The organism is Pseudomonas sp. R3-18-08, from assembly GCF_003852065.1.
Taxonomy (GTDB): Bacteria; Pseudomonadota; Gammaproteobacteria; order Pseudomonadales; family Pseudomonadaceae; genus Aquipseudomonas.
In genome coordinates, this window is sequence record NZ_CP027729.1 from 4055661 (window position 1) to 4112575 (window position 56915).

52 protein-coding genes and 1 riboswitch (2 of these 53 cut by a window edge) are annotated in these 56915 nt (G+C 61.3%); of the genes, 15 read left to right on the forward strand and 37 right to left on the reverse strand.

All coding sequences use genetic code 11. From position 1 onward, the window contains the following. The 13 genes from fliS to C4J92_RS18585 all read right to left on the reverse strand — a co-directional run. Position 1: a 1-nt sliver of a flagellar export chaperone FliS gene (fliS, locus tag C4J92_RS18520; protein ID WP_124367850.1), read on the reverse strand. 404 nt of this gene lie to the left of the window's left edge; a 1-nt sliver of its 405-nt coding sequence is all that appears in the window; only part of the start codon is in view: it crosses the left edge, with 1 base visible at position 1; its stop codon lies beyond the left edge, outside the window. A 140-nt stretch (positions 2-141) separates the two neighbouring features. Then, a complete protein-coding gene (gene fliD / locus C4J92_RS18525; RefSeq protein WP_124404861.1) occupies positions 142-1536 on the reverse strand; it encodes a flagellar filament capping protein FliD in 1395 nt (464 codons plus the stop codon). Positions 1537-1617: 81 nt separating this feature from the next. Then, positions 1618-1968 carry a flagellar protein FlaG gene (locus C4J92_RS18530; protein ID WP_124404862.1) on the reverse strand — a complete coding sequence of 117 codons (351 nt, stop codon included), beginning with the start codon at positions 1966-1968 and terminating at the stop codon, positions 1618-1620. 75 nt (positions 1969-2043) lie between these two features. Beyond that, the gene (locus C4J92_RS18535) at positions 2044-3465 is read right to left on the reverse strand and encodes a flagellin (RefSeq protein ID WP_124404863.1); all 1422 of its coding nucleotides are present in this window, start codon (positions 3463-3465) and stop codon (positions 2044-2046) included. Positions 3466-3728: 263 nt separating this feature from the next. Then, complete coding sequence (locus C4J92_RS18540; protein WP_124404864.1) at positions 3729-4658, reverse strand: ketoacyl-ACP synthase III; 930 nt, start codon at positions 4656-4658, stop codon at positions 3729-3731. A 280-nt stretch (positions 4659-4938) separates the two neighbouring features. After that, positions 4939-6543 carry a flagellar hook-associated protein 3 gene (locus C4J92_RS18545; RefSeq protein ID WP_124367855.1) on the reverse strand — a complete coding sequence of 535 codons (1605 nt, stop codon included), beginning with the start codon at positions 6541-6543 and terminating at the stop codon, positions 4939-4941. A gap of 14 nt (positions 6544-6557) precedes the next feature. Then, positions 6558-8603 (reverse strand): flagellar hook-associated protein FlgK, encoded by a 2046-nt coding sequence (gene flgK, locus C4J92_RS18550; RefSeq protein WP_124404865.1) that lies wholly within the window; start codon positions 8601-8603, stop codon positions 6558-6560. Positions 8604-8613: 10 nt separating this feature from the next. Continuing rightward, positions 8614-9879, reverse strand: coding sequence for a flagellar assembly peptidoglycan hydrolase FlgJ (gene flgJ / locus C4J92_RS18555; RefSeq protein WP_124404866.1), 1266 nt, complete (start codon positions 9877-9879; stop codon positions 8614-8616). A gap of 4 nt (positions 9880-9883) precedes the next feature. Then, positions 9884-10993, reverse strand: a complete 1110-nt coding sequence (locus tag C4J92_RS18560) for a flagellar basal body P-ring protein FlgI (RefSeq protein ID WP_372237507.1) — start codon at positions 10991-10993, stop codon at positions 9884-9886. 6 nt (positions 10994-10999) lie between these two features. Next, positions 11000-11695, reverse strand: coding sequence for a flagellar basal body L-ring protein FlgH (gene flgH / locus C4J92_RS18565; RefSeq protein ID WP_124363795.1), 696 nt, complete (start codon positions 11693-11695; stop codon positions 11000-11002). A gap of 52 nt (positions 11696-11747) precedes the next feature. Next, a complete protein-coding gene (flgG, locus tag C4J92_RS18570) occupies positions 11748-12533 on the reverse strand; it encodes a flagellar basal-body rod protein FlgG (RefSeq protein WP_057721328.1) in 786 nt (261 codons plus the stop codon). Between the two features lie 70 nt (positions 12534-12603). Then, on the reverse strand, positions 12604-13344 hold the full coding sequence (locus tag C4J92_RS18575) for a flagellar basal body rod protein FlgF (protein WP_124363796.1): 741 nt from the start codon (positions 13342-13344) through the stop codon (positions 12604-12606). Between the two features lie 867 nt (positions 13345-14211). After that, complete coding sequence (locus C4J92_RS18585; protein WP_124404867.1) at positions 14212-15774, reverse strand: sigma-54-dependent transcriptional regulator; 1563 nt, start codon at positions 15772-15774, stop codon at positions 14212-14214. A 257-nt stretch (positions 15775-16031) separates the two neighbouring features. Between C4J92_RS18585 and phhA the strand changes: the two genes are divergently transcribed. The 3 genes from phhA (at position 16032) to C4J92_RS18600 (ending at position 18470) form a co-directional block, all read left to right on the forward strand. Next, positions 16032-16823: a phenylalanine 4-monooxygenase gene (gene phhA, locus C4J92_RS18590; protein ID WP_124371427.1), complete on the forward strand. Its 792-nt coding sequence runs from the start codon at positions 16032-16034 to the stop codon at positions 16821-16823. A 97-nt stretch (positions 16824-16920) separates the two neighbouring features. Further along, complete coding sequence (locus tag C4J92_RS18595; RefSeq protein ID WP_124404868.1) at positions 16921-17277, forward strand: 4a-hydroxytetrahydrobiopterin dehydratase; 357 nt, start codon at positions 16921-16923, stop codon at positions 17275-17277. Then, positions 17277-18470, forward strand: a complete 1194-nt coding sequence (locus tag C4J92_RS18600) for an amino acid aminotransferase (RefSeq protein ID WP_124404869.1) — start codon at positions 17277-17279, stop codon at positions 18468-18470. Before C4J92_RS18595 ends, C4J92_RS18600 begins: the two co-directional genes overlap by 1 nt. Positions 18471-18692: 222 nt before the next feature. Here C4J92_RS18600 and C4J92_RS18605 read toward each other — a convergent pair whose 3' ends face one another. Then, positions 18693-19502 carry a UDP-2,3-diacylglucosamine diphosphatase gene (locus C4J92_RS18605; RefSeq protein WP_124404870.1) on the reverse strand — a complete coding sequence of 270 codons (810 nt, stop codon included), beginning with the start codon at positions 19500-19502 and terminating at the stop codon, positions 18693-18695. A 137-nt stretch (positions 19503-19639) separates the two neighbouring features. Between C4J92_RS18605 and C4J92_RS18610 the strand changes: the two genes are divergently transcribed. Both C4J92_RS18610 and C4J92_RS18615 read left to right on the forward strand, forming a co-directional pair. Further along, positions 19640-20389, forward strand: coding sequence for an AraC family transcriptional regulator (locus tag C4J92_RS18610; RefSeq protein ID WP_124363802.1), 750 nt, complete (start codon positions 19640-19642; stop codon positions 20387-20389). A gap of 94 nt (positions 20390-20483) precedes the next feature. After that, the gene (locus C4J92_RS18615; protein ID WP_124404871.1) at positions 20484-21365 is read left to right on the forward strand and encodes a DMT family transporter; all 882 of its coding nucleotides are present in this window, start codon (positions 20484-20486) and stop codon (positions 21363-21365) included. Positions 21366-21367: 2 nt separating this feature from the next. Here C4J92_RS18615 and C4J92_RS18620 read toward each other — a convergent pair whose 3' ends face one another. Then, positions 21368-21655, reverse strand: coding sequence for a SelT/SelW/SelH family protein (locus C4J92_RS18620; protein ID WP_124404872.1), 288 nt, complete (start codon positions 21653-21655; stop codon positions 21368-21370). A gap of 83 nt (positions 21656-21738) precedes the next feature. Between C4J92_RS18620 and C4J92_RS18625 the strand changes: the two genes are divergently transcribed. Beyond that, on the forward strand, positions 21739-23928 hold the full coding sequence (locus C4J92_RS18625; RefSeq protein WP_124404873.1) for a patatin-like phospholipase family protein: 2190 nt from the start codon (positions 21739-21741) through the stop codon (positions 23926-23928). 133 nt (positions 23929-24061) lie between these two features. On the opposite strand, the gene C4J92_RS18630 is transcribed toward C4J92_RS18625, so the two are convergent. Then, positions 24062-24496: a MarR family transcriptional regulator gene (locus C4J92_RS18630; RefSeq protein WP_065884521.1), complete on the reverse strand. Its 435-nt coding sequence runs from the start codon at positions 24494-24496 to the stop codon at positions 24062-24064. 121 nt (positions 24497-24617) lie between these two features. Then, on the reverse strand, positions 24618-26744 hold the full coding sequence (gene recQ / locus C4J92_RS18635; protein ID WP_124371433.1) for a DNA helicase RecQ: 2127 nt from the start codon (positions 26742-26744) through the stop codon (positions 24618-24620). A gap of 277 nt (positions 26745-27021) precedes the next feature. Here recQ and C4J92_RS18640 point away from each other — a divergent pair, with 277 nt between their 5' ends. From C4J92_RS18640 to C4J92_RS18650, 3 genes are all read left to right on the forward strand, one after another. After that, positions 27022-27609 (forward strand): YecA family protein, encoded by a 588-nt coding sequence (locus C4J92_RS18640; protein WP_124363806.1) that lies wholly within the window; start codon positions 27022-27024, stop codon positions 27607-27609. A gap of 20 nt (positions 27610-27629) precedes the next feature. Then, the gene (locus C4J92_RS18645) at positions 27630-28013 is read left to right on the forward strand and encodes a YbaN family protein (protein WP_124363807.1); all 384 of its coding nucleotides are present in this window, start codon (positions 27630-27632) and stop codon (positions 28011-28013) included. Positions 28014-28130: 117 nt separating this feature from the next. Further along, positions 28131-31601 (forward strand): PAS domain-containing hybrid sensor histidine kinase/response regulator, encoded by a 3471-nt coding sequence (locus C4J92_RS18650; protein ID WP_124404874.1) that lies wholly within the window; start codon positions 28131-28133, stop codon positions 31599-31601. 806 nt (positions 31602-32407) lie between these two features. On the opposite strand, the gene rmuC is transcribed toward C4J92_RS18650, so the two are convergent. Next, positions 32408-33772, reverse strand: a complete 1365-nt coding sequence (gene rmuC, locus C4J92_RS18655) for a DNA recombination protein RmuC (protein ID WP_164485291.1) — start codon at positions 33770-33772, stop codon at positions 32408-32410. Between the two features lie 175 nt (positions 33773-33947). Further along, entirely contained in the window at positions 33948-34271 is a 324-nt protein-coding gene (locus C4J92_RS18660; protein ID WP_124404875.1) for a sel1 repeat family protein, read from the reverse strand. An 846-nt stretch (positions 34272-35117) separates the two neighbouring features. Between C4J92_RS18660 and C4J92_RS18670 the strand changes: the two genes are divergently transcribed. The 3 genes from C4J92_RS18670 (at position 35118) to C4J92_RS18680 (ending at position 37524) form a co-directional block, all read left to right on the forward strand. After that, entirely contained in the window at positions 35118-35342 is a 225-nt protein-coding gene (locus C4J92_RS18670; RefSeq protein ID WP_010208698.1) for a hypothetical protein, read from the forward strand. A gap of 276 nt (positions 35343-35618) precedes the next feature. Further along, positions 35619-36101 (forward strand): hypothetical protein, encoded by a 483-nt coding sequence (locus C4J92_RS18675; RefSeq protein ID WP_124367866.1) that lies wholly within the window; start codon positions 35619-35621, stop codon positions 36099-36101. Between the two features lie 145 nt (positions 36102-36246). Next, complete coding sequence (locus C4J92_RS18680) at positions 36247-37524, forward strand: OmpP1/FadL family transporter (protein ID WP_124363811.1); 1278 nt, start codon at positions 36247-36249, stop codon at positions 37522-37524. A gap of 65 nt (positions 37525-37589) precedes the next feature. Here C4J92_RS18680 and C4J92_RS18685 read toward each other — a convergent pair whose 3' ends face one another. The 13 genes from C4J92_RS18685 to cobO form a co-directional block, all read right to left on the reverse strand. Continuing rightward, a complete protein-coding gene (locus C4J92_RS18685; protein WP_124404876.1) occupies positions 37590-38141 on the reverse strand; it encodes a glutathione peroxidase in 552 nt (183 codons plus the stop codon). A gap of 150 nt (positions 38142-38291) precedes the next feature. Continuing rightward, positions 38292-39500, reverse strand: coding sequence for an MFS transporter (locus tag C4J92_RS18690; RefSeq protein ID WP_124404877.1), 1209 nt, complete (start codon positions 39498-39500; stop codon positions 38292-38294). 54 nt (positions 39501-39554) lie between these two features. Then, positions 39555-39959: a MarR family winged helix-turn-helix transcriptional regulator gene (locus C4J92_RS18695; protein WP_124363814.1), complete on the reverse strand. Its 405-nt coding sequence runs from the start codon at positions 39957-39959 to the stop codon at positions 39555-39557. Between the two features lie 42 nt (positions 39960-40001). Continuing rightward, positions 40002-40730: an adenosylcobinamide-GDP ribazoletransferase gene (locus tag C4J92_RS18700; RefSeq protein WP_124404878.1), complete on the reverse strand. Its 729-nt coding sequence runs from the start codon at positions 40728-40730 to the stop codon at positions 40002-40004. Positions 40731-40732: 2 nt separating this feature from the next. Continuing rightward, complete coding sequence (gene cobC / locus C4J92_RS18705; RefSeq protein ID WP_124404879.1) at positions 40733-41308, reverse strand: alpha-ribazole phosphatase family protein; 576 nt, start codon at positions 41306-41308, stop codon at positions 40733-40735. Then, complete coding sequence (cobT, locus tag C4J92_RS18710; RefSeq protein WP_124404880.1) at positions 41305-42360, reverse strand: nicotinate-nucleotide--dimethylbenzimidazole phosphoribosyltransferase; 1056 nt, start codon at positions 42358-42360, stop codon at positions 41305-41307. The genes cobC and cobT overlap by 4 nt, the downstream gene beginning before the upstream one ends. Further along, positions 42357-42878, reverse strand: a complete 522-nt coding sequence (gene cobU, locus C4J92_RS18715) for a bifunctional adenosylcobinamide kinase/adenosylcobinamide-phosphate guanylyltransferase (RefSeq protein ID WP_124404881.1) — start codon at positions 42876-42878, stop codon at positions 42357-42359. Before cobU ends, cobT begins: the two co-directional genes overlap by 4 nt. Positions 42879-42906: 28 nt before the next feature. Next, entirely contained in the window at positions 42907-44358 is a 1452-nt protein-coding gene (locus C4J92_RS18720; RefSeq protein ID WP_124404882.1) for a cobyric acid synthase, read from the reverse strand. Continuing rightward, positions 44355-45344, reverse strand: coding sequence for a threonine-phosphate decarboxylase CobD (cobD, locus tag C4J92_RS18725; RefSeq protein ID WP_124404883.1), 990 nt, complete (start codon positions 45342-45344; stop codon positions 44355-44357). The genes C4J92_RS18720 and cobD overlap by 4 nt, the downstream gene beginning before the upstream one ends. Further along, a complete protein-coding gene (gene cbiB / locus C4J92_RS18730) occupies positions 45337-46245 on the reverse strand; it encodes an adenosylcobinamide-phosphate synthase CbiB (protein ID WP_124404884.1) in 909 nt (302 codons plus the stop codon). The genes cobD and cbiB overlap by 8 nt, the downstream gene beginning before the upstream one ends. Beyond that, positions 46242-46892, reverse strand: coding sequence for a 5,6-dimethylbenzimidazole synthase (gene bluB / locus C4J92_RS18735; RefSeq protein ID WP_124404885.1), 651 nt, complete (start codon positions 46890-46892; stop codon positions 46242-46244). The genes cbiB and bluB overlap by 4 nt, the downstream gene beginning before the upstream one ends. Beyond that, positions 46889-48271 carry a cobyrinate a,c-diamide synthase gene (locus tag C4J92_RS18740; RefSeq protein ID WP_124404886.1) on the reverse strand — a complete coding sequence of 461 codons (1383 nt, stop codon included), beginning with the start codon at positions 48269-48271 and terminating at the stop codon, positions 46889-46891. The genes bluB and C4J92_RS18740 overlap by 4 nt, the downstream gene beginning before the upstream one ends. After that, positions 48268-48879, reverse strand: a complete 612-nt coding sequence (cobO, locus tag C4J92_RS18745; protein WP_124363824.1) for a cob(I)yrinic acid a,c-diamide adenosyltransferase — start codon at positions 48877-48879, stop codon at positions 48268-48270. The genes C4J92_RS18740 and cobO overlap by 4 nt, the downstream gene beginning before the upstream one ends. Before the next feature lie 78 nt (positions 48880-48957). Next, positions 48958-49217: riboswitch (cobalamin riboswitch) on the reverse strand. A gap of 99 nt (positions 49218-49316) precedes the next feature. Between cobO and C4J92_RS18750 the strand changes: the two genes are divergently transcribed. Then, positions 49317-50630 (forward strand): sorbosone dehydrogenase family protein, encoded by a 1314-nt coding sequence (locus C4J92_RS18750; RefSeq protein WP_124404887.1) that lies wholly within the window; start codon positions 49317-49319, stop codon positions 50628-50630. A 133-nt stretch (positions 50631-50763) separates the two neighbouring features. Here the strand turns inward: C4J92_RS18750 and C4J92_RS18755 are convergent, their stop codons facing one another. From C4J92_RS18755 to C4J92_RS18775, 5 genes are all read right to left on the reverse strand, one after another. Then, on the reverse strand, positions 50764-51303 hold the full coding sequence (locus C4J92_RS18755) for a C40 family peptidase (RefSeq protein WP_124363826.1): 540 nt from the start codon (positions 51301-51303) through the stop codon (positions 50764-50766). 144 nt (positions 51304-51447) lie between these two features. Continuing rightward, complete coding sequence (locus C4J92_RS18760) at positions 51448-52077, reverse strand: C40 family peptidase (protein ID WP_124363827.1); 630 nt, start codon at positions 52075-52077, stop codon at positions 51448-51450. 213 nt (positions 52078-52290) lie between these two features. Further along, positions 52291-52995, reverse strand: a complete 705-nt coding sequence (gene hda / locus C4J92_RS18765; RefSeq protein ID WP_124363828.1) for a DnaA regulatory inactivator Hda — start codon at positions 52993-52995, stop codon at positions 52291-52293. A gap of 205 nt (positions 52996-53200) precedes the next feature. Then, positions 53201-54274 carry an AI-2E family transporter gene (locus tag C4J92_RS18770; protein WP_124404888.1) on the reverse strand — a complete coding sequence of 358 codons (1074 nt, stop codon included), beginning with the start codon at positions 54272-54274 and terminating at the stop codon, positions 53201-53203. 52 nt (positions 54275-54326) lie between these two features. After that, positions 54327-55367, reverse strand: a complete 1041-nt coding sequence (locus C4J92_RS18775) for a DUF2066 domain-containing protein (protein WP_124404889.1) — start codon at positions 55365-55367, stop codon at positions 54327-54329. Between the two features lie 341 nt (positions 55368-55708). Between C4J92_RS18775 and purM the strand changes: the two genes are divergently transcribed. Both purM and purN read left to right on the forward strand, forming a co-directional pair. Then, the gene (purM, locus tag C4J92_RS18780) at positions 55709-56767 is read left to right on the forward strand and encodes a phosphoribosylformylglycinamidine cyclo-ligase (RefSeq protein ID WP_124363831.1); all 1059 of its coding nucleotides are present in this window, start codon (positions 55709-55711) and stop codon (positions 56765-56767) included. Beyond that, on the forward strand, positions 56767-56915 hold the 5' portion of the coding sequence (purN, locus tag C4J92_RS18785) for a phosphoribosylglycinamide formyltransferase (RefSeq protein WP_124404890.1). 502 nt of this gene lie beyond the right edge of the window; 149 of the gene's 651 nt are visible here — the first part of the coding sequence; its start codon is at positions 56767-56769; its stop codon lies off the right edge, out of view. The genes purM and purN overlap by 1 nt, the downstream gene beginning before the upstream one ends.

Below are 56915 nucleotides of genomic sequence, written 5' to 3' on the forward strand. Positions count from 1 at the left end.
TGGTTCTACCTCGTGACAGGCGACAGCGAAAAGGATTTCAGTAACCATTATGTCGACTGGGCTGCTAGAAACTTTAACCCCGATGGTCCTGTAAAAAACAAAGCCCAGGTCAGATGACCCGGGCTTTTTTCATGCATTCAATCAATTGTTTTTCTGGTTGTTCAGCGCGTTGAGCGTGCCCATGATGTTGTTACTTTGCTGGCGTAACTGGGCGACCAGCGAATCCATCGCCGCGTATTTGCGTGTCAGGCTGGCTTGTAGATCCGCCACATGCACGTCCAGTTCCGCCTGGTCCTTGCTCAAGGTCTTGAGACTATCGGATAGAGCGGTCGTGCGCGTCGCGAAGATACCGGTGGTCGCTTTGGCATAACCTTCAGTGGCATTGGTCATGCGTGCCAGCAACCCGGTCTTGCCGCTGAACATACTGCTGATATCTGCCGAGTTGGTCAGCGCAATCTTGTCGAAGGTTTTGTCATCCATGGTCAACAGACCGGTACCGGAGTCGGTACTGATACCGAATTGTGCCAGGGACTTGATGGTGCCATTCCCGGACAAGGCGTTGAACTCGGCGCGCAAGGAGCTTTGCAGCGAGCGCATGTTGGCGTCACCGGTCAAGGTCGCCGATACCGAGTTACCCGCCGCGTCCTTGGTCACCTTGGTTTCGGCATTCATCGCCTTGAGCAAAGCGTTATAGCTGTCGACAAAGCCTTTGACCCCGGACTTGAGCGCCGCGGTGCTGGTACTCACGGAAATCGTCGTGGTTGCCTTCGGCCCGTCCGGGTCCTTCGTATCCACGGGCGGTGAAACCGACAGCAGCTTGATGCTGACCCCGCTCACCGCGTCCGTGATGTTGTTGGTCTTGGACGTATAGGGCACGTTATCGATGGTGTACTCGGCGTTCTGCGGCGTATCGATCACTTTGTAGCCGGTATCAATACCCGAGTTGCCCGACAACGTCAGGTCCGAGCCGACGCCACCCGTGGTGGAAGTCAACACCATGCGCGAGCCGGTGGAGTCGGTAACGATGTTGGCACTAAGCCCGACGGTGCCGAACTGGGTGTTGATCGAGTCACGCACCTGCTGCAGGGTTGCGCCCGGCGGCACGCTCAGATCAAACTTTTTACCCGACTGGGAGATGGTCAGGGTGGTTGCGGCACCGCCCTTGTTGACCACTGTCGAAGCGCCGCCAGCCAGGGTGACCGTGGACAGTTTGGAAGGCTGGGCGAGTTTATTGACCACCAGGTTGAAGCTGCCGTTGGCAGCGCCCTGGGCGGTGGTCATGGTCGCGACCTTTTCATTCGACGAAGTGCCGGTCAGGCCACTGAAGCTGTTGTCGTCGGTCATGCTCTTGATGGCGCCACGGAAAGCGTCCAGCGCCGACTGGATTTTGCCGATCGACGACAGCTGGGTAGTCGCTTTCTGTGACTGGGTATTGATCTGGGTCTGCTTCGGCGCCCGATCGGCGTCGACCAAAGCTTTTACGATGCCCTGGATGTCGATGCCAGAACCCACACCGTTTACCGTTGTACTCGCCATCGTCTTTCTCCTAATACGGCTGCTGGCGTTTTCTTGACGAACCGCACTTCAAGAAAACAGCGCAACAAGTTTCATGCCAGTTCAGACCTTTTCATCGAACAGCACATGACTGGCGGTGGCCAGATTTTGTGCCAGCTTCAAGGCCGTTTCCGACGGAATCTGGCGGATCACTTCACCACTTTCAGTGGCGATGACCTTGACCACGACCCGATGGGTGGAATCATCAATGGAAAAATCCAGTTTGCGCTGGGCCGCTTGTACGAATTCTCGAATATCGGTGACTGCTTTTTCCAGGTCAGCCCGTTTCGGCTCACCGGCGGCCGGCACGATCGCCTCGACCTTGGTTTTGTCTTTGTCCGCAACCACCGCGGTGGCCGGGCCTTGAGGGGCTACCGGTGGATAAGACGAGGCCAGCTTTACACTCATGTCCATGTCCAATCTCCTCTACAACCGAAAAGACGAAAGGGCACGTAAACGCGCCCTTCCGTCAGTTACCAAGCGCCGTTATTACTGAAGCAGCTTCAGTACAGCGGATGGCAGTTGGTTGGCCTGCGACAGGATCGCGGTAGCAGCCGACTGCAAGGTTTGTTGCTTGGTCAACTCAGCTGTTTCAGCAGCGAAGTCGGTGTCTTGAACGGTGGAGCGTGCAGCGGTGGAGTTTTTCTGAATGTTGGTCAGGTTGTCTACAGTAGTGGTCAGACGGTTCTGAACAGCACCCAGGCCCGAACGAGTGCTATCGATGCCGCCGATAGCCTTGTCCAGTACCGCGATAGCAGCCTGTGCGTTGAAAGCGCTGCTTACGTCGGTCTGTGCAACAGTGGTTTTGGCCGAAGCTGCGGCAGTACCTGCTGCGGCGAACAGACCGGTCACACCAGCACCGTTCAGCGCGTAGCCTTTGGACGAATCCAGGTTCACTGCACCGGTAGCGATCAGACCGTCGGCCAGAGCGACGCCAGCACCGAAGGCACCTTTACCGTCTTTGGTAGCAACAGTGATCGAACCGGCGTCAGTGGAGGCGCTGAAGTTCAGGTTCTCACCGGAGTCGGACTTGACCGACAAAGTGCCTTTGGATTCGTCATAGTTGACGCTGATACCCAGTTTTGCAGAGTTGGATTTCAGTTGGTCAGCCAGGCTGGCGGTATCGGTTACACCGGTGAAAGTGGTGGCTTGGCCGCCAACAGTCATGGTGAAGGTAGCAGGCGCGGTCTTGGCGGCAGCACCCACGCTGAATTGAGCTTCAGTGCTGGCGGAAGCGCTCAGGCCACCTACAGCGCCGTTCAGTTGGCTGGCGATGGTTTTCGCCGATGCGCCTGCTGCTACGGTAACAGTAGCGGTCTGGCCGTTACCGGTGATACCGATATCGCCACCGGCAACACCTGTGGTGCTAGGTGCAACGCCGACGCTCTTGATCTGCTGCGAGCCGATGTTGTTAGCAGCAACGTTGTCCAGGGACAGGTTGATGGTTTCGTTGGCATTGGCGCCAACCTGGATGGCTTTGGTGCCGTACGAACCGTCGAGCAGTTTCTGGCCACCGAAGGTAGTGGTTTGCGAGATACGGGTCAGTTCCGAAGTCAGCGCCTGGTATTCTTCCTGGTTGGAAGTACGGTCAGCGTCGCTCAGGGAGCCGGTAGCCGAGGACAGAGCCAGGGTACGCATCTTTTGCAGAATGTCGGTCGAAGCCTGCATTGCGCCTTCAGCGGTTTGCGCGATGGAGATACCATCGTTGGCGTTCTTTACAGCTTGGCCCAGGCCGTTGATTTGGCTGGTCAGACGGTTGGAGATCTGCAGGCCCGAGGCGTTGTCTTTAGCGCTGTTGATGCTCAGACCAGTGGACAGACGCTGCATGGAGGTTTGCAGCGAGTTGGCCGCTTTGCCAAGGCCGTTCTGGGTAGTGATGGAAGCAATGTTGGTGTTTACTGTTAAAGCCATGACGAAATCCTCGATGGATGGATACTGCGGCTTCCGGCCCTGGCAACCGCCGGGTGTGGCCTGAGAACCTACGTAATAGTTATCGTCGTGGTAGCCGGTTGCTTGAGGGTTTTTTTGATTTTTTTTACTAGCCCTGTGCCAGCCCTTGCATTTCAAGGGGTTAGCACTACCGAAAACCCAGGGTTTATTGGTTTTTCTGGCGCCAAATAAAAAACGCCGATGATCTTTCGATCATCGGCGTTTTGCTATGCGCTCTTAAAGGGTCAGGAGCGATACAGAATCGCCGAGCCCCAGGACAGGCCCACGCCAAACCCACTGATCGCCACGCGCTTCCAGGTGGCGTCCATCACGTGCTTTTCCAGCAGCAACGGAATGCTCGACGACACGGTATTGCCGGTCTCGACCATGTCCTTGATGAACTTGTCCACTGGCGCATCTTCAAAACGTCGCGCCACGGCGTCGACAATCGCCGCACTGCCTTGGTGAATGCAGAACGCATCGATGTCATCGGCCTTGAGGTCCGACTCATCCAGCAGTTCGTGCAGATGCGCCGGCACCTTGAGCAAGGCGAAGTTGAACACCTGGCGGCCGTTCATGAAGAACACGCCATCGCTTACCTTCAGGTGCGGCGCGCCGGAACCGTCGGTGCCGAACTTGGATTTGCCCAGCAACCACGGCGCGTCTTCGCCCATCCAGGTGGCGGTGGCGGCGTCGCCGAAGAGCATGGTGGTGTTGCGGTCTTCCGGGTCGACGATCTTCGAATACGGGTCGGCGGTAATCAGCAGGCCGTTTTTCAGGCCGGTGGCTTCCATGAAGCCCTTCATCGCGTAGATGCCGTACACGTAACCGGAACAGCCCAGGGAAATATCGAAGGCGGCCACGTGGGTTGGCAGGCCCAGTTTGTCCTGGACGATGGCTGCGGTGTGGGGCAGCCCTTCTTCATCGCCGTTCTGCGTGACCACAATTACGGCGTCGATGGACTCGCGCTTCAAGTCCGGGTTGTTGGCAAACAAAGCGTTGACCGCCTCGACACACAGATCGGAGGTTTCCTGCGTGGCTTCCTTGCGCGGCAGGAACGCCGAACCGATCTTGCCAATGATGAATTCTTCATCCTTGGCGAATTTGGCACCCTGGGCGTAGTTATCGATACCGTCCGCCGGCACGTAACTGGCGATGCTTTTTATGCCAATCATTGTGGCTTCCCAATACTAAATAGCTGGAGAACACCCCAGGGACTGCGCCCGAAGTGCTGACAATAAAGGGGATAACCCCATAAAAATTTCGCTGAAAGCCGCGCAATAACCACAGCAAGGCGACTTATCCTTTTCACACGATACAGTGAAGATGCGCTTTATGACTCGCAGGTCACTCAATTTTGTGTGGTTTATGCAAAACCTTCAAACAATTAAGCCTATGAACGACAACGGCCCAGCCTGTTTCCAGGCTGGGCCGTCGGGCTGCTCTGTTGCGCGCTTACATCTTGTTGAACAAGCTCAACTGAGAGACTTTCACGAAAGCCAACTGCGAAGCTTGCAGCATGGTCTGCTGCAACGTCAGGTTGATCGCCGCTTGTGCCGTGTCGATATTGCCAAGATCGCTCATGGTACTGGTGTTGGCCAGGCCGATGCTGGTGTTTTCGCTGGTCTGTATATCCAGCGCATTCTGCCGTGCACCAATAGAGCCTCGCACACCGTCGATCTGGGTGCGGGTGTTGGAAAAGTTACTGATGGATGCATCCAGCACGTCCCGAAGCTTGAGCATCGCCGCCGGGTTGCCGTCGGCCGGTTGCTCCAGGGCCTGGCGCAACTGGCTCAAGGTATCCAACGCGTTCTGGGTCTTCTGGGTGCTGGCCGAGACCGCGAATTGATCACCAGCCTGCGGCGTGCCGCTGACATCAAAGCTTACCCCGGCAGCGGTGACTGTCGTGCCGCCGCCCGTATCACCCGTGGCAATCGTCTTGCTGTCGGCGGTATAGGGCTGGGCATACACTTCATAAGCAGTGGCGCTGGTGAATTTGATCACCGCCCCATTGTTGGCCGGGAACGTGCTGACATAGGCCGCCTGGTTACTCACGGTGGCATTGGTCAATTGCGCGGCAGAGGCGTTGCTGGGCGTACGCGAGACACTGAAGCTGTCCGGCTTGGCCGCCAGACTGAACGAACGGTCCTTGACCAGCGCATCGGAATTCGGCCCGGTGGCGACATCCTTGAGGTTAAGGGTGATATCGAAATTCACTCCGCGCACGCTCACCGTGGCGCCCTCCTCCTTGCTGGCGTCGAAACTGCCATTGCCCGCAATTTCGGAGGTGATGTCATTGCCGTTTCGATCGGACACCTTGAACTGCGTGCTGCTGGTGAACGTCAGCTGGTAAGGCTGGCCGTCCGCGAATTTATTGGTGTAGTCGGTTTCCGACGTCACCAGGCCAGCCGATAGCGCCACTTTGTTGTCGTTCGGCACCGGCGCAGTCGCCGGCGGTACCACGGCAGGCGGAATCCACGTCGCCTGGGTGCGACCCGAGTTGATGGCGCCACCCATGATGCTCTTGCCGGTATCACCGGCGTTGACTTTGAGCGTGTCGGAAACCTGCAGGCTCAGAGGCGTTTCATCACCCTGGTAATTGTAAGTGCCATCGCTGTTGCGACTGTAGGGCGGGGTCGAAGTCCTTGAGCCGGAAAACAGATAATTACCCGACGAGTCCTTGCTGTTGAGCAAGCCCAATACCTGGTCCTCGATGGCACCGATCTCACCGGCAATCGACTTGCGATCCGCATCGCTGAGCGAGCCGCCGGCGCGCAGGGCGAGCTCGCTGGCCTTTTGCAGCGCATCATTGATGGAACCCAGCACGCTTTCTTCGTTGGTCAGGGAGTTTTTCAGGCTGGTGATGTTACCGTTGAACTGGCTGAGCATGTCTTTCTGTTGTTGCAGCATCAGCAAACGCGCCGCCGCGATCGGGTCATCGGAAGCGGTTTGCACACGCACACCCGTAGAGGCCTGCTCCTGCGCTTTCACCACGCTGGAGTAGTTATCCGAATACTTGGCGGAACTGGTTTCGAAATATTGAGCGGTAGAAATACGCATCGTCCCAGACTCCCTTAAAGACTATTGATCAGCGTGCTGAAGGTTTCTTGCGCAGCCTTGATGATCTGCGACGACGCGGTGTAGTACTGCTGGAACTTGATCATGTCGCCCGCCTCTTCATCCAGGTTGACCTGGGACACCGAGTTGCGCGCGTCCTGGTTGGCCTTGAGCAAGGCGCCGGTCGCGGTAGTGTCGGTATTGGCCGAAGCGGCCTTGGCGCCCACGGTCGAGACCAGGCGGCTGTTGGCCGCCACCAGGCTCAAGCCGCCGCCAGTGCCGTCGGACAGGCCGACTGTAGTTTTGGTCTGCAGGTCGAGCAAGGCCTGGGCGTTACGGTTATCCGACTTGCCCGAGGCGTTGAAGGAAAACGTAGTGCTGTCGCCATCGGCTGGCGAACCGGCGACTGTGGTGTCGAACTTGAAGCTCTTGGCCGGCACCAGCAGCGTGCCGTTGGCATCGCGCATCGGTACGTCGACGGTGATCTTGTTGCCCTGGCCCGGCACGATGGTGCCGGTGCCGATCGAGTTACCCTGGGCATCGTTGAGCGTGTAGCCCTGGGTGCCATCAGCCGCAGGCTTGCCGAACACCATCTTTACCGGCATCGAATGTTCAATGCCGGTACGCAATTGCGCGGTGTCGGCACCACCATGAATATCGATCGGCAGGGTCAGGGTCGGCGGGGTAAAGGTGCCGGTGCCCTGGTTGGTCTTGCTGCCCTCGCCCAGCAATGGCCCGGCGAACGCGATTTTATTGGCGTCGGTCAACGCGGTGCCGATGGTTGCCGCGCCCGTGGCCGTCGGGCTGACTTTGAAACTGTCGCCCGCCGCAATCGGCCCCTTGCCATCCAGGGCCAGCGTGAAGCCGTCGATCACCGGTGGCGGCGTGGTAGTGGTGTCGAACGCGCCCATGGCTTTGCCGTCGGAACGCACCACGGTGTAGTTGTTGCCGCTGGTAAAGGTGACTTTATAGTCGTAGGTCGACAGCTTGCTGGTGTCGCTGATGCTCACGTTCAAATTGCCGGAGCCAGTGCTGTTGCCCATCGAGCCCTGACTGCGCTGGGCAATCGCGGCCGCGCTGTTGATGTCCTTGAACAGCGACGCACCGAAATCACCGTTCAGGTCCAGGCCCTGACCCAGTTGGCTGTTAACGGTATCGGCAGTCGCCAGGGCGATTCGCCCCAGGTCATTGATGGCCGGCATCAGGGCATCGCTGCGGTACCGCAACAAACCGCCAATGCTGCCGCCACTGAGCACGTTGCCCAGGTCGATCGCCGTACCGCCGCCGGCATTGAGCCGGATGGTGTACTGGCTTGGATCACTGCTGCTCGAGACCGCCGAGATCGTGTTGGACTGATCGCCCAATACCAGGGATTGGCCGGTGCCGGTGCTGACGCTGAACACGCCGTTCTTTTCGCTGGTGGTCACGCCGACCAGTTCATTGAGCGAACGCACTGCCTCGTTACGCGCATCCAGCAGGTTGGCCGGGGCGCTGTTGCTGGAGCCTTGGGCCAGGGTGATCTGCTTGTTGAGGGAAGCAATCGAGGAGGTCAACTGGTTGACCTGATCGCTCATGGTCACCAACTGCCCGTTGATCGACTCTTTCTGCTCATTCAATTGGCTGGAGATCGAGTTGAAACGGTTGCTCAGGGTCTGGGCGCTGGTCAGCAGCACTTGCCGGGCAGACACATCGCTGGGGTTGGCCGCCGAAGTCTGCACAGCGGCGAAGAACGCGCTGAGTACCGAAGACATGCCGGTGGTCTTGTCCGACAGGGTTTTGTCGATGGCGCTGGCCTGGCTGGAATAGGCCTTGGCGTCGTTGTTGAGCGCCGTGCTGTTCTGGTAGGCCGCGTCGAGGAATTCGTTATACACCCGGCGCACATCGGCCAGGGTCGTGCCGCTGCCGATGTACACGCCGCCGTAAGGGTTGTTGGCATTGGCATTCTGCGTGGTCTGCTGACGCGAATAACCCGAGGTGTTGGCGTTGGCGATGTTATTACTCAAGACCGACAACGATCCTTGAGCGGCATTGAGCCCTGACATCCCGATACTGAGCAAACTCATGGTTCAGACCTTATAAATGTGTGGTTGCGCCAGCGGCAGCGTAGTTCTGGTAACTGTTCATGTTTTTGGCGATCTGCGAAATCTTGCTGGCATAGGCCGGATCAGTTGCATAACCGGCCTTTTGCAACTCGCGTACAAACTGTTCCGGGTTATCGGCTGATTTCACAACTTCTTTATAGCGATCATTGCTTTGCAGCAGGGTCACGAGATCATGGAAGCTGTCCTGATAGGAGCTGTAGGAGCGGAACTGCGCCGTCTCCTTGACCATCGCGCCATCGCGAAACTCGCTGGTGATCGCACGCGCCTGGCCACCCTGCCAGCTCTGGCCGGCCTTGATGCCGAACAGGTTGTGGCTGCTGCTGCCGTCTTCGGCGCGCATCACCGATTTACCCCAACCGGTTTCCAGGGCGGCCTGGGCCACCAGGTACTTCGGATCGATACCGATACGCGCGGCGGCGGCCTTGGCCATCGGCAGCATGGTGGCGACGAATTCATCCTGCGAGCTGAAGGCTTTTTTCGCCGGTGCCAGCGGTGGCTGGGCGATGGCGCGGCCGTAGACCTGCATCTTGCCGCTCGGCACGGCAACGCTGCGGGTGGTGCTGTTGACCACGTTGTCGTCGGCAGCACTGTTGCGCAGTGGCGCGCTGGTGGTTTGCGCAGCGACCGGCGTGCTCGGCACAATGCCCGCGAGCAGGCGGTCGGTCAGCTTGCTTGGCAAGGCGATACGCCGCTGGTTCATCAGCTCCATATCGTTGGCATGCGCACTGGCGCCTTCGGGCACCGCCACGCGGTAGGCCCACAACGGGCGTTGGCCGTTGGAGCGACCCAACGGGCCTTGCGCCTGGGTGCCGGCGGCGATTTCCGTCGGCACGTCGGCTTTTTTCGCCGGGGCATCGGCTGCCGGGCCCTGCAAGGTGGCCGCCTGGGCGTCCACCGGTTTGTTCTTCTGCATCTGGCGCATCAGCACGTCGGCCAGGCCGATACCACCGCCTTCGCGGGACATCGATACCGCCAGTTGCTGGTCGTACATTTCCTGGTACTGCTTGGCCGCCGGGGTGTTCATCGGGTTGTCCTTGCCCAGGGCCTCGGTGGCCGAGCGCATGGACTTGAGCATCTCGCTCAAGAACAACGACTCGAACTCCTGCGCGACTTTGCGCATGTTGCCTTCGCTGTTCTTGTCGGCACCGACCTTGAGCTGGTTAAGCCGGTTCAGGTCGGAGTAAGACCCCGAGTCCGCCGTGCTGCTGATCCCGCTCTTGCGCATATCCATGACCATGGCCTCAGATCACGATCAGGTCGGCTTGCAAAGCGCCGGCCTGTTTCAGGGCTTCGAGGATCGCCATCAAGTCGCCAGGGGCCGCGCCCACTTGGTTCACCGCGCGGACGATCTCGTCCAGGGTGGTACCGGGGCCGAACTTGAACATCGGCTTGGCTTCCTGCTGGGCATTGACCCGCGAACGCGGGACGACCGCCGTCTGGCCGTTGGACAGTGGCCCCGGCTGGCTGACAATCGGGTCTTCGGTAATGGTCACCGTCAGGCTGCCGTGGGTCACCGCCGCCGGCGAGACCTTGACGTTCTGGCCGATCACGATGGTGCCCGTGCGCGAGTTGATGATGACTTTGGCCACTGCCTGGCCGGGATCGACCTCCAGGTTTTCCAGGATCGACAGGTAGTCCACGCGCTGGCTGGGATCCAGGGGCGCGGTGACGCGCACCGAACCGCCATCGATGGCCTGGGCGACGCCTGGGCCGAGCATGTCGTTGATCTTGTCGACCACGCGCTTGGCGGTGGTGAAGTCGGACCGGTTGAGGTTCAGGGTCAGGCTGTTGCCCTGGTTGAAACCACTCGGCACGGTGCGTTCAACCGTAGCGCCACCGGGAATGCGCCCGGCCGACGGTACGTTGACAGTGATCTTCGAACCGTCACGGCCCTCGGCGTCGAACCCGCCCACCACCAGGTTGCCCTGAGCGATGGCGTAGACGTTGCCGTCGATACCTTTGAGCGGTGTCATCAGCAACGTACCGCCACGCAGGCTCTTGGAGTTGCCCATGGACGACACGGTGATGTCCACCACCTGCCCCGGCTTGGCGAACGCCGGCAAGTCGGCACTGATCGACACCGCCGCGACGTTCTTCAACTGCACGTTGCCCGAGCCTGGCGGTACCTTGATGCCGAACTGCGACAGCATGTTGTTGAAGGTTTGCAGGGTGAACGGGGTCTGGGTGGTCTGGTCACCCGTGCCATTGAGCCCCACCACCAGGCCATAACCGATCAACTGGTTACTGCGCACGCCGGAAATGCTGGCGATGTCTTTCAGGCGTTCGGCCTGGGCGACGGCGCTCAGGCACAGCAACACGACCGCCGCCATCAACTGCTTGAAGTTCAAAATGGCCACCTAGAAAGGGAACAGCGGGCTAAGGAAGAAACGGTCGAACCAGCCCGGCTGGCTTGCATCAGCAAACGAACCTGTACCCGAGTAGGTAATCCGTGCATCGGCAATCCGCGTCGACGGCACGGTGTTGTCGGTGGAAATATCATCGGCACGCACCATGCCGGCAATGCGCACCAACTCGTCGCCGGTATTGAGGGTCATCCACTTTTCACCGCGTACGGCGATGATGCCGTTGGGCAACACATCGGCCACGGTCACGGTGATCGAGCCGGTCAGGCTGTTGCCCTGCCCCGCCGCGCTCTTGCCGTTGGTGGCGCGATCGCCGCTGTAGCCGGCACTGAGGCTCAGGTCACCGTCACCCAACGGGTTATTGGTGGTCAGGCCGCCGCCGAACAGCGACGTCAGGCCGATACCGGTCTTGCTGGTTTTGCCGATCTGCGAGTTGGCGTTCTTGCTCGCCTGGGTCTTCTCGTTCAGGGTGATGGTGATGATGTCACCGACCCGGAACGCCTTGCGGTCGCTGTACAGGTTCTGCTCGAAACCGGCCTGATAGATCGAGCCATTGTTGGCCGCCGCCGGCAACGGCGTGCGCGGCAACACCGGCGCGTAGTACGGGTCATTGGGTTTCGGCGACGGGGCGACACAGCCCGCAAGCACGGCGATCCCACTCAATGCCAGAACAGAAACAATGCGATTCATGACCCTAACCTCACGGTGTTGCAGGCGCTTTCAAGGGCGCCCCATAGACTGATTACAGATTCTGCGTTACGAACGAAAGCATCTGGTCGGCGGTGGAAATCACCTTGGAGTTCATCTCGTAGGCGCGCTGGGTGGTGATCATGTTGACCATCTCCTCAACCGTGCTGACGTTGGAGGTTTCCAGGGTACTTTGCAGCGTGGTGCCGAAACCGTTCAGGCCAGGGGTGCCGATTTGCGGCGCGCCGCTGGAAGCGGTTTCGAGGAACAGGTTGTTGCCCATGGCCTGCAGGCCGGCCGGGTTGATGAAGTCGGCGGTTTGCAGGTTGCCGATCACTTGCGACGCAGGGTTGCCGGCCACGGTGATTGACACGGTGCCGTCGTTGCCGACGGTGAAGGTCTTGGCGTCTGCCGGCACCACCACGGCTGGCTCCAGGGCAAAACCATTGGCGGTCACGATCTGGCCGTTGGAGTCCAGGTGGAAGGTACCGTCACGGGTGTAGGACGTAGTGCCATCCGGTTGCAGGATCTGGAAGAAGCCACGGCCGTTGATCGCCATGTCCAATGGCTGGCCGGTCTGTTGCAGGTTACCGGCGCTGAAGTTTTTCTGGGTGCCGACGATCTGCACACCGGTACCCAATTGCAGGCCCGACGGCAGTTCGCTGTCCTGGGTCGACTGGGCGCCTGGCTGGCGCTTGATCTGATAGAGCAGATCCTGGAACTCGGCGCGATCACGTTTGAAACCCGTGGTCGACACGTTCGCCAGGTTGTTGGAAATGGTAGTCAGGTTAGTGTCCTGGGCGGACAGGCCTGTCTTGGCAACCCATAGAGCCGGAAGCATGCTGTTCTCCTTCGTGCGCCTGTTTGTTGGCGCCGTGCTGCGCTGTTTATTTAAAAGCCAATTAAGGCTGTTAGCTCATCTGCAAGACGCGGGTCATGGCCTGGTCATCTTCTTTGGCGGTGTTCATCATCTTGATGTGCAGCTCGAACTGCTTGGAGAGCGCCAGTACCGCGGTCATTTCCTCAACCGCATTGACGTTGCTTGCCTGCAGGAAGCCCGAGGTCAGCTTGACGTTCGCGTCGGCCTGGGCCGGCTGGCCATCCTTGGTGTGGATGGTGCCGTCCAAACCTTTGTTCATGTTCTTGAGGTCGGGCTGGACCAGCTTGATACGGTCCACTTCGGCCATCACCCGTGGGCCTTCGCCCATGGCGCGGATGCTGATGGTGCCGTCGGCACCCACTTCGATTTTCTGCTGGGGCGGCACCGCGATCGGGCCGCCGTTGCCCATGATCGGCATACCGTTGCCGGCCCGCAGCACACCGAGCGCATCCACGTTCATGCTGGCGCTGCGCACGTAGGCTTCGCTGCCATCCGGGGTTTGCACGGCCATCCAGCCGTCGCCGCTGACGGCCACGTCCAGGTCACGTCCGGTTTCGATCATCGCCCCGGGAGTGAAGTCGGTGGCCGGCCGTTCGGTCAGGGCGAAAGCCCGCGCCGGAAAGCTGTCACCGAACACCGGCATCGACCGCGCCTGCTCCAGGTCGCGCTGGAAACCGTTGGTGGAAATGTTCGCCAGATTGTTGGCATGGGCCTTCTGCGCCAGAGCATTCTGGCTGGCGCCGGTCATTGCCACGTAAAGGTACTTGTCCACGCTCTATCCTCTTTCTGACGGACGCTTGCCGTCCACCGCTGTACTGATGAGGCTTAAGCAATTTGCGAACCAACTTTTCAAAAGTGGCTAAAGCGCAGGCGGGACGGGGGTTTGCGGGCATGCGGCAAGATTTAGAGCGTGGATGAGAGTCGAAAAAACGGCGGACTACTGCCGCTCACGGCAAGCCTCGGCCTTGTAGACGACACAAATCCAATGTGGGAGGGGGCTTGCTCCCGATGGCGGTGGGTCAGTTCATCATTCTGTGGCTGACACACCGCTATCGGGGCATAGATATCTATACAACTTTGGCGTAGCCCTGAACCTGTGGCGAGGGAGCTTGCTCCCGTGGCGACCTGGCGGCCTATAGCTATCTGACTGATGCCGCGCGATCCAAATGTGGGAGGGGCGGTGCGACGATTCGACTTGCTCCCGATGGCGGCCTGACAGCCGACCAGGATGCTGGATCAGGGCGAGTACATATCCGTTGCTGCGGTAACGGCTGCTATGGGTTCCGCCCTTACGGCGTCTCACTTTTGAAAGCGCAAAAGTAAGCAAAACGCTCTTGCCCCACCACTCGGCACCTCGCTTAGGCTCGGTGTGCCCGTAATCCGACAGCGATTTGGGGGGCCGCCGCCACGCGCCATCCATGGCGCGGGGCGGCTAAACCGGCATCCCTGCCGGTTTACCCCCCAAATCACTGTCGAATTCCGGCCAGCGTGGTTTAACGGGGCGCTTAAGATCAAGAGCAAGATCAAGAGCGGCTCGCTTCGCATCGTGGTTACTGTTGGCTGCTACAAAGTTGTGTAGATACCTATGGCTATCGGGGGTAAGCCCCCTCCCACATTTTGGAAAAATTTGTGCCAGTTGTTATTTGCTGGCCTTGAGGATTTCGTAATCGCGCAGTTTGTTGGCGATGGTGGTGTGGGATACGTCCAGGCGCTTGCCCAGCTGCCGGCTGCTCGGATGCTCGGCATACAGACTTTCCAGAACGGCCTTCTCGAACCGACCGACAATCTCCTCCAACCCGCCCTCCAGAGAAAAATCACCAAGCGGCTGGCGCACGCCGTAATCCGGCAAGCGAATATGCTCAAGCTTGACCGTCCCGCCCTCGCACAGCGAAACCGCCTGGAACAGCACGTTTTCCAGCTGTCGCACATTGCCCGGCCAGTGATAGTGGCTGAGTTTGTCCATCGCGGCAGGCGCCAATTTGGGCAGTGGGCAACCGATCTGCCGACTGGCTTGATCGAGGAAGTGTTCGACCAATGGCCCGAGGCCGTCCAGGCATTCGCGCAAGGGCGGGATATGCAGCGACAGTACGTTCAAGCGGTGATACAGGTCCTGGCGAAATTCGCCACGGGCGCACAGTTCGGACAAATCGACCTGGGTCGCGCAGATCACCCGCACGTCGAGGTACACCTCTTCATCACTTCCGACGCGACGAAAGCACCCGTCCTGCAGAAAGCGCAGCAGTTTTACCTGCAGGCGTGCACTCATTTCCCCCACCCCATCGAGAAACAACGTACCGCCCGCGGTCAGTTCCAGCAGCCCGAGCTTGCCTTCGGCCCGTGCGCCTTCGAACGCGCCGGGGCCGTAGCCAAACAGCTCGGTCTCGGCCATCGACTCAGGCAAGCCCGCACAGTTGAGCGCCATCAATGGCGACTGGCCGCGCGGGCTGGCGAGGTGACAGGCACGGGCCAGCAGTTCCTTGCCGGTTCCGGTTTCGCCTTCTATTAATAGAGGTGCATCCAGCGGCGCCATGCGTCGGGCTTCGCGCACCACGGCGGCCATCACCTTGGAACTCTGGAAGATGCTGTCGAAGCCGCGCAGTTCCTGCTTGCGCACGTTGTAGATACGCTCGCCCACCCGGTCGGCGCGGTGCAGGGTCAACACCGCGCCGGCCATGGCTTCGCTGTCATCGTGTTCGGAAGATTGCAGCGGCGCGATATCCGCCAGGAACACATCGCCCTTGACCTTGACCCGCAGCCCGTTGATCCGCGACTTGCTGGCACGCACCAGTTCCGGCAAATCGAAATCTTCGGCGTAGCGCGACAGGGGAATGCCCGGCACTTCATCCACCCGCACGCCGAGCAACTGCGCCGCCGCACGGTTGGCCGCAACGATGGAGCCGCCCATGTCGATGGACAGCACCGGAAACTCCAGGGCGCCCAGCAGCGCATTGAGTTCCATGTGCCGACGCTCGCTGGGCATCAGCCCTACCCTTTTCACGCCGAATACCCCGGCGATCGCCTCGAACTGCGGGCGCAGCGCCTGGAACTGCATGTTCACCAGGTTTGGGCAGAACAGGTAGATGGCATTGCCATGCTCGCCGCCGACCTCGCCCTTGGCGACGTTCACGCCGTACTCCACCAACAGGTTGAGGATGTCCCGCAGGATGCCGATGCGGTTCTGGCAATGCACTTTGATACGCATGAAAAGGCCCGAAAAGTGGGTAGGCGCCGCGTCTTTTTGCCGCTGGGCGCAGATAGTCGTCAAGATTATGTGACAGCTCGGGCGCTTTTCCCAGCCCAAGGCAACGACGAGCGCCGCATCCGTAACGAATAGTTTACAAAATTCGGTAATTTTTCCTACTCAAAGGCCATTGAAGCCGCTGAAAACCTGCGCTATGCGGGTTATCAATAGACACACAGCAGGACATAACAAGAACGAATGCCTAGCAGGAGAGCCGTATGAAGCAGACGCACTACGTGGCCCGCGAGCCCGATGCGCAAGGTTTTATCCACTACCCGCCGGAAGAACACGCGGTGTGGAACACCCTGATCACACGCCAGTTGAAAGTGATCGAGGGCCGTGCCTGCCAGGAATACCTGGACGGCATCGACAAGCTTGGCCTGCCCCTGGATCGCATCCCACAGTTGGGCGAGATCAACAAAGTGCTGGCCGACACCACCGGCTGGCAAGTCGCCCGCGTGCCGGCGCTGATCCCCTTCCAGACCTTCTTCGAATTGCTCGCCAGCAAGCAGTTTCCGGTGGCGACCTTCATTCGTACCCGTGAGGAACTGGACTACCTGCAAGAGCCGGATATTTTCCACGAGATTTTTGGTCATTGCCCGCTGCTGACCAACCCCTGGTTCGCCGAATTCACCCACACCTACGGCAAGCTCGGCCTGGCGGCCACCAAGGAGCAACGGGTGTACCTGGCGCGCCTGTATTGGATGACCATCGAGTTTGGCCTTGTGGACACCCCCGAAGGTCGGCGCATCTACGGTGGCGGTATTCTGTCATCGCCCAAGGAAAGCGTGTATTGCCTGTCGGACGAACCCGAACACCAGGCCTTCGACCCGCTGGAGGCGATGCGCACGCCGTATCGCATCGACATCCTGCAGCCGCTGTACTTCGTGCTGCCCGAGCTCAAGCGCCTGTTCGACGTGGCGCAGGAAGACATCATGGGCATGGTCGAGCGCGGTATGCAGCTGGGCCTGCACGCCCCCAAATTCCCGCCGAAACCCAAAGCCGCGTGAACCTTTTGTTTTAACGCCAGGTGAGTCTGTTCCCTGGCCCCGCGTTGCTTTAGGGTAACGCCACTGACCTTCAATCATTCGAATTCAGGACACCTTCATGACCACCTTGAACCAAGCCCATTGCGAAGCCTGCCGCGCCGACGCCCCACAAGTCAGCGATGAAGAACTGCCGGTGCTGATCAAACAGATCCCGGACTGGAACATCGAAGTGCGCGACGGCGTGATGCAATTGGAAAAGGTTTTCCTGTTCAAGAACTTCAAGTTCGCCCTGGCCTTCACCAATACCGTGGGTGAAATCTCCGAAGCCGAAGGCCATCACCCTGGTCTGCTCACCGAATGGGGCAAAGTCACCGTGACCTGGTGGAGCCACTCCATCAAGGGCCTGCACCGCAACGACTTCATCATGGCCGCGCGCACCGATGAAGTGGCCAACAGCGCCGAGGGCCGCAAGTAATGCATTTCGATGCGATTGGCCGCGTGCCGGGCGACCCGATCCTCGGGCTGATGGACCTGTATGCCCAGGATGCCAACCCGAACAAATTCGACCTCGGCGTGGGCGTCTATAAGGATGACCAGGGCCTGACGCCGATTCCGCACTCGGTAAAACTCGCCGAGCAACGCCTGGTCGATAGGCAAACCACCAAGACCTACATCGGCGGTCACGGCGATGCTGCGTTCGGCGCACTGATCAGCGCACTGGTGCTTGGCGCCGATTCGGCGCTGCTGCGTGAACAGCGTGCCGGCGCTACTCAGACGCCAGGTGGCACCGGGGCCCTGCGCCTGAGCGCCGATTTTATCGCCCACAACCTGCCCGGCCGTGGCGTGTGGCTGAGCGACCCGACCTGGCCGATCCATGAAACCATTTTCGCCAAAGCCGGGCTGAAGGTCAGTCACTACCCTTATGTGGGCAGCGACAATCGCCTGGATGTGGCGGCGATGCTTGCCACCCTGTCCAGCGTGCCCGAGGGCGACGTGGTCTTGCTGCACGCCTGCTGCCATAACCCGACCGGCTTCGACCTGTCCCAGGATGACTGGCGCCAGGTGCTGCAGATCGTACGCGAGCGTCAACTGCTACCGCTGATCGATTTTGCCTACCAAGGCTTTGGCGACGGCCTGGAGCAGGACGCCTGGGCGGTGCGCCTGTTCGCCGCCGAACTGCCGGAAGTGTTGATCACCAGTTCGTGCTCGAAAAACTTTGGCTTGTACCGCGACCGCGTTGGCGCCTTGATCGTGTGTGCGGCCGATGCGCAAAAGCTTACGGATGTGCGCAGTCAACTGGCCAATATCGCGCGTAATCTGTGGTCAACGCCGCCGGATCATGGCGCCGCCGTGGTCGCGACCATCCTCGGCGATGCCGAGCTGAAACAGCAGTGGAGCGATGAAGTCGAGGCAATGCGTTCGCGCATCGCGCAGTTGCGCGCCGGGCTGGTGGACGCGCTGGCACCCCACGGCCTGGCCGAGCGGTATGCGCATATCGGGACGCAGCGTGGGATGTTTTCCTATACCGGGTTGAGTGCCGAACAGGTCCAGCAACTGCGTGAAAAGCACAGTGTGTATATGGTCAGTACGGGACGGGCCAACGTGGCGGGGGTGGACGCCACGCGCTTGACGCTGCTGGCCCAGGCCATCGCCGACGTCTCCAACTGAATAAACCGGGAACTAAATGTTGGAGGGGTTAAGGCTTTTTGTAGGAGCGAGGCGGGCGGCTAGCCCTTGCTCGCGAAAAACTCACAGGCACCGCGTTCATTCAGGAAGCACGCGTTATCGTTGACATTTTTCGCGAGCAAGCTCGCTCCTACAGAGGGCGGTGTACGCTTGACTGAATGGCATTAGGGCTTGCCCCCTCCCACATTTGGATTGAGTTGACCTCTAGCCTGCAACCATTTCGGCTTTGAGCAGCGCCTCTTTGGCCTGGGCATCCGCCAGCCGATACAACTCGATATGCCCATCCCAGTGCTCGATCAACGCCGTGCACGACTCCACCCAATCGCCGCAATTGAGGTAATCCACCTCCCCCACCTTGCGGATTTCGGCATGGTGAATATGCCCACACACCACCCCGTGCAGCTCACGCTTGGTCACTTCGTGGGCGATGGCCTCTTCGAAATCGCTGATAAAACTCACAGCGGTTTTCACCTTGTGTTTCAAGTACGCCGACAGCGACCAATACCCGTAGCCATAGCGCGCTCGCCAGTGATTGAGCCAGCGGTTCAAGGTAAGGGTAAATTCGTAGGCCGAGTCACCCAGGAAGGCGAGCCAGCGGTGATAACGGGTGATCACATCGAACTGATCACCATGAATCACCAGGAGATGACGACCGTCGGCGGTCACGTGCACCGCCTCGTCCACCAGTTGGATATTGCCCAGGATCAGCTTGGAATAGCGTCTTAGAAATTCGTCATGGTTGCCGGTGACATAGATCACCTCGGTGCCGCGCTTGGCCATGGTCAGCAGGCGGCGGATAACGTTGGTGTGGGCTTGCGGCCAATACATGCCGCCACGCATTTTCCAGCCATCGATAATGTCGCCGACCAGGTACACCTTGTCGGCGTGGTAGCCCTTGAGAAAGTGCGACAAGTGCTCGGCCTGGCAATCCCGGGTGCCCAGATGCACATCGGAAATCCACAGGGTACGCACCCGTTGCTTGCGGCTGGGCTTGGCGAATTCGGCACGGGTCATGGGTGTCCCTCGACGCTGTTTTCGCGAGCTTGCGCCCTGGCGATTAATAGCCCGTGACAACTGCGCGTCAGTCTGATGACAACGCTTGGCCGCCCTTAAGCGATGTAGACTGGGGACTTGCCGCCCAGGAGAGCGCAATGAGCCCCAGTCTTACGCTTCGCCAGTACACCGATGCCCCCATCGCCCATAGCCATGACCATGCACAATTAGTGTTCGGCCTGTCCGGGCGCCTGGATTTCGAAGTGGATGGCTGCGGTAACCAAGTGCAGGAAAGCAGCGTGATGATCCTGCCCTTTGCCGCTCACCACGCCTGCGGCAGCCGCGAGGGTAGCCGCTGCCTGGTGCTGGATGTGCCAACCGAGCATTGGCTGTTGCAAACATTGGGTGACCACGCCGATGCCAGTCGCCGCCTGCTCGACCGGCCGGCCCGGCTGGCGCTGGATTCGCGACAGCACCAGTTAGTGCAATGGCTGGCTGGCAGCCCGATACATGATCCAGTGATCGCCCAGCAAGGCGCGTTGCTGCTGCTCGCCAGCCTCAATCATCCGCAGGCGATGCCACCGCCGGGGCGGCGCCTGCCTTATGCCGCGTTCAACGCGCATATCGAACGCCACGCCGCTCACCCGCTGCATGTCGCGGACCTGGCACGGATTGCCTGCCTGTCGGTTGCGCGTTTGCACGCGCGCTTCATGGTCGAATGCGGGCAGACCCCCATGGATTACGTGCGCAACCAGCGCCTGCAAATGGCATTGACCCTACTGCGCGAGACGCCGCTGCCCGTTGGTGAGATCGCCGCACGCGTGGGATACCGCTCGCAAAGTGCCTTCGCTGCAGCCATGTTGCGCGAGTTTGGCGCCTCGCCGGGCACAATGCGGCGAACGTCATAGGAAGAGTTTCGCGCTAAAAATCGCGAGCCGCACGACAGACACCCCTTTCGCCAAACCTCTAGACTGGTTGTCACTTCCGTTGGTAGGCATCGCAATGACTCCCCGCTCAGCCCTCGGCGCCCTGCATATCGGCGCATTGATGTTTGGCCTCACCGGTGTATTCGGCAAACTGGCGGCCGCCTCACCGTCCATAATCGTATTCGGGCGGGCCGCATTTGCGGTGATTGCCCTGGCGGTCTTCGCGCGCTTTGCCAGCAATGCGCCGTGGAAAAACCTGCAGATGCGCGACTGGCGCCGCCTGCTGGTCAGCGGCGTGCTGCTTGCCGCGCACTGGGTGACATTCTTCATCGCGGTCAAGGTCGCCGGGGTGGCGGTGGCAACGTTGGGGTTTGCCGCCTTCCCGGCCTTCACGGTGATCCTTGAAGGGCTGATCTTCCGCGAGCGGATTCGTGCCAATGAAATGGTGCTGGTAGCGCTGGTCAGCATCGGCCTGGTTCTGGTGACCCCGGACTTCAACCTGGCCAGCGACGCCACGGGCGGCTTGCTCTGGGGCATCGCATCGGGGCTGCTGTTCTCGTTGCTGTCGCTGAACAACCGCGCCAGCTCCGGACGCATTCCGGCGGTACAGGCCGCGTTGTGCCAGAACGTGGTGGTCGCAGTCTGCCTGCTGCCCGTGGCGGCACCGGGGCTTGCGCACGTGCGTGCGCTGGACTGGCTGTGGATCGGCCTGCTCGGCGTGTTCTGTACCGGCCTGGCCCATAGCCTGTTTGTCGCCAGCCTCGCGGTGATCAAGGCGCGCACCGCGTCGGTGGTGTTTGCCATGGAACCGGTCTACGGCATCACCGTGGCCTGGCTACTGTTCGCCGAGACGCCCACCTTGCGCATGCTGCTGGGCGGCGCGCTGATCATCGTTGCCATCGTGCTTTCCGGCCTGATGGGCAGCGCCAGCCAGGCCAAGCAACCGGCCGCAACCTGACTTCACGGCGTACGGTCGTTATGCCCAAGGTCGCGCTGCGGGTCGATCTGATCGCGCACGCGCTGCTTGAGCACCTTGGCCTCCGGGAAGCCTCCATCGGTCTTGCGCTCCCAGATCTGTACGTTGTCGCAGGTGATGCGAAACGCGCCGCCGGTGGAGGGCGCCAGGGATACCTTGGCTAAATCCTCGGCAAACGTACTCAACAATTCCTGGGCCAGCCAGGCGGCACGCAACAGCCACTGACACTGGGTGCAATAGGTGATGACGATCTCGGGTTTGCTTACGGACATAACGTGAAAGGCTCCTGCGTGACGGCGTCAGTGGATCGCATGGCTATAATACCGGCCTTTATCGCCCAGCCTCGAGATTCATGATGCGCCGCCTGTTGTCCTGCCTGTTCCTCTGCCTGCTCCCCCTTCTTGCCGATGCCGTTGAAAGCCCACGCCCGAAAATCGGCCTGGTGCTGTCGGGCGGCGCCGCGCGTGGCCTGGCCCATATTGGTGTGCTCAAGGCGCTGGAAGAACAAGGCATCCAGGTTGACGCGATTGCCGGCACCAGCATGGGCGCGGTGATTGGCGGGCTGTACGCTTCAGGTTACAAGATCGACGAGTTGGAAAAGCTCGCCCTGAATATCGACTGGCAACAGGCATTGTCCGACGCACCGCCCAGGGAGGACGTGCCGTTCAGGCGCAAGCAGGATGACCGTGATTTCCTGGTCAAACAGAAACTCAGCTTTCGCGACGACGGCAGTCTCGGCCTGCCGCTGGGCGTGATCCAGGGCCAGAACCTGGCATTGCTGCTGGAAAGCATGTTCGCCCACAGCAGCAACACGCGTAATTTCGACAAGCTGCCGATTCCGTTCCGGGCCGTGGCCACCGACATCACCACCGGCGAAAAAGTCGTGTTCAGCAAGGGCCACCTGCCCCAGGTGATACGCGCCAGCATGTCGATCCCCGCCGTGTTCGCTCCGGTAGAGCTGGACGGGCGCCTGCTGGTGGACGGCGGCATGACCGACAACATTCCCTTGGATGTGGCGCGGGAAATGGGCGTCGACATCGCCATCGTGGTGGACATCGGCACACCGCTACGCTCACGCAAGCAATTGGCGACCGTGGTCGATGTGCTCAACCAGTCCATCACCTTGATGACCCGGCGTAATTCCGAGGAACAACTCAAGGCCTTGCACCCCAGGGACGTGTTGATCCAACCGTCCCTGGCAGCCTACGGCGTGACGGATTTCGGCCGCGCCAAGGACATGATCGATGCCGGCTACCGCGCCACGCGTGCCCTCGACCTGCGCCTGGCGCACCTGCGGCCCGCCGAACCGGTAGACCCGCAACTGACCGCCGCGCGCACGCCCGGCGAGCGCACCCCGATCATTACCGCGATCAAGGTGGAAAACGACTCCAAAGTCAGCGACGACGTGATCCGCTATTACATCCGCCAGGAGCTGGGCGAACCGCTCAACCTCGGCCGCCTGCAATCGGACATGGGCACGCTGTACGGCCTCGACTACTTCGAACAGGTGCAATACCGCGTGGTGAAAAAAGCCCAGGACAACACCCTGGTCATCAGCGCACGCGGCAAGCGCAGCGGCACCGACTACCTGCGCCTGGGTTTGAACCTGTCGGATGACATGCGCGGCGACAGCGCCTTCAACCTTGGCGCCAGCTACCGGATGAACGGTATCAACCGCCTCGGCGCCGAATGGCTGACGCGGGTGCAGATCGGTGATCGCCAGGAACTGTACAGCGAGTTCTACCAACCGATGGACACGGGCTCACGCTACTTCGTCGCGCCCTACATCCGTGCCCAGGCGCAGAACGTCGAGCTGATCATGGACAACGACCCCATCTCGGAATATCGGCTGGAGCGCTACGGTTTCGGCTTGAACGTCGGGCGGCAGATCGGCAACAGCGGCGAGATTCGCTTTGGCGTGGGCGAAGCCTGGGGCAAGGCGGACGTGCGTATCGGCGACCGCGACCTGCCGAGCGTGAGTTTCAGTGAGGGCTTCTATGAGCTGAAATACTCGTTCGACTCTTTCGATAACGTGTACTTCCCGCACACCGGCGAAGACATCGCCCTGGCTTACCGTGAGTTCGAGCCGGGGCTGGGTTCCGACCAGCGCTACCGCCAATGGGAGTTCAAGCTGGACAAAGCCATGAGTCACGGCCCCGACACGCTGATCCTGGGCGGACGCTACGGACGCACCCTGGATAAATCCGACGTGGTGGTCTCCAGCTTCCTGCTGGGTGGCGCACGGCAATTGTCAGGCTTTCGCGAGGACGCGATCTCGGGCCAGAACATCAGCCTGATGCGCGCGGTGTACTACCGCCGGCTGACACCGCGCTCGTACCTGCCGCTGGATTTCCCGTTGTACCTGGGCGCCTCGGTGGAACGGGGTCGGGCGTGGAACAACGACAACCAGTTCGACAGCGGGTATATCAACGCGGCGAGTATTTTCCTCGGCTTCGATACACCGCTGGGGCCGTTGAATTTCAGTTATGGTTTCAATGATGACAATCAGAAAGCGGTGTATCTGAACCTTGGCCAGACGTTCTGACACAACACAGAATAAAAAATGTGGGAGGGAGCTTGCTCCCGATGGCGGAGTATCTGTCAGCAATTCTGTAGCTGACCCACCGCTATCGGGAGCAAGCCCCCTCCCACATTTTTGATCTTCACTGAACCTGGAATCAGGACTTTTCCAGATTCGCCAGGATATGCCCATGCACGCGCATGCACACACGCAAATCCTCTTCGTCCACCCCAACGAACAGCTCATGGCGCAACGCCGTGGCGATAGTCTCGATCTGGTCGATGAGGGGCCGAGCGGTGTCACACAACAGGATACGTTTGGCGCGACGGTCTTCCACTACCGCCTGGCGTTGAACCAGGCCTTGGCCTTCCAGGCTGTCGAGCAGACGCGCCAGGGTCGGTCCTTCTACCCCGACACTTTGTGCCAGTTCACGCTGAGTCGGTGCTTCGGTAAAACGGGCCAGGTGCAGCAGCACCAGCCATCGCGCCTGGGACAAGCCCAGCCCCGCGAGACGGCGGTCCAGCTCGGCGCGCCAACCTCGGGACATTTGCGCCAACTGCATGCCAAATCGGTGTTGATCGGTTAACGGCATAAAAAACTCATGTTTTAGACTGAAAACAAAGTGTGGCTAATTATTAGTCAGCTAAGCATGAGCCATGCCAGTAGGCAAGGCCCCGTATGTACTGATTCGTTACATTGTCGTAATTGGCACACTAAATTTCGAATTCAGACTGCAAAGCAGCACGTACGCAGTACAAAACGCCCTCGGGAACACGCCCGGTAAACAGCGGCGCGATTTCCGCGACAGGTGGCAATTCGCCTTCCCCGTCGAGAAATGCATCCTGGATTTCACCAAGCAAATCTTCAGGCAAATCAAGGGCCTGCTCCAACGACAATTGCTGCTTGCCGATGGCTTCGGCCAGCAACGTGTACACGTTCTTTTCCGAGCATTGCAGCTGGCCGGCGATCTGGATCGGGGTCATGCCGGCGCGAGCCAGGCTGATCAGTTCGTGGCGAATATCGGCGATTTCCTTCGGTGCTTCGGCCTGGCCGCCGAGTACTTCGAGGAACGCCTGGCCATAACGCTCCAGCTTGCGCGCGCCCACACCGCTGACCCTGGCCATCTCGGCCATGGTGGTGGGCTGCTCGCGAAGCATCTCCAGCAATGTGGAGTCGGGGAAGATGACATACGGCGGCACGCTGTGTTCCTGGGCCAGTTTGCGCCGCAGGGTACGCAAGGCTTCCCACTGTTCGCGCTCTTCGCCACGCACCAGCTGGCTGGCCTGGCTGGTGCTGCTCTTGGCGGTGGTCTGCGGCTTGAGGTCGCGGCGCAGCTCCAGGCTGACTTCGCCCTTGAGCAAAGGCCGGCAACTGTCGTTCAAGCGCAGGCCGCCGTAGCCTTCGATATCGATGTCGACCAGCCCGCGCGCGACCATCTGGCGGAACAGCGAGCGCCATTCGCCTTCGGCGCGGGCCTTGCCGACGCCGTAGACCGAGAGTTTCTCGTGGCCGAAGCTGCGGATTTTTTCGTTGTCCTTGCCCAGCAACACATCCACCAGATGGCCCACGCCATAGCGCTGGCCGGTGCGGTAGATCGTCGATAATGCCTGGCGCGCCGGCTCGGTGGCGTCCCAGGTCTGCACACCGTCGATGCAGTTGTCGCAGTGGCCGCACGGTTGCGGCATGTCTTCGTCGAAATACGCCAGCAGCGTCTGGCGGCGGCAGCGGGTCTCTTCGCACAGCGAGAGCATGGCGTCGAGTTTGTGCTGCTCCAGGCGTTTGTGGCGCTCATCGCCTTCGGAGTTCTGCAGCATCTGCTTGAGCATCACCACATCTTGCAGGCCGTAGACCATCCACGCATCCGCCGGCAGGCCGTCACGGCCAGCGCGGCCGGTTTCCTGGTAGTAGGCCTCGAGAGACTTGGGCAGGTCCATGTGCGCCACGAAACGCACGTTGGACTTGTCGATCCCCATGCCGAAGGCGATGGTCGCCACCATGATCAGGCCTTCCTCGTTGAGGAAGCGCTTCTGGTGTGCCGAGCGCGTTTCATTGGGCAAACCGGCGTGATAAGGCAGCGCCGGGTAGCCTTGTTCACAGAGGAACGCGGCGACTTCATCGACCTTCTTGCGTGACAGGCAATAGACGATACCCGCATCGCTGCGCCGTTCCGAGAGGAAGGCCAGCAGCTGCTTGCGCGGCTGCTCCTTGGGCACGATGCGGTAGAAAATATTTGGCCGGTCGAAGCTCGACAGGAAGCGCTCGGCGTTCTGCAAATGCAGGCGCTCGACGATCTCTTCGCGGGTACGCTTGTCGGCGGTGGCGGTCAGGGCGATACGCGGCACATCAGGAAACAGCTCCGCCAGTTGGCCCAGCTGCAGGTACTCGCGGCGGAAATCGTGGCCCCACTGCGATACGCAGTGAGCTTCGTCGATGGCGAACAGGGCAATTTCCAGGCTCTGCAGGAACGCCAGCATGCGCGGCTGCACCAGCCGCTCCGGTGCCAGGTAGAGCATCTTCACTTCGCCGCGCTTGATCCGCGCCGCCAGGTCGCGCTGCTGCTCGGCACTCAGGGTGGAGTTCAAGGCAGCGGCGGCGACGCCGAGCTCTTCCAGGGTGGCGACCTGATCGTCCATCAATGCGATCAGCGGCGACACCACCACAGCCAGGCCATTGCGCAACAGCGCCGGCACCTGGAAGCACAACGATTTGCCGCCACCGGTCGGCATCAGCACCAGGGCATCGCCGCCATTGGCCACGCGCTCAATGATCGCACCCTGGCGGCCACGAAAACTGTCGTAGCCGAAGATGTCCTTGAGGACGCGTTGAGCCTGCTCGAGCATGTAAAACTCCAAAATGGTGCGCAAATCCCTCTGTACAGGCTGGCCGAAAAAACCCGCTTTCATGGAAAATAATCCGTAAGCGAAGTTTTCCCGGAGTGCTGCGTGGCCTGCAGGGGCATCACAAAACGCGGCAGTATACCCGAGCGTTCACCGGCAAAGGGCGCGACTGACGAATAGAGCGCCTCTGTCTAAAACCGGGCAAAAATGCCGTGCGGCTGGCCTGGGCGCTCAAGAAAGCCTAGAATTCAGCATCGTTTATTCCCAAGGTAGCCCTTCAATGTCCTTCGCTGAGCAACTAACCCGCCTGCAAGCCTTCCTCGACGCCGATGAGCTGCATGACGAGGCGCTGGACTACGTGGCCGCCCACGGCTACCTGACCGCCCTGTCGATCTGCTCTGAAGACGTGCCCGAGCGTGAATGGATCGACGCGCTGTTCGCCGAAGAACCTCACTACGCCGACGACGCCCAGCGCGAAGAAATCGAAGCCACCCTGCTGGCCCTCAAGGCCCACATCGGTCGCCAACTGGCCTCCGATGAGGAATTCGAGCTGCCTTGCGAGCTGGACCTGGGCGAAGACCCGGACGACTCCGACCTGCGCGGCTGGTGCATCGGTTTCATGGAAGGCGTATTCCTGCGCGAAGCCGCCTGGTTCGAAACCGCCGAGGAAGAAGTCAGCGAAATGCTGCTGCCGATCATGGTCGGTTCGGGCCTGTTCGACGACCAGCCGGAGTTTTCCGATATCGCCGCCGACGCCAACCTGATGGACGATATGATCGTGCAGATCCCTGAAGCCCTCACCGCGCTGTACCTGCTGTGCAACGCGCCTGACGAAAAACCGGCGATCCTCAAGCCACGTCACCACTGAGTCGCTCGCCCGTGGACCCCATGGGCAAGCGTTCGCCGCTCCTGCGTTACGCGCTGCTGGCCATCGGCTGGCTGAGCGTAGCGCTTGGGGTGATCGGCATTTTCCTGCCGGTATTGCCGACTACACCCTTTCTCCTGCTGGCTGCCGCCTGCTTCGCTCGAAGCTCCCCGCGTTTCTACCACTGGCTGGTGGACCACCCGCGCCTGGGCCCGTGGATTCGTGACTACCTCGACGGTAACGGCATCCCGCTCAAGGGCAAGGTCTACGCCATCGGCTTGATGTGGCTGAGCATCGCCATTTCCTGCTACCTGGTGCCATTGCCGTGGGCACGGGGCTTCATGCTGACCAGCGCGGTGCTGGTGACGATTTACATCCTGCGCCAGAAAACCCTGCCCCCTCGCTGAACACGCCTGCGACATTCGCCCTCACACGACCTTGGTCGACACTGACTAACCCCGGGCATCATGCGAGACTGTCCAACCGGGCCCGGAATGCCCGGTGTTCTTATGCTCGGAGTTACCATGACGCTGTCCAGCGGGCTGATCGCCGCCGTTGCCCTGGCCTATATGGCCATCATGTTTGCCATCGCCTTTTACGGTGACCGTCGCCATGCGCCGCTGCCGCCGCGTGTGCGTGCGTGGGTCTATAGCCTGTCGCTCGCCGTGTATTGCACCAGCTGGACCTTCTTCGGCGCCGTAGGCCAGGCTGCCGAACAGCTTTGGGCGTTCTTGCCGATCTACCTGGGACCGGTGCTGTTGCTGGTGCTGGCGCCCTGGGTGCTGCAGAAGATGATTCTGATCAGCAAGCAGGAAAACATCACCTCCATCGCCGACTTTATCGCCGCGCGCTACGGCAAATCCCAATCCCTGGCGGTCGTGGTCGCGTTGATCTGCCTGGTTGGCGTATTGCCCTATATCGCCCTGCAGCTCAAGGGCATCGTGCTCGGCGTGAACCTGTTGATCGGCTCCGGGCCCGACACCACGGGCACCCGGGCCCAGGACACCGCGCTGATCGTGTCGCTGGTGCTGGCGCTGTTCACCATCGTGTTTGGTACGCGCAACCTCGACGCCACCGAACACCACCGGGGCATGGTGCTGGCGATTGCCTTTGAATCCCTGGTCAAGCTGTTCGCGTTTCTGGCGGTCGGTGCGTTTGTGACCTACGGGCTGTACGACGGTTTCGGCGATCTGTTCAGCCAGGCGATGCTTGCGCCGCGCCTGGAGGAATACTGGAAAGAGACCATCAACTGGCCGTCGATGGTGGTGCAGACCGGCGTCGCAATGATGGCGATCATCTGCCTGCCCCGGCAATTTCATGTGACGGTGGTGGAGAATATCGACCCGCAGGACTTGCGCCTGGCCAAATGGGTGTTCCCGGCGTATTTGATCCTTGCCGCGTTGTTCGTGGTGCCCATCGCCCTGGGCGGCAAGATGCTGTTGCCCGGTTCGGTGCTGCCGGACTCCTACGTGATCAGCCTGCCGATGGCCGAAGCCCACCCGGCCCTCGCGGTACTCGCGTTCATCGGCGGCGCCTCGGCGGCCACCGGCATGGTGATCGTGGCCAGCATCGCCTTGTCGACCATGGTCTCCAACGACATGCTGCTGCCCTGGCTGTTGCGCCGCTCCAGCGCCGAACGGCCCTTTGAAGTGTTCCGCCATTGGATGCTGTCGGTGCGCCGGGTCAGCATCGTGATCATCCTGTTGCTGGCCTATGTGAGTTACCGGCTGCTGGGCTCCACCGCAAGCCTGGCGACCATCGGCCAGATCGCCTTTGCCGCCGTGACCCAATTGGCACCGGCGATGCTCGGCGCGCTCTACTGGAAGCAGGCCAACCGGCGCGGGGTTTTTGCGGGTCTGGCGGCGGGGACCTTCCTGTGGTTCTACACCCTGGTCCTACCGGTGACCGCGAAAAGCCTGGGCTGGTCGCTGAGCCTGTTCCCCGGCCTGACCTGGATGCACTCGCACCCGTTCGGGTTTTCCGTGACCTCACTGACCTTGGGCACCGTATTCTCGCTTGCCGGTAATTTCACGCTGTTCGTGTGGGTGTCGATGCTGTCGCGTACGCGAGTGTCCGAGCATTGGCAGGCCGGCCGCTTTATCGGCCAGGAAACCAGCCAGCGCACCAGCGCCCGTTCCATGTTGTCGGTACAGATCAGCGACCTGCTCAGCCTGTCCGCACGCTTTGTCGGCGAAGAACGGGCGCAGCAGAGCTTTATCCGTTTCGCCTATCGCCAGGGCAAAGGCTTCAACCCCAACCAGAATGCCGACAACGACTGGATCGCCCACACCGAGCGTTTGCTGGCGGGCGTGCTCGGTGCGTCCTCGACGCGAGCAGTGGTGAAAGCGGCGATTGAAGGGCGGGAAATGCAGCTGGAGGACGTAGTACGCATCGCCGACGAAGCGTCCGAGGTGCTGCAGTTCAACCGCGCCCTGCTGCAAGGCGCGATCGAGAACATCACCCAGGGCATCAGCGTGGTCGACCAGTCGCTCAAGCTGGTGGCCTGGAACCGGCGCTACCTGGAGCTGTTCAACTACCCCGATGGCTTGATCAGTGTCGGCCGGCCGATTGCCGACATTATTCGCTACAACGCCGAGCGCGGCCTGTGCGGCCCCGGTGAAGCCCAAGTGCATGTGGCGCGACGCCTGCACTGGATGCGCCAGGGCCGTGCGCATACCTCCGAGCGCTTGTTCCCCAACGGGCGCGTGATCGAGTTGATCGGCAATCCGATGCCCGGTGGCGGTTTCGTCATGAGCTTCACCGACATCACCGCGTTCCGCGAAGCCGCACAAGCGCTGACCGAGGCCAATGAAGGCCTGGAACAACGGGTGACCGAGCGCACCCATGAACTGTCGCAACTCAATGTCGCGCTGACCGAGGCCAAGGGTGTGGCCGAATCCGCCAGCCAGTCGAAGACCCGCTTTCTGGCGGCCGTCAGCCATGACTTGATGCAACCGCTGAACGCCGCACGCCTGTTCTCCGCCGCCCTCTCCCACCAGCACGAAGGCCTCTCGAGCGAGGCCCGGCAACTGGTGCAGCACCTGGACAGTTCACTGCGCTCGGCCGAGGACCTGATCAGCGACTTGCTGGATATCTCGCGCCTGGAAAACGGCAAGATCAATCCCCAACGCCAGCCGTTTGTCCTCAACGAGCTGTTCGACACCCTGGGCGCCGAATTCAAGGCACTCGCCCATGAACAGGGTTTGCGCTTTCGTTTGCGCGGCAGTCGCCTGCGGGTGGACAGCGACATCAAATTGTTACGACGGATCCTGCAGAATTTCCTGACCAACGCCTTCCGCTATGCCGATGGCCCGGTGCTGCTGGGCGTGCGTCGCCGCCAGGGCCAATTGTGCCTGGAAGTCTGGGACCGTGGCCCTGGCATCCCGCCGGATAAACAGAAAGTGATTTTCGAAGAGTTCAAGCGCCTCGACAGTCACCAGACCCGCGCCGAAAAGGGCCTGGGCCTGGGCCTGGCGATTGCCGACGGTTTGTGCCGCGTACTGGGCCACCGCCTGAGCGTACGCTCATGGCCGGGCAAGGGCAGCGTGTTCAGCGTGCGTGTGCCGCTGGCCCGCAGCCAGATCAGCCCGCAGCCGAAGGCCACCGTAGAAAACGGCGTGCCCTTGAGCGGCGCACGGGTGCTGTGTGTGGACAACGAGGAAAGTATCTTGATCGGCATGCGCAGCCTGCTCACGCGCTGGGGCTGCGAAGTCTGGACCGCTACCGGCCAGGCCGAGTGCGCGGTCCTGTTGGCCGAAGGCATGCGCCCGCAACTGGCGCTGGTGGATTATCACCTCGACCACGGCGAAACCGGCACCGAACTGATGAGTTGGCTGCGGGCGCAATTGGCCGAGCCGATTCCCGGCGTGGTGATCAGTGCAGACGGGCGCCCGGAAATGGTGGCGCAGGTGCATGGAGCGGGACTGGATTATCTGGCCAAGCCGGTGAAGCCGGCGGCGTTGCGGGCGCTGTTAAGTAGGCACCTGCCTCTATAGGCGGGATGTACTCGGTAAAAATGTGGGAAGGGGCTTGCTCCCATTGCCATGGGTATCTACACAACTTTGGTATGGCCCTGAACCTGTGGCGGCTCGGGACCCGAAGCCTCTATAACTGATGCCCCGCGTTCCAAATGTGGGAGGGGGCTTGCTCCCGACGGCGGCCTGACAGCCGACCAAGATGCTGGATCAGAGCGAGTACATATCCGTTGCTGCGGTAACGGCTGCTATGGGTTCCGCCCTTACGGCGTCTCACTTTTGAAAAGCGCAAAAGTAAGCAAAACGCTCTTGCCCCACCACTCGGCACCTCGCCTAGGCTCGGTGTGCCCGTAATCCGACATTGATTTGGGGGGCCGCCGCCACGCGCCATCCATGGCGCGGGGCGGCTAAACCGGCATCCCTGCCGGTTTACCCCCCAAATCACTATCGGATTACGGCCAGCGTGGTTTAACGGGGCGCCTAGATCAAGAGCAAGATCAAGAGCGGCTCGCTTCGCATCGTGGTTAGCGTAGGCTGCTGCTACAAAAATGTGTAGATACCTATGCCCCAATGAGGGAGTGTCAGTCATAGATGTTTCGGCTGACCCACCGCAATCGGGGGCAAGCCCTAATGCCAGTCAGTTAAGCGTACCGCCGTCTGTAGGAGCGAGCTTGCTCGCGAAAAACGTCAACGATAACGCGTGCTTTCTGAATGAACGCGGTGCCTGTGAGTTTTTCGCGAGCAAGGGCTAGCCGGCCGCCTCGCTCCTACAAAAAGCCTTAACTGACTGGCATTAGGGCTTGCCCCCTCCCACATTTTGATCATGTTTATTCAGGGGAATGCGCCACGCCATCCGAATCTGTCATTGCGCGCTCGAGCAAATCCGCCGGCAGGCTTTTGCTGGCACGCGCGCCCAGCAGGCGCAGTTGCTCGGTGCGGCTGACCAGATTCCCGCGTCCATCGGTCAGCTTGTTACGCGCCGCGCTGTAAGCCTTGTCCAACTGCTGCAAGCGGTTACCCACTTCGTCCAGATCCTGGATAAACAACACAAACTTGTCGTACAGCCAGCCGGCGCGCTCGGCGATTTCCCGGGCGTTCTGGCTCTGGCGCTCCTGCTTCCACAGGCTATCGATTACCCGCAGGGTGGCAAGCAAGGTGGTGGGGCTGACAATCACGATATGACGGTCGAAGGCTTCCTGGAACAGGTTCGGCTCGGCTTGCAGCGCTGCGGAAAACGCTGCCTCAATCGGCACGAACAGCAGCACGAAATCCAGGCTGTGCAAACCTTCCAGGCGCTTGTAATCCTTGCCGGCCAAGCCTTTGACGTGATTGCGCAAGGACAGCACATGCTGCTTCAACGCCGCCTGGCCAATCACTTCGTCATCCGCTGCAACGTACTGCTGATAGGCGGTCAGGCTGACCTTGGAGTCCACCACCACCTGCTTGTCGCCCGGCAACATGATCAGCACGTCGGGCTGGAAGCGTTCGCCATCCGGGCCCTTGAGGCTGACCTGGGTCTGGTATTCGCGGCCTTTCTCCAGGCCCGCATGCTCCAGCACCCGCTCGAGGATCAGCTCGCCCCAGTTACCCTGGGTTTTCTGGCCTTTGAGGGCGCGGGTCAGGTTGGTGGCTTCGTCCGACAGGCGCAGGTTCAATTGCTGCAGGCGCTCAAGCTCTTTGGCCAGGGAAAACCGCTCGCGGGCTTCGTTCTGATAGCTTTCTTCAACGCGCTTCTCGAAGGATTGGATGCGTTCCTTGAGCGGGTCCAGCAGTTGCCCCAGGCGCTCCTGACTGGTTTCGGCAAAGCGTTGCTCACGCTCATCGAAAATCTTCCCGGCCAGTTCGGCGAACTGCGCGCGCAGCTCGTCCCGTGAACCCTGCAGGTCGGCGAGGCGTTGTTGATGGCTGTCCTGCTGTTCACGCAGCTCAGCGCGCAAGGCGGCGGCCAAGGCGTCAAGCCGGCGCAGCTCGGTTTCCTTGGCGCTGCGGTCCAGGTTCCAGGCATGGGCGGCGTCGCGGGCGTTATCGCGGTCGATTTGCAACAGCTCGACTTCGCGGCGCACCGCAGCCAGGTCGGCCTGCTTGGCGGCATTGGCGTGGCTCAGATCGCTGATCTCGTCGCGGCTGGCGTCCAGTTGGGCGGCAAGCCCTTCCTGGGCCAATTGCGCGGTCGCCAGGCGCTCCTCCAGCAATTCCCAGCCGGTGGTGCGCGCGGTCAGCCGTCGTTGAATCTGCCAGCACAACGCCAATAACGGCAGCGCGGCACCAGCAAGCCCGAGGGCGACACTGGTCCAGTCGAAAACCATAGCCATTTCTGCCATCACCAAAAAAGAGCAAGGTTAACCAAGCAATGCACGGGAGGACAGCTCAGTCTTCGACCTGGCCCAGTTCGCGCTGAGCGCGACGGTCGCCGGCGCGGGCCGCCGAACGCAACAGATCCTGGCCGATGCGCCGGTCGCGGGCATTTTCGCATTCACGACACATCAATTGGCCCAAGCGGCTCTGCGCGGCCACCACGCCTTCGCGGGCAGGCTGCTTGAGCAGGCGGCCAGCCAGGTGCTTGATGTTGGTACTCTGGCCCAGGCGCGGGCTGTCGAGGAGCCACAAGGCGACTTTCAAAGAGAAACGCTTGGGCGCGGTAACAGTCTGGGGAGTGTCGGTAACAGAAGGTGATACTGAGCGAAACTTCATAAAGCACTGTGGGACAGAATGGAAGGCGCGCCACTCTACTCTTTTTTTCGTACAGGTAAAGCTGAAAAAACCCGGCACGCCCGTTCTAGAGCAAGCGCTTGGGACAATCCACAGAAGCTGTGGATAACTCAGTGGACAACCCGCCTTTAACTCGCGCAAAGGCCCATGGAATGGGGGCCGCAGTCAAACTGACGATTTTTTCACCAATAAAAAAAAGCCAGATTTTTCATTGACTTAAATTTTGATTGCAGGCAAATGAGCAGGCTTCAGGAGGGTTACCAGCGAAGTTACCGGCGCTGCGACTGATGTGCACAAGTACCCAGCCAACGGTTATATCCCCGGCGTTTTTTGATCCGACACGCTCAGGAAACGTTACTGCCAGGAAACTGGAGGGTGGACGGCTGATGGTTTTTTTGCCAAGCCACTTCCTTTCCTTGTTTCGATCCGTTACTATCCGCAGCGTTAGTACCAAGCTGAAAGTCAATTCTGGTCGACATATCCCTAGAACTTCATGGGATCGGCCACCTCGATGGTTTCCAGGTATCACTTGCGACGACACTGCCTTTGAACAAGCAAAGGGTGCCGCGAAGTCTGCATACTCTGACCGAACCAACCTGCAAATTGATCAGGATCTTCACCCTGGGCCCAGAACCTTTGCCCCTGTTGTGTTGCCTGCCCTCCTAAGTACCTACCTGCCAGCCCAAGCGCGCCTAATCCAATAGCGCTTCAAACTGGCTGCTTTGTTCCAGACTAGGTTCTTTCGTTTGATCAATGGTGATCAGCGTTTCTGGAACGTTTTAACGTTGCACGGTTCTTATCCGTGTCATTTGTAGGAACACCAATAATATGAACGCTCAAATCCACACTCAGGATGCCATCCGCACCCTCACCAACGCTTTTGCCCCAATGAACTGCCTGATCATGGCCGCTCGCAAAGGCTGCTTCAGCTTCACCCTGGTCAACGAACACGGCATCGCACGTCACAGCGAACGCCTGTACCCCGATCAATACTCCAGCGCAGAACCGCTGCAGGCCGTGATCGAGCGTACCCGTCAGGCACTGATTGCCTGATCGACCCGAGTCGCTGAAACACAAAAACCCTGTCTGAAAAACAGGGTTTTTTATTGCCTGGAATTTAGTCCCGGAATTTTTTATTAAGCACGAATAGATATAAACCTTATAACCGGATAAAGAAGATGTTTTAAAAACAGTCCTTTACAGGATGAATATGACACTACACTTCAACTCAAGCGGCATGATCCGCTTGCGACGGGCCTGAGATCCGATCCACCGCTGCCAAGCCCTCCTTCTCAGGCTCGTCACTCATTCCCACGGACCGAGGTTTGTATGGGTATTGCCGCCAGCGAATTGTGTCGTTATGTGATCAGGCCGACCTTGCTGTACCTAGGCCGCCATAACCCGACCGCCGAAGCCCTGCTGCTGGGCATTGCCGCCAGCCAGTCGGAACTGGGCTCGGCCTTGCATGATCGACGCGGCCATGGCCTCTACAGCATCACCGAACCACGTCATCGCGCCCTCTGGGATACCTACCTGGCACTCGACCCTGAACGTGCAAGCCTGGTGCGCGGGTTGGCCAGCCAACATGCGTTCCTCAGTGCGCCCCAGTTGGAACTGACGGTGAACCTGCGTTACGCCACGGCAATCGCCTGGTTGCTGGTGGAACAACACCGTCCTGCCTTGCCCGCGCCCGGCGATGTATTAGCGATGGCACGTATCTGGAAAGAAATATTTCACCCTCAAGGCCGCCTGCGAGATTTCTCCCAGGCCTGGCAAAGCTGTGTCAGCCCAATGAAACAGGTGGCCTGTTGACCGGGCAAATTGCAAGATTCGCCAAAAAACCGGAAATCTGGTCGGATTGTCCTACAAAACCGCTCTATCTCCTGCATTACAGCCTATAGCGCGATGTTAAATTTATTGATACTTTCCGCAGCGGTGATCACACGGAGTTCTAATAATGAAAAAAGTAATGCTCAAGACCACACTTAGCCTCGCCGTTGCCATGGCCTCCTCCCAACTGTTCGCCAGCGGCTTCGCCCTGAACGAACAGAGTGTCAGCGGAATGGGTACTGGCTTCGCAGGTCGCTCTTCTTCTGCCGATGATGCAAGCACTGTCTACGGTAACCCTGCCGGTATGGCTCGCCTGAACGGCCAGCAGATCACCGGCGGTGTCGCAGCCATCGATGCCTCTACCGATCTCAGCGACACAAGCGGTCGCTCTCGCGGCAGCAACAAAGGCGACATGGTGCCATTCACCGCCGTACCTTTTGGTTTCTACACCAATAAGCTCAACGACCAGTGGGCCGTCGGTTTCGGCGTGTATGCACCGTTCGGCCTGATAACCGACTACGAAAGCGGCTTCCAGGGCCGTGGCTTTGGCAGCAAGAGCGAAGTGAAAGTCATCACCTTGCAACCAACGGTCAGCTACGCCTTCAACGATCGCGTTTCCGTCGGCTTCGGCCCGACCATCAACCGCATTGGCGGCACCCTGGAATCGGACATTACGCTGAACCCTGCCGCGCCGGACACCAATATCAAGATCAAGGGTGACGACACCGCGCTGGGTTTCAACGTCGGCGTGCTGGTACAAGCCACCGATACCACCCGCGTCGGCCTGACCTATCACTCCAAGGTCAGCTACAAGCTGGAGGGCCACACCGAAGTCACCGCGCCGACCGCGACCTCTCCGTTCCTGCGCAGCAACCGTTACGACGCTTCGCTGAAGATCGATACGCCTGAGTCCTACGACCTGTCGGTGACCCAAGACCTGACCGACGCGTGGAAGCTCTACGCCGGTGCAACCTGGACCCGCTGGAGCCGCCTGAAAGACATCACCGTCAAGAACGACGGCGTCACCGGCGCAACCGGTGGCGCACTGGCCCCAGCATTGGTAAGCACCATCAAGGAAGACCAGAACTGGCACGACACCTGGGCTTACGCCCTGGGTACTTCGTACCAGCTGACCAAGCAAGTGGTGCTGCGTACCGGCCTGACGTTCGACCAGTCGCCGACCAACAACACTGACCGCTCGCCGCGCATTCCTACCGGCGACCGCACCATCTTCAGTCTGGGCCTGGGCTACGAGGTCATGCCGAACATGACCATCGACGTGGCCTACTCCTACCTGAAGGAAGAGGACGTCAAGGTTGCACGCTCCAACCAGTTGGCCAGCTACAACGCCAAGTATGAAAACAGTGCCAACGGTTTCGGCCTGGGCATGACCTACCGCTTCTGATTGGTTGCGGTATAAAAAAGCCCCGCTCTCCTGCACAGGAGGCGGGGCTTTTCAATGGGCGGCGATCAGGGTTTGGACGCCAGCGCCTTTTCCACAGCTTCGATCAACTCCGGACTGTCGGGCTTGGTCAGGCTGGAAAAATTGGCGATGACGTTGCCCTGGCGATCCACCACGTACTTGTAGAAATTCCACTTGGGCGGCGTGTCGGTCTGTTGCGCCAGCACCTTGAACAAATTGACCGCGTCCGGCCCCTTGACCTTCTGCGGCTCGGTCATGGTGAAGGTCACGCCGTAGTTCACATAGCAGACCTTGGCGGTTTCTTCGCCAGTCTTGGCTTCCTGCTTGAAGTCGTCGGACGGCACGCCAATCACTTCCAGGCCCTGGCCCTTATAGCGCTGGTACAACGCTTCGAGGCCTTTGAATTGCGGGGCGAAGCCGCAGAAGCTCGCCGTGTTGACTATGACCAGAGGCTTACCCGCGAAACGCTGGCACAGGTCAATGGATTCCTTGGCCCGCAGCTTGGGCAATTGGCCTTCCAGCAACGGCGGGCAACTGGCGGCCAGGGCCACGCTGCCAGCAGCCATCAGGACGGGTACAGCGAGCCAGCGCATCAACATGTGAAAAATCCTCGCATGGGTTCAGACATAGAACTTAACAGATCGCCATGCCCAACTGCATCAACGCCAGGCCGCCGCGCTGCCAGCCCCACCAGGCCAACAGCAACAACATCAGCCCTGCCACCAGGGCCGTGCACCGCAGTGCTGCACTCATGCCGCCTCCATTTGCGCCTGCACGCGCGCCACTGGCCGTTCACGCACCGGCCAGTTCAGGGCCGCCGCGAGCAGGCTGAGCAGAATTGCCACTTGCCAGATCAAATCGTAGTTACCGGTTCGATCATAGACCACGCCGCCCAACCAACCACCGAGGAACGAACCGAGTTGATGGAACAGGAACACGATCCCCCCCAACATCGAGAGGTTGCGTACACCGAACAAGGTCGCAACAGTGCCGTTGGTCAGCGGCACGGTAGACAGCCACAGGAACCCCATTGCCATGCCAAACAGGTAAGCCGTGACTTCGGTGACCGGCGCCCACAGGAACAACACGATCACCACCGCACGCAACAGGTACAAGCCGGTGAGCAAGCGCGGCTTGGACATGCGCCCACCCAGCCAGCCCGCCGTGTAGGTACCGAATACGTTGAACAGGCCGATCAACGCCAGCACCGTGGTGCCAGCCGTAGCCGGCAGATGCTGGTCCACCAGATACGCCGGTAGATGCACGCCGATAAACACCACCTGGAAACCGCAGACGAAAAAACCGAAAGACAGCAGCCAGAACCCGGAATGGGAGCACGCCTCCTTCAACGCTTCGCGCAGGGTTTGCTGACCGACCGTGGTCGGCAGCGGCCGGTCCTTGAGCATGGCCACCAGCGGCAGGATCAGCGCGACCATCAAGCCCAACGCCAGCAGCGCCGCAGACCAGCCCAGCCACCCGATCAAGCCGAGGGTGCCTGGCACCATGGCGAACTGGCCAAAGGAGCCTGCGGCGCTGGCGATGCCCATGGCCATGCTGCGTTTTTCCGATGGTACGGCGCGGCCGACCACACCGAGGATCACTGAAAACGACGTGCCGGACAGGCCAATGCCGATCAGCAATCCCGCGCTCAGGGACAAGGACCACGCCGAGTCCGACATGCCCATCAACACCAGGCCCACGGCGTACAACACGCCACCGACGAACACCGCCTTGGTCGCACCGAAACGGTCAGCCAGGGCCCCGGTGAAGGGCTGCGCCAGACCCCAGATCAGGTTCTGCAAGGCGATGGCAAAGGCGAACGTCTCGCGCCCCCAGCCAAATTCGCTGCTCATCGGTGCCAGGAACAGGCCGAAGCCGTGCCGCACGCCCAACGACAACGCCAGGATCAGCGCACTCCCCACAAGAACCCAGCCACTGGTGCGCCACATCGAGGTCATTTCTTATTCTCCGCTCGCGGGTATATACCCGCTTATAGTCGAACAAACCGCCGTTCAGGCGAGTTCATCCAGCAAGGCCAACAACGTTTCGCGCTTTTCGGCGCCCAATTGATCGATCAATTTCTGTTGCGCCGCTTCCCATGCCGGCAAGGCCGCAGCCAGCCGCTGCTGACCGGCCTCGGTCAACTGCACCAGGCGGTTGCGCAGGTCATCGCCTTCGACCAACCGGACCAGGCCGTCACCTTCCAGTACGCGCAGGTTGCGCCCCAAGGTGCTGCGGTCCAGGCCCATGGCTTCTGCCAGGCTGGAAATGCTCGGCTGATCGAGACGTTGCAAGTTGCTCAGCAAAGAATACTGGGCAACGTTGATCCCGAAGCCGTCGAGGGCGCCGTCGTAATACCGGCTGACGCCACGGGCGGCGCGTCGCAGGTTGGTGCACAAACATTGGGAAGCAAGCATAGAGCGTGTATATACCCGGAGTTAAGCAAATGCAAGAAAGTGTTACAGCGCCAACCCGATCAGCACGACCGCTTCGAGCAGTTCCAGCAGGGCGCCGGCGGTATCGCCGGTCGTGCCACCGAGGCGCCTGATCATTAAATGGCGCAAGCCGACAAAACAGCCCGCCGCAAGCAGTACCGCTATCCCACCGCTGAAACCACCGATCAGGATGCAGGCCAGTCCACTGAGGATCAGCACCTGCTGGCCGACAATCCTCGGTAAATGATCCGACAGCGCCTGGCCCAATCCCCCCGCACGCACATAGCGCGTGGTGAGAAACAGCGCCAGCATCGAAGCCCGGCCGATCAACGGCGCGAGAATCAGCGCGGCGCCGTTATGCTGCTCGATCAAGGCCACCAGCGCGGTGAATTTGAGCAGCAACACCAGGCCCAGGGTGACCACGGCAATCGGCCCGCTGCGCGGGTCCTTCATGATGCTGAGGGTGCGTTCGCGGTCGCCGAAGCCGCCGAGCCAGGCGTCGGCACTGTCCGCCAGGCCGTCCAGGTGCAGGCCGCCGCTGAGCAGCACCCAGGCGGCCAATAGCAGCGCGGCGTGCAGCAACAGTGGCGCACCCATCAACAGGCTGTTCAGGCCCCACAGCAGCAGGCCAAATAGCAAACCCACCACCGGGTAAAACAGCAACGAACGCCCCAGTTCCTGGGGTTGCGGCATGCCTGGCAGGCGAATCGGCAGACTGCTCAGGAACTGCAGGGCGATCCAGAATGGCAGCATGCTCAGGGCCCTTCCTTCAACGTGCCATCGGTGGCCACTTGCAGGCTGAACAGCCCGCCGTGGCCGACTTCGACATTCAGCAAGTGCTCACGCGGCAAACCGCGCGCACGCGCCAATAACAGCCGCATGACGCCACCGTGGCTGATCAACAGCACGCGCTCACCGGTATAGGCCTGCTGCAGACGTAAGACGGCGCCCAGCACCCGTTCGGAAAACGCCTCCACCGGCTCGCCTTCTGGCGGCGTGAAGCGGTAGGGATCCGCCCAGAACAAGCCCAAGCCCTCGGCGTCGGTTTCCATCAATGCTGCCGCGCTCTGCCCTTCCCAGGCGCCGAAGTGCAACTCTTGCAGGTCTTTTTCCAGGCTGAATGGAAGGTTGAGATGCCCGCCCAATTCCTGCGCAAAGCGCGCACAGCGTTGCAACGGCGAACTGATCAGCCGGTCCCACGGCCCCTGCCCCAGCACAGCCGCGCGCATCTGCTCCCAGCCCCTGGCCGTCAAGGCATCATCCAGGCTGCCGCGCAGGCCGCCGCCCAGCTCGGTTTCACCGTGGCGCAGCAGGTCCAGGCGCAAGGTCATGCAGGGCGATCCGCCACGGCGGCTTCGGCGAACGTCGCCATCTGGCAGTGCAACGCACAGGCCAGGCGCAGCAACGGCACCGCCAGCGCAGCACCGCTGCCTTCGCCCAGGCGCAGGCCCAGGTCCAGCAGCGGCTGCGCGTCGAGACTGTGCAGCACGTGACGATGGCCCGGCTCGGCGCCACGATGGCCGAATACCAGCCAGTCGCGGCAGGCCGGATTCAAGCGCGTGGCCACCAGCGCGGCGACGCTGCAGATAAACCCGTCCACCAGCACCACGATGCCTGCCTGGGCGCAGGCCAGGTAGGCACCGACCAGCGCGGCAATTTCAAAGCCCCCCAGGTTGAACAGCGTCTGCAACGCGTCGCCACGCTGGGCCGCGTGCAAGGTCAGCGCGCGCTCGATGACTGCCACCTTGTGGCTGACGCCTTGGGCATTCAGCCCCGTGCCCGGACCGGTCAGGTCGCTCACCGGGCAATCGAGCAGCGCACACGCCAACGCGCTGGCGGCGGTGGTGTTGCCAATGCCCATTTCACCGCCGATAAACAGCTCTGCGCCGTGCTCCAAAGCGCGGCGTGCGCTGTCTCGGCCGGCCTGCAAGGCATGGCGCCCCTGCACCTGGGTCATCGCCGGGCCGTGGACAAAGTTGGCCGTGCCCGCGCCGATATTCAGGTGGCGCACGCCGGGTAGATCCAGGGAGGGCGTGACCGTGCCGAGGTCGACCACTTCCAACTGCGCATCCAGCTGGCGAGCCAATACGCTGATGGCCGCGCCGCCGCTGACAAAATTGTGCAGCATCTGCGCGGTCACGGCCTGGGGAAACGCCGATACACCTTCGGCGACCACGCCATGGTCGCCGGCAAAAATCGCAATCCACAGCTGCTCCACCGACGGTTTGACCCGGCCCTGCAACCCGGCTAACTGCACCGCCAGCGCTTCCAGCTGGCCGAGCGAACCGGCGGGTTTGGTCAACTGCTGCTGACGCGCCAACGCCTGTGCTTGCGCAGCAGCGTCGATGGCCTTGCAGGGGTTGAGCCACCAGAAATCCGTCATAACGCAGTACCTTTCAAAGTCAGGGGCAGGCCGGCAACCGTCAGCACTACGCGCTGACACCGCTCGGCCAAGGCTTGATGCAGCCAACCGGCTTCATCCACATAACGGCGAGTCAATTCGCCCAGCGGCACGACACCCAGTCCGGTCTCGTTGCTAACAAAAATGATCTGCCCCGGCAGTGCAGCCAGGGTTTCCAGCAACTGGTCGCGCTCCAAAGCAAGGCGCTCAGGGTCTTCCAACATCAGCAGATTGGTCAGCCACAGGGTCAGGCAGTCCACCAGCAGGCAACGCTCGGCAGCGGCGTTGTCGCGCAACACCCGCGCCAGTTCGATGGGCTCTTCGATCAGGCCCCAATGGTCGGGGCGACGCACGCGGTGCAGGGCAACGCGCTGGTTCATCTCAGCGTCCAGCGGCTGGCTGGTGGCGATATACATCACCGGTAAACCGCTGGCGCCGGCGAGTTTTTCAGCGAGACGGCTTTTGCCCGAACGGGCGCCGCCGAGAATCAATTGATGCATGAGCCAATCCTTTTCCAGTCAGCCGACGTCAGATTCCGCACAATCGACGCAACAATTCAGTGTCCAGATGGTTTTCCACCAAATCCGCCAAGCGCTCGATATCCCGCTCACGCAGGGCGTGATAGTCGACTGCCTGCACGTCCTGCAACCCCGCCCAGCGCAGCAGTGCGCTGCACGCCGCTGGTGTCTCGAACAGCCCGTGCAGATAAGTGCCGAGAATCTGCCCGTCGGCACTCTGCGCACCATCACTGCGCCCGTCGTCGAGCCGCACGGCGGCATTCTCCAGCGCTGGGCCGGACGTCACCCCCGCATGAATCTCATACCCGCTGACCTCGGCATCTTCCAATAACAACCGCCCGCGCACATTGCGCAATTGCTTTTCCTGCTCAAGCGTCGTGCTGAACGCCAGCAGCCCCAGGCCATCGCTGGAGCCGACGGGCCCTTCCAGGCCGAGCGGGTCATGCACCTGCTCGCCGAGCATCTGCAGGCCACCACAAATCCCCAGCACCTTGCCGCCATAGCGCAAATGCCGCGCCACGGCGGTATCCCAGCCATGGGCACGCAAGTACGCCAAATCACTGCGCACACTTTTCGACCCCGGCAGGATGATCAGGTCGGCAGCCGGGATCGGCTGACCCGGCCCGACGAATTGCAGGTTCACCTGGGGATGCAGGCGCAGCGGATCGAAATCCGTGTGGTTGCTGATACGCGGCAGCACCGGCACCACCACGTTGATCACCTGGGCGGCCTTGTCGGTCTGGCGCTGGTCGATGCCGTCTTCGGCCTCAAGGTGCAGGTCCATCACGTAGGGCAACACGCCCACCACCGGCTTACCGGTACGCGCCTCCAACCAATCCAGCCCCGGTTGCAGCAGCGCGATATCCCCGCGAAACCGGTTGATGATAAAACCCCGGACCCGTGCCTGTTCGCTGGGGGACAACAATTCCAGCGTACCGACCAGATGGGCGAACACCCCGCCGCGATTGATATCGGCGATCAACAGCACCGGGCAATCCACGGCTTCGGCGAAGCCCATATTGGCGATGTCATTGGCGCGCAGGTTGATCTCGGCCGGCGAGCCCGCGCCTTCGACCATCACCACCGGATAGGCTTGGCTCAACCGTGTGTGGGAGGCCAGCACCGCCTGCATCGCGATGGCTTTGTAGTCGTGGTAGGCAACCGCGTTCATGCTGGTCACGGCGCGGCCATGGATAATCACTTGGGAACCGGTGTCGCTGTTGGGCTTGAGCAGCACCGGGTTCATGTCGGTGTGGGGCGCCAGGTTGGCGGCCTGCGCCTGGACCGCCTGGGCGCGGCCGATCTCGCCGCCTTCGGCGGTCACTGCGCTGTTGAGCGCCATGTTCTGTGGCTTGAACGGTGCCACTGCAACCCCCTGGCGCACCAGCCAGCGACATAGCGCGGTCACCAGCGTGCTCTTGCCGGCGTCGGAGGTGGTGCCCTGCACCATCAACGTAGTCATGTCGCTTCCTTGTAGGCGGCCAGTGCCGTCTCGAGACGCTGCCAATCGGCCTCGCTGTCGGGCAGACCGAAACGCACGCTGCTGTCGTGAACGAACAGGCGCAGCAGAATGCCGCGCTGAGCCATGAATTCGTGCAAGCGTTCGGCGTGCGGGGTGATCAACCACTGAAACAAGGCGCAGCCACCCTGGGGTTGAAAACCCTGGCGCTCAAGCAGGTCGGACAGGCGCTGGCCGGCCTCGATGCAACGCGTGCGCTGGCGAGCGTGCCCGGCGCTGTCGCGCAGGCATACCTGGCCGAGTACCCGTGTCGGCCCGCTGACCGCCCAGGGCCCGACCTGTTCGGCGAGCAATTTGAGCAACCGGCGCTCGGCCAGCACAAAGCCCAGGCGCACGCCGGCCAGGCCGAAGAACTTGCCGAATGAGCGCAACACGATCAAGCCGACTTGCTGGGTGTGGCTGGCCAGGCTCAAGTGCGGGGTCACGTCCATAAAGGCTTCGTCCACCACCAGCCAGCCGCCGCGCTGGGCCAACCGCGTATGCCAGTCGAGCAGGCGCTCCGGGGCCAGGCTCAAGCCGGTGGGGTTATTCGGGTTGACTACCACCAGCACGTCGAGGCCATCGAGAAAGAAGTCGACTTCCTGCTCTTGCACTTCGCGCACCACATAACCGGCACGACGCCAGGCTTCGGCGTGTTCGGCGTAGCACGGCGACAGTACGCCGACCTTGCCGGAACGGCGCAGGCGCGGCAGCAATTGGATCGCGGCCTGGGAGCCCGGCACCGGCAGCACGTGAGCCGCGCCATAGTAGTCGCTGGCGGCTTTTTCCAGGCCGTCATCGGCTTCCGGTAGCCGTGCCCAGGCGCGCAAGGGAATCTCGGGGATCGGCCACGGCCAGGGCGCAAGGCCACTGGACAAATCGAGCCAATCCACCTCCGCGATCCCGTATTCAATTGCCGCCTTACGCAGCCGACCACCGTGTTCAAGCATAAAATTGCGCCCCCGCGCACAGGACCAGCAGCCACAACCATACGCCGCGCTGCACCAGTTGCCAGCCTCGGTCGATGGCGTCAGCGTCGGCCGGCGGGCCTTCGCCCAATGGCGGGCGCTGGTGCACCTCGCCGTGATAAATCGCCGCGCCACCCAGTTCGACGCCCAGCGCACCGGCGCCAGCGGCCATCACCGGGCCGGCGTTGGGGCTGTCCCAGGTCGGCCCCTGGGTGCGCCAGCATTTGAGCGCCAGGCGAGTCTTGCCCAGCAATGCGTAGGTCAAGGCCACCAGGCGTGCAGGAATATAGTTGAGCCCATCGTCGATCTTCGCCGCCGCCCAGCCAAAGCGTTCGAAGCGTTCGTTGCGATAGCCCCACATGGCGTCGAGGGTGTTGCTCAGGCGATAGAGCACCACGCCCGGGACGCCGGCGACCACAAACCAGAACAGCGCGGCGAACACGGCGTCGCTGCCGTTTTCCAGCACCGACTCGGTGGCCGCGCGAGCGACCTCGATGCGATCCAACTCGCTGGTCTGGCGGCTGACCAGGTAACTCACACGTTGGCGCGCTGCTTCCAGGTCATCACTGCGCAGGGCCTGGGCGACCGGAATCACATGCTCCCCCAGGCTGCGCATCCCCAGGGCGCAGTACAACGCCAGGATCTCCAGCACCCAACCGATGTACGGCGCCCAGGACAATGCGGTGGCCAGCAGGGTCAGCGGCACCACCGCGATAAACCACGCGGTTACGCCATGGCTGCGCCAGCCACGACCGCCTGAATTGAAACGCTGTTCGATGCGCCCGGCAAAATTGCCGAACGCCACCAGCGGATGCCAGCGCCTGGGCTCGCCCAGCAGCGCATCCAGCGCCACTGCGGCGACACACAGCAAAGCCACACTCATTGACTCACTCCCCACAGGTTTTCGTACAGCATGTCACTCAATGGCCGCGGCTCGGCCCAGCCTTCAAGCTGCAACATCGGTGCCGGATAGAACTCGGCGACCGGTCCCAGGCACAGCACCGCCAAGGGTTTGGCGCCCGCCGGCAAACCCAGCAGGTCGGCCAGGGCCTGGGGTTCGAACAGCGACACCCAACCCATGCCCAACCCCTCGACGCGGGCCGCCAGCCACAAATTCTGAATCGCGCAGGACAACGACGCCAAGTCCATTTCCGGCAAGGTGCGACGGCCGAAGATGTGCCGCTCGCGATCGTCCATCAGCGCTGCCACCAGCACTTCGGCGCAGTCGTGGATGCCTTCGACCTTGAGCTTCATGAAGTCATCGGAGCGCTCGCCCAGCGCCTCGGCGGTGCGCAGGCGCTCTTCTTCGACCAGTTGCTGAATGCGGCCCCTTAATTGACGGTCGCTGATACGGATAAAGCGCCACGGTTGCATCAGGCCGACGCTGGGTGCCTGGTGCGCAGCCTGGAGCAGGCGCTGCAATAACTCAGGCGCGACGCCGCCACCGCTGAAGTGACGCATGTCACGGCGTTCGGCGATGGCGCGGTAGACGGCTTGGCGGTCGGCCTCGGGGAAGGCGTTGTCGGTCATGGCGTCATCGGGGGCAAGCCCCCTCCCACCTTTGAAATGCATTCCCCTGTGGGAGGGGGCTTGCCCCCGATAGCGGTGTCAGGGCCTGGCACAAAAAGTGCGGCCACCGCCTCCGGGTTCGACGGAAAGTAAAAGTGCACGTAGGACGCGGTCATCCGCCCCTGCCGATACACCGCCTCGGCCCCGCGCCCGCCATTGGGGCTCAGGCCACGGGCGATCGGCTCGCATGCGGTGCTGGTCAGGGAATGGTGATAGGTGTGCCCGCGCAAGGTGCCTTCGGGCAGTTCGACGCTTTGCAGCGCCAGGGCCGCCAATTTCTTTTGCATCACTGCGTCGCCCTGCAACAGGCCGAGCAGTTCGGCGCGGTTGCCGTCGACATCGGTGAGCGAGTCCAGCAGATACAGCATGCCACCGCATTCGGCGAGCAAGGGCTTGCCGGCTGCATGATGAGCGCGGATGGCGGCGAGCATCGGTGTGTTTTGCGACAGGGCCCGGTGATGCAGCTCCGGGTAACCGCCGGGTAGATAGAGGCTGTCGGCTTCAGGCAATGCGCCGTCATGGATCGGCGAAAAGAAACGCAACTCGGCGCCCATCGCGCGCAACAAGTCGAGGCTGGCACCGTAGGTAAACGCGAAGGCTTCGTCACGGGCCACCGCAATGCGTACCCCGGCGAGCAACGGCTCGGCGGTGATCACCTGCGGCGCGGCAAATGTCACCGGTGGCGGCACGGCGACTTCGCAACTGCTGCCCAACGCCTGGGCGGCGGCGTCCAGACGCAGGTCGAGGTCATTGAGTTCGCTGGCTTGCACCAGGCCCAGGTGACGGCTGGGCAATTCGATACCGGTTTCACGTGACAGCGCGCCGTACCAGCGCAATCCCTCGGTGAGGCTGCCTTCCAGCAACTGCGCATGGCGCAGCGTGCCGACGCGGTTGGCGAGTACGCCGGCGAATGGCAGGTCCGGCTGATAGCGCGCCAGGCCCAACGCGAGGGCGCCAAAGGTCTGCGCCATGGCCGTGCCGTCGATCACCGCCAGCACCGGCACGCCGAAATGCCGCGCCAGGTCGGCGCTGGACGGGGTGCCGTCGAACAGGCCCATCACGCCTTCGATCAGGATCAGGTCGGCCTCCCCCGCTGCTTCCCACAACAAACGACGACTTTCCTGCTCGCCCACCATCCACATATCCAATTGATACACCGGCGCGCCGCTGGCGCGCTCGTGAATCATCGGGTCAAGGAAGTCCGGCCCGCATTTGAATACGCGTACCTTGCGCCCCAGGTTGCGGTGCAAACGCGCCAACGCGGCGGTGACGGTGGTTTTGCCCTGGCCGGACGCCGGTGCGGCGATCAATACGGCCGGGCAATGACGGGGCTGATTCAAAGTTCGACGCCCTTCTGTGCCTTGATACCGGCCTGGAACGCGTGCTTGAGCATGCCCATTTCGGTGACGGTGTCGCCCATTTCGATCAGCTCAGGCTTGGCGCCACGGCCGGTGACCACCACGTGCTGCATCGGCGGGCGCGCCTGCAGGTCGCCGAGCACCTGGTCGAGGTCAAGGTAGCCGTGCTTGAGGGCAATGTTCAGTTCGTCGAGCACGACCAGGCCGATGGAAGGGTCATTGAGCATCGCCCGGGAGACCGCCCAGGCCGCTTCGGCGGCGGCGATATCGCGCTGACGATCCTGGGTTTCCCAGGTGAAGCCTTCGCCCATCACGTGAAAGCGGACCTGCTCGGGGAAGCGGCGGAAAAACAACTCTTCGCCGGTACTGTTGCGCCCCTTGATGAACTGCACCACGCCGCACTGCATGCCATGCCCCATGGCGCGGGCCAACATGCCGAAGGCCGAACTGCTTTTGCCCTTGCCGTTGCCGGTCAGCACCAGCAGCAAACCGCATTCATTGGGCGAGTTGGCGATGCGTTCATCGATCACGGCTTTTTTGCGCAGCATACGCGCCAGGTGGCGTTCGTCGCGGTCGGGGGTATCGGTCATGGCAGCTCTCCGTTGGGGCTGGACAAAAACGGCGGGCAGGAAAAAGGAAAAACAGACAGCCAAGCATCGCCCACCGTGATGCTGTTGGATGTTTCAGGCCGGTCTCCGGGCTCATGAGTGGCGCCCTGCCTTTTGTAAAAAGACAGGACATGCCAACGGCGCGCCTTCCCATATCGCCTGCGATACAGTGGCCAACAGCGCCGTCTTGACTCATTTACCGTTGCGGGGGCAGCGCCGGAATTGCGGCAGCACTGTGTACAAGTGCGCTCACTCACCGGCTTCCCTGTTTCACTCTGTCGACGCAAACGCCACAGAGCACCTGGAACAAGCCGCGAAGGTTAGTGGGTTGGGGGTGGAGCGTCAATTAAAGCTGGCCCTGTACTTGAACCATCAAGGTGATGTGCTTCTCTACCCTTACAGGTATTCAGGAGAACACCATGCACAAAACCAGACTCGCCCTACTGATCATGCTCGCCGGCACCCTCGCCGCCTGCGGAGAAAGCTCTACCCTGCAGGTAGCCGATGGCACCGGGCCCTCGCCCAGGTTGCCGGAACCGAACAAGACGCTGATCCCCACCGTGAACATCGCGCCGGCTGTCGGTTGGCCCGACGGCGCCAAGCCGACAGCCGCTGCCGGCACCCAAGTGGCCGCATTCGCCGAAGGCCTGGAGCATCCGCGCTGGCTGTATGTGTTGCCCAACGGCGATATTTTGGTGGCCGAGACCAATGCTCCGCCCAAGCCCGATGACGCCAAAGGCGTGCGCGGCTGGGTCATGGAGAAAGTCATGGGCCGCGCGGGCGCAGGCGTGCCGAGCCCGAACCGCATCACCCTGCTGCGCGACGCCGATCACGACGGCGTCGCCGAAACCCGCACGGTGTTCCTGGAAAACCTCAACTCGCCCTTCGGCATGGCTCTGGTCGGCAACGACCTGTACGTGGCGGACTCCGACAAGTTGCTGCGTTTCCCCTATCAACCTGGGGAGACCGCGATCAAGGCGGCCGGCACCAAAGTCGTCGATTTGCCGGGTGGCAGCCTCAACCATCACTGGACTAAAAACGTGATCGCCAGCCAGGATGGCAGCAAGCTGTACGTCAGCGTCGGCTCCAACAGCAACGTCGGCGAGAATGGCCTGGAAGCCGAAGAAGGCCGGGCGGCGATCTGGGAAGTGGACCGCGCCACGAGCCAGCATCGTATTTTCGCCTCCGGCCTGCGCAACCCCAACGGCATGGCGTGGGAGCCGCAGAGCGGCAAATTGTGGACGGCGGTGAACGAGCGCGATGAAATCGGCAGCGACCTGGTGCCGGACTACATCACCTCGGTCAAGGACGGCGCGTTCTATGGCTGGCCGTTCAGCTATTACGGGCAGCATGTGGATGTGCGCGTCACCCCACAGAACCCGCAGCTGGTCGCCAAGGCCATTGCGCCGGACTACGCGGTCGGCCCGCATACCGCGTCGCTGGGGCTGACATTCGCCCAGGGCAACACACTCCCGGCGCAGTTCAGCAACGGTGCATTCATCGGCCAGCATGGATCGTGGAACCGCAAGCCGCACAGTGGCTATAAGGTGGTCTTCGTGCCGTTCGAGGGCGGGCAGCCGAAAGGCAAGCCGGTGGATGTGCTGACCGGGTTCCTCGATAAAGATGAGAACGCCATGGGCCGGCCGGTGGGCGTGGTGATCGATCAGCAAGGGGATTTGCTGGTGGCCGATGATGTGGGGAATAAGGTGTGGCGGGTGTCTGCGGTCAAGTAGACCCTCTGAAGCACACCACAAAACAATGTGGGAGGGGGCTTGCCCCCGATAGCGGAGTATCAGTCACAGTATCTGCGCCTGACCCACTGCTATCGGGGGCAAGCCCCCTCCCACATTTGGTTCGGTGTTTGATTCAGGGATTGCGTGCCAAGTTTGCCGGCAACACCCTTTTGGCACTCAGGTAAGCATTCTGCCAATACGCCTTCGACAACGTATCCAGCTTCACCGTACCGCCAGTCTGCGGAGCGTGCACAAAACGGCCCTCACCCACGTAGATGCCGGCATGGCTCACCCGCGAACCGCCACCGGTGGCAAAGAACAGCAGGTCACCGGTTTGCAGGTTTTGCTCGCTGACGTCCTGGGCACGCATCACGATCAACTCGCGGGTAGTGCGCGGCAAGGTGATACCGGCTGCGTCGCGGTAGACAAAACCAATCAGGCCGCTGCAATCAAAGCCCGAGTCCGGCGTGTTGCCGCCCCAGCGATACGGCGTGCCCACCAGGCCCAGCGCGCGGAAGAGCACGTCTTCGGCGGCCGGCGAGAAATTCTGGGTGGAATAGTTGAACACCGGCTTAGGCTTGACGGCTACGGGAGCAGGCGGCGGCGGACGGCTTGCGCAGGCGCTGAGGAGCGCGGCGCAAACGAGAAGAAAGAGGCGGGCCGAGGTCGACATGGGCAGAACAATCCTGGTCTGGATGCGGCTTTCGCTGCCGAACGCTGAAAACCAGAACGCGCAAGCAAAGCTCGCGCGAACGGATTACAACAATGTCCAGGGATTCTAGCGCTTACGCGTCAAACTTCAAGTATCACTTTAACTTTACTTACTGGCGGTAACCGTAGACGGGGCCATGGCGAGTGCACGCTTGGCTTCGATGAAGGTTTTGCTCCAGTAGCTGTCACCCAGGTTATCGACCCGCACCCCACCACTACGACGGCTGCTGGAGTGGATAAACTGGTTATCGCCCAAGTAGATACCAGCGTGGCTGACACGACCGCGACCGGCAGTACTAAAGAAAAGCAGATCACCGGGCTTGAGGTTGTTGCGTGCGACCAACGGTGCTTTCACGTTGATCATTTCGCGGGTGGAGCGCGGCAGGTTCATGCCGGCTTCCTCACGAAACAGGTAGCCGATAAAACCGCTGCAATCGAAACCGGCTTCGGAGGTGCCGCCGAAACGGTAGCGGGTACCGATCAGGGACATGCCGCGTTCGAGAATGCTGTCGGCCAGAACGGGAAGCTGGTAAGGCTTGCTGCCGGAGAAGTCGGCCAGCTCTTTTTCAGTTGCCAGCTCTTCTTCATAAACAGAAGCAGACTGTGCAGCAACGAATTTAGCCTGATTTTGAACCTGTGGTTTGGGCTGTTCTGCCACCTGCTGAGGGTGGGAGGCGCAACCAAACAACAGGGTAACGAGTGCGAGAGGCACGAGGGGTGCGAAGCGATTTAGCATGGGCACGACCGTGGCTGATGTGTAAAGAAGCCGAGACTATGCCTTCTATCACATCGATTTGCAAATTCAATCGAACTCTTTGTGACTTCCTATTTGGACCACGCCATCTAAGCCGCTAATCCCACATACAGGCCCTGCGCGTGGCCAAACCGGCCAAAACGCAGGTTTTCTGGCGCCTGGAATTTGCCGAAAGCCTGGAAACACACGGCTTGGCTACCAGCCGAGGGTTTCCTTGAGGAAGGGAATAGTGAGCTTGCGCTGGGCCTGCAACGAGGCCTGATCGAGCTGTTCGAGCAACTCGAACAACGCGCTCATGCTGCGCGTGCCACGGGTGAGGATAAAGTGCCCGACCTCGTCGGTCAGGTGCAGGCCGCGACGCGAGGCGCGCAGTTGCAGGGCACGGAGTTTGTCTTCGTCGGACAAAGGCCGCATCTGGAAGATCAACGCCAGCGTCAGCCGCGACTTGAGGTCGGCCAGCTTCACCGGCAGTTCACGCGGCGATGTGGACGCGGCGATCAACAGGCGCCGGCCGCTGTCGCGCAGGCGGTTGAACAGATGAAACAGCGCCTCTTCCCAGTCCGCCTTGCCCGCAATCGCCTGCAAATCGTCCAGACACACAAGTTCGTATTGTTCGAGGTTGTCGAAGATCCCAACACCATGGTCCATCAGCTCAGCCAACGGCAGGTAAACCGCCGGCTCGCCCATCTGCTCGAAACGCAGGCACGCGGCCTGCAGCAAGTGGGTACGCCCGACGCCATGCTTGCCCCACAGATAGATCAGGCTTTCAGTCCACCCGGCGTCGGCTTCGCAGAGGCGCTCGACATAGCCGAGTGCAGCGGCATTGGCGCCTGGGTAGTAGTTGATAAAGGTAGCGTCGTCACGCAGACGCACACCTAGGGGCAGCTGAATCGGTTTCATGCTGACTGAACGGCTCCCATCGAACCGTGAGTGGCCTCTGTGTAAAGTTTGCAAAGTTTATACGCGTGGCGCCGGGCGCACAATGCAGCAGACCACAAGCAAAATCAAAGGTTTGCGTTAACCTGTTGGTTTTGCGCAAATTGTTTGACGCACCCGCCACATTAAACAACAAACCCGGCGATGCGCCGGGTTTGTGATCCAGCGATTACAGATCGGGGTCTTCAACGCCCGTGTACACATCCGAATCCTTGTACATATCGTGAACATGCCGCACCAGCACCATGATCACCGCCGCCACCGGCAGCGCCAGCAGGATGCCGGTAAAGCCGAACAGCTCACCGCCCGCCAGGATCGCAAAGATTACCGCCACGGGATGCAGGCCGATACGGTCCCCCACCAGCAGCGGAGTCAATACCATGCCTTCCAGCGCCTGGCCGACCATGAACACCGCAACGATCCCCAGCATCGGGTACAGGTCGCCGCCAAACTGGAACAGCCCCGCCACCAGCGCCGCGCCGATGCCGATCACGAAGCCCATGTAAGGCACGATTGCGGCCAGCCCGGCGATCAGGCCGATCAACAGGCCCAGCTCAAGGCCGATCGCCATCAAGCCAGCGGCGTAAATGATACCCAGCGCCAGCATCACCAGCAGTTGCCCGCGCACGAACGCCCCCAGTACCTCGTGACACTCGCCGGCCAGGGACACGATGCGCTCCTCGCGGTCGCGCGGCAGCAGGCTGCGGATCTTGGCCATCATGATGTCCCAGTCCCGCAGCAAGTAGAACGCCACCACCGGGATCAGCACCAGGTTGGTCAGCCAGCCGATCAGCGCAAGGCTGGAAGCGGTGGCCTGGCTGAGCACCATACTGACGATATCGGTGGTCTTGTCCATGTGTTCACTGATTGCCGCCTTGACCTTGTCGAACTTCCAGAACCCGTCCGACAGCCCAAGCTTGGCCTGGGCCCATGGCATCGCCGTGTGCTGCAACCAGTCGAGCATCTGCGGCGCCAGTTCGTAAAGTCGATACAGCTGCTTGGCCAGCATCGGCACCAGCACCAGCACCAGAACGGTAATGATCAGGGTAAACAAGGCAAACACCGCGATCACACCCCAGGTGCGCGACAGGCCGGCCTTCTCCAGGCGGTCCACCACCGGATCGAACAGATAGGCGAGCAGCAACGCCACCAGAAACGGCGTCAGGATCGAATGCAGCAAGAACACAAAAACGCACAGCAGGACAATCCCGCCAAGCCACACCCAACGACGCGTATCCGCCATGAACCACTTCCTCTGTTATTTACTTGCCGCTTCTATATAGAAGCCAGGCCACTTACCAACGAAAACGTAACTGCGCCTGGGGCTCAGGCGCGGCAGCCGGTTGTGCGCCATCGGCCGGCGGTTGCGGGGCGGGGGCTTCACCCGCCGGCACTTCCTGCAACTTGGCCAGGCTCAACTGGGTGCGCAACTGATCGGCGCTGCCATTGACGCGATACACAATACGATCGCCGTCCACCCGCTGCGGCTGGCCACCAAAGGGCTCGAGCAAACGACCCAGGACGGCGTAGCGCTCCAGCGTCATGCCCTGCACCTCCAGCAATTGTTCGGCGCTGACCCCAGGCTTGACCGCAAAACGCGGCGCGAGCTTCTGGCTGACCGCAAGCAACACGGCGTCGGCGACCGCGCCAGTGTCAGCGCCCTGGACGCTGCCCTGCTCGGTCTTGTCGCCCAGCCACAGGCGCCATTTGGCCTGCCACTGGTTGCCTTCCTGGCGCGCATGCACCGCCAATAACGCATCGGCGCCATAGCGTTCGGAGGCGGCGCGCAGCGGCGTGGCGTCGGCACTTTCCAGGTTCGGCGCGGTGGCGACGACCTGTTCGTCCAGGTCACCCAGCGGCAGGCGCAACGGCAAGCCTCGGTGCTGGGCCGCCCGGCGCAGCGCTTGAGCCACCGCTTGGCCGTCGCCGACCAGGCTGCTGCCTTCGGTAGAGTCGTTCAGCCACCAGCCGAGGATCGAGGGTCGATTGCTGCCCCAGATCGCCAAGCCGGCGTCACGCAGGGCGCGATCGGTGCTGACCGGGTCGAAATCCACCTGCAGGCTTTCCGGCGGGCCGGCGTCGTAGCCGTATTGGCTGATGATTTGTTGCGGGTCTTTGCGGACCGCCGCCAGGCCCGGGCCCTCGGCGGCCTTGGCATCGCCGGTCAGACGGATGACCAGGGTCTGCACGGCGCGCTGGGTGGCCTGGTCACGCTCCTGGGGTGACTGGCTGCTGACCGGTTCGAGGACTTGATAGAGGCCATTGAGGGTTTCGGCATGACTCGCCAGGCTGACCAACGACAAACAGCCTACAAAAAAGAATTTACACAGACGCATGGAAGATTCCCGAACGACAAATTTAGCGGCTGGAACAGACCGCGTGATCTCGGTTTTGGCAAGGCTGTGACACAGCGACCGGTAAAACATTCACGGGTCTCGGTAAGTTTTCATACTGTCATAACGATAGCGGATTCAAGGCTATACCTTAATACGGTGCATTACCGGGCCGATTCGGTTTTTTTTAGACTCATATGCCCTGCCCGTCGGCCCGAGGATGGCCGCTGCCCCTCAAGCCTGATAAAATCGCGCGCCTTCGCAGACCGTCAACGGCTGGGCCTTCGCCAAAAGTGCCTGCCCGCTCGGTCGTTACCCAGAAATCCCCCTTAAAGGCCTGGATCATGAGCAAGCAACCCTCCCTGAGCTACAAGGACGCCGGTGTAGACATCGACGCCGGTGAAGCATTGGTCGAACGCATCAAGAGCGTCGCCAAGCGCACTGCGCGCCCCGAAGTCATGGGTGGCCTGGGCGGTTTTGGCGCCCTCTGCGAAATCCCGGCCGGCTATAAGCAGCCTGTACTGGTTTCCGGCACCGACGGCGTGGGCACCAAGCTGCGCCTGGCGCTGAACCTGAACAAGCACGACAGCATCGGCATCGACCTGGTTGCCATGTGCGTCAACGACCTAGTGGTGTGCGGCGCCGAGCCGTTGTTCTTCCTCGACTACTACGCCACCGGCAAACTCAATGTCGAGACCGCGACCCAAGTGGTCACCGGCATCGGCGCCGGCTGCGAGCTGTCGGGTTGCTCCCTGGTCGGCGGCGAAACCGCTGAAATGCCAGGCATGTACGAAGGCGAAGACTACGACCTGGCCGGTTTCTGCGTCGGCGTGGTGGAAAAATCCGAAATCATCGACGGTTCCAAAGTGGCTGCCGGCGACGCCTTGCTCGCCCTGCCATCGTCCGGCCCGCACTCCAACGGCTACTCGCTGATCCGCAAGATCATCGAGGTGTCCGGCGCCGATATCGAGAACATCCAGCTCGACGGCAAGCCATTGACCGACCTGCTGATGGCCCCGACGCGCATCTACGTCAAGCCGCTGCTCAAGCTGATCAAGGACACCGGCGCCGTCAAGGCCATGGCCCACATCACCGGCGGCGGCCTGCTGGACAACATCCCACGCGTGCTGCCAAAAGGCGCCCAGGCGATTGTCGACGTGGCCAGCTGGCAGCGCCCTGCGGTTTTCGACTGGCTGCAAGAGAAAGGCAACGTCAACGAAACCGAAATGCACCGCGTGCTGAACTGCGGCGTGGGCATGGTCATCTGCGTGGCGCAGGAGCACGTTGAAACCGCGCTGAATGTACTGCGCGAAGCCGGCGAGCAGCCTTGGGTCATCGGCCAGATCGCCAGCGCTGCCGAAGGTGCGGCCCAGGTTGAACTGAAGAACCTTAAGGCGCATTGATGCCTGTCACCTGTGATGTCGTGGTGCTGCTTTCCGGCACCGGCAGTAATTTGCAGGCCCTGATCGACAGCACGCGCACCGGCGACAGCCCGGTGCGCATCGCTGCGGTGATTTCCAACCGCAGCGATGCCTACGGCCTGCAACGCGC

Excerpts from the sequence above, each read along its gene's own strand:
- fliD (WP_124404861.1), bottom strand. The coding sequence starts at position 1,536 with ATGGCGAGTACAACGGTAAACGGTGTGGGTTCTGGCATCGACATCCAG.
- C4J92_RS18530 (WP_124404862.1), bottom strand. The coding sequence starts at position 1,968 with ATGGACATGAGTGTAAAGCTGGCCTCGTCTTATCCACCGGTAGCCCCT.
- C4J92_RS18535 (WP_124404863.1), bottom strand. The coding sequence starts at position 3,465 with ATGGCTTTAACAGTAAACACCAACATTGCTTCCATCACTACCCAGAAC.
- C4J92_RS18540 (WP_124404864.1), bottom strand. The coding sequence starts at position 4,658 with ATGATTGGCATAAAAAGCATCGCCAGTTACGTGCCGGCGGACGGTATC.
- C4J92_RS18545 (WP_124367855.1), bottom strand. The coding sequence starts at position 6,543 with ATGCGTATTTCTACCGCTCAATATTTCGAAACCAGTTCCGCCAAGTAT.
- flgK (WP_124404865.1), bottom strand. The coding sequence starts at position 8,603 with ATGAGTTTGCTCAGTATCGGGATGTCAGGGCTCAATGCCGCTCAAGGA.
- flgJ (WP_124404866.1), bottom strand. The coding sequence starts at position 9,879 with ATGGTCATGGATATGCGCAAGAGCGGGATCAGCAGCACGGCGGACTCG.
- flgH (WP_124363795.1), bottom strand. The coding sequence starts at position 11,695 with ATGAATCGCATTGTTTCTGTTCTGGCATTGAGTGGGATCGCCGTGCTT.
- flgG (WP_057721328.1), bottom strand. The coding sequence starts at position 12,533 with ATGCTTCCGGCTCTATGGGTTGCCAAGACAGGCCTGTCCGCCCAGGAC.
- C4J92_RS18585 (WP_124404867.1), bottom strand. The coding sequence starts at position 15,774 with ATGCGTATCAAAGTGCATTGCCAGAACCGCATCGGCATCCTGCGGGAC.
- phhA (WP_124371427.1), top strand. The coding sequence starts at position 16,032 with ATGAAGCAGACGCACTACGTGGCCCGCGAGCCCGATGCGCAAGGTTTT.
- C4J92_RS18595 (WP_124404868.1), top strand. The coding sequence starts at position 16,921 with ATGACCACCTTGAACCAAGCCCATTGCGAAGCCTGCCGCGCCGACGCC.
- C4J92_RS18600 (WP_124404869.1), top strand. The coding sequence starts at position 17,277 with ATGCATTTCGATGCGATTGGCCGCGTGCCGGGCGACCCGATCCTCGGG.
- C4J92_RS18605 (WP_124404870.1), bottom strand. The coding sequence starts at position 19,502 with ATGACCCGTGCCGAATTCGCCAAGCCCAGCCGCAAGCAACGGGTGCGT.
- C4J92_RS18610 (WP_124363802.1), top strand. The coding sequence starts at position 19,640 with ATGAGCCCCAGTCTTACGCTTCGCCAGTACACCGATGCCCCCATCGCC.
- C4J92_RS18615 (WP_124404871.1), top strand. The coding sequence starts at position 20,484 with ATGACTCCCCGCTCAGCCCTCGGCGCCCTGCATATCGGCGCATTGATG.
- C4J92_RS18620 (WP_124404872.1), bottom strand. The coding sequence starts at position 21,655 with ATGTCCGTAAGCAAACCCGAGATCGTCATCACCTATTGCACCCAGTGT.
- C4J92_RS18625 (WP_124404873.1), top strand. The coding sequence starts at position 21,739 with ATGCGCCGCCTGTTGTCCTGCCTGTTCCTCTGCCTGCTCCCCCTTCTT.
- C4J92_RS18630 (WP_065884521.1), bottom strand. The coding sequence starts at position 24,496 with ATGCCGTTAACCGATCAACACCGATTTGGCATGCAGTTGGCGCAAATG.
- recQ (WP_124371433.1), bottom strand. The coding sequence starts at position 26,744 with ATGCTCGAGCAGGCTCAACGCGTCCTCAAGGACATCTTCGGCTACGAC.
- C4J92_RS18640 (WP_124363806.1), top strand. The coding sequence starts at position 27,022 with ATGTCCTTCGCTGAGCAACTAACCCGCCTGCAAGCCTTCCTCGACGCC.
- C4J92_RS18645 (WP_124363807.1), top strand. The coding sequence starts at position 27,630 with ATGGGCAAGCGTTCGCCGCTCCTGCGTTACGCGCTGCTGGCCATCGGC.
- C4J92_RS18650 (WP_124404874.1), top strand. The coding sequence starts at position 28,131 with ATGACGCTGTCCAGCGGGCTGATCGCCGCCGTTGCCCTGGCCTATATG.
- C4J92_RS18660 (WP_124404875.1), bottom strand. The coding sequence starts at position 34,271 with ATGAAGTTTCGCTCAGTATCACCTTCTGTTACCGACACTCCCCAGACT.
- C4J92_RS18670 (WP_010208698.1), top strand. The coding sequence starts at position 35,118 with ATGAACGCTCAAATCCACACTCAGGATGCCATCCGCACCCTCACCAAC.
- C4J92_RS18675 (WP_124367866.1), top strand. The coding sequence starts at position 35,619 with ATGGGTATTGCCGCCAGCGAATTGTGTCGTTATGTGATCAGGCCGACC.
- C4J92_RS18680 (WP_124363811.1), top strand. The coding sequence starts at position 36,247 with ATGAAAAAAGTAATGCTCAAGACCACACTTAGCCTCGCCGTTGCCATG.
- C4J92_RS18685 (WP_124404876.1), bottom strand. The coding sequence starts at position 38,141 with ATGTTGATGCGCTGGCTCGCTGTACCCGTCCTGATGGCTGCTGGCAGC.
- C4J92_RS18690 (WP_124404877.1), bottom strand. The coding sequence starts at position 39,500 with ATGACCTCGATGTGGCGCACCAGTGGCTGGGTTCTTGTGGGGAGTGCG.
- C4J92_RS18695 (WP_124363814.1), bottom strand. The coding sequence starts at position 39,959 with ATGCTTGCTTCCCAATGTTTGTGCACCAACCTGCGACGCGCCGCCCGT.
- C4J92_RS18700 (WP_124404878.1), bottom strand. The coding sequence starts at position 40,730 with ATGCTGCCATTCTGGATCGCCCTGCAGTTCCTGAGCAGTCTGCCGATT.
- cobC (WP_124404879.1), bottom strand. The coding sequence starts at position 41,308 with ATGACCTTGCGCCTGGACCTGCTGCGCCACGGTGAAACCGAGCTGGGC.
- cobT (WP_124404880.1), bottom strand. The coding sequence starts at position 42,360 with ATGACGGATTTCTGGTGGCTCAACCCCTGCAAGGCCATCGACGCTGCT.
- cobU (WP_124404881.1), bottom strand. The coding sequence starts at position 42,878 with ATGCATCAATTGATTCTCGGCGGCGCCCGTTCGGGCAAAAGCCGTCTC.
- C4J92_RS18720 (WP_124404882.1), bottom strand. The coding sequence starts at position 44,358 with ATGACTACGTTGATGGTGCAGGGCACCACCTCCGACGCCGGCAAGAGC.
- cobD (WP_124404883.1), bottom strand. The coding sequence starts at position 45,344 with ATGCTTGAACACGGTGGTCGGCTGCGTAAGGCGGCAATTGAATACGGG.
- cbiB (WP_124404884.1), bottom strand. The coding sequence starts at position 46,245 with ATGAGTGTGGCTTTGCTGTGTGTCGCCGCAGTGGCGCTGGATGCGCTG.
- bluB (WP_124404885.1), bottom strand. The coding sequence starts at position 46,892 with ATGACCGACAACGCCTTCCCCGAGGCCGACCGCCAAGCCGTCTACCGC.
- cobO (WP_124363824.1), bottom strand. The coding sequence starts at position 48,879 with ATGACCGATACCCCCGACCGCGACGAACGCCACCTGGCGCGTATGCTG.
- C4J92_RS18750 (WP_124404887.1), top strand. The coding sequence starts at position 49,317 with ATGCACAAAACCAGACTCGCCCTACTGATCATGCTCGCCGGCACCCTC.
- C4J92_RS18755 (WP_124363826.1), bottom strand. The coding sequence starts at position 51,303 with ATGTCGACCTCGGCCCGCCTCTTTCTTCTCGTTTGCGCCGCGCTCCTC.
- C4J92_RS18760 (WP_124363827.1), bottom strand. The coding sequence starts at position 52,077 with ATGCTAAATCGCTTCGCACCCCTCGTGCCTCTCGCACTCGTTACCCTG.
- hda (WP_124363828.1), bottom strand. The coding sequence starts at position 52,995 with ATGAAACCGATTCAGCTGCCCCTAGGTGTGCGTCTGCGTGACGACGCT.
- C4J92_RS18770 (WP_124404888.1), bottom strand. The coding sequence starts at position 54,274 with ATGGCGGATACGCGTCGTTGGGTGTGGCTTGGCGGGATTGTCCTGCTG.
- C4J92_RS18775 (WP_124404889.1), bottom strand. The coding sequence starts at position 55,367 with ATGCGTCTGTGTAAATTCTTTTTTGTAGGCTGTTTGTCGTTGGTCAGC.
- purM (WP_124363831.1), top strand. The coding sequence starts at position 55,709 with ATGAGCAAGCAACCCTCCCTGAGCTACAAGGACGCCGGTGTAGACATC.